Origin of the sequence: Methanothermobacter tenebrarum, assembly GCF_023167465.1 — an archaeon.
Classification (GTDB): Archaea; Methanobacteriota; Methanobacteria; order Methanobacteriales; family DSM-23052; genus Methanothermobacter_A; species Methanothermobacter_A tenebrarum.
In genome coordinates, this window is the sequence record NZ_AP025698.1 from 687040 (window position 1) to 743684 (window position 56645).

Consider the following 56645-nt stretch of genomic DNA (forward strand, 5'->3'; position numbering starts at 1 on the left):
CTGTGGCGTTTATTTCATGACATCTTATTGGATTTTTTATACTTTCCTCCACGCTTGCGAGGGCTGCCTGGTGGAATATGTAATCCTTTCCTTTGAAGATCTCCTCAAGGTTCAGTTTTCTTATATCACCTTTTATGATTTCAAGGTTTTCATGATCTTTCATGGTTAGATTATTGATTGAGCCCGTGGAGCAATCATCTATAACCGTGACCGTGTTACCATCCTCTAGTAGTCTGTCTGTAATGTGTGAACCGATAAATCCGAGGCCGCCAGTGACTACGACACTTTTATCCTTCACACTTTCCACTCCTTTATCCTTTGACATTTATGAAAAGGTGGAGGGACCTGTAAACTCTATTTTCATCTGGTAGACGGTATAGTAGGAATTGGAGTTTTTGATCGTCCCCGGCTTCTGTTGGGGTGAATTCGAAGCGTTTCTCCCACTTTTCACCGTTCTTTAAGGTTAACGTGGTATTACCTATGGTTTCCTCACCTAGTTTAATGACTATCCTATAATTCATGGTTTGATACTCATGGTTTACAACCCCTATAATCACTTCCCCAGTTTCGCCTACTTTTAGATCAGTCGGGTAATCATATGCTTTTCCCGCGGGTCCGAGGATGTAAAATTCCGTGAATTTTTCTGACGGGACCGGATTTAGGACAATATTAATTGTGGCTCCTACCATTGAAATGAGGATGAAAACTAGTATCAGTGATATTATCTTGTCCCTGTCCAGGGAAGTATCCTTGATCTTTTCAATAGGTTTAATCCTCGATCTTATCATGGTTTTTAGCTTTTCTTTTTCTTCCTCGATTTTGAAATAATCTTCTGATGGGAACGCCCTTTCAAACTCGTCAACCATGGATATTCTTTCATGTCGTTCTATGGCCATCTTAGCAGCCTCTGATGGGCTTATAATATTCTTTTCATCTATTCCAGCCCCTTTTAGTGATCCTCTTATCATCTTCTGTCTTCTATGCCTCCTGGCATATGCTAGTACCCCTGCTATGATTGATATCACAGCTGATAACCTTAGGATCCCATGATTATCCAATGGCAGATAACCTAAGGATATGATTATCAACAGACTTACAAGGACACTTAAAATCAGCCTCCAAAATAGTCCTTTCTCCTGGAAACCCAAGGAGGAAAATGATATTATAGAATATCCCAATACTATGAAAATGTTAAATCCTATAATCAAGGTTCTGAGGATCCAAAACCTATAGGGGAATTGTAAAATTACTAAAAGTAGGAGGGCTGAGACAACCACAACAAGAAGATCCCTTGAAGACTGATGCAACTTTAAAATTTCCTCGGAGTCACCAGACTTCATGATCAACCCTCCTAAAGGCCAATAATGTGATAGACCCAATGATACCCTGGCCCCTGATAAGATAAAGGAATAATAGTATCATGCCGATTATCATCAGTTTTTCCTGTAACATACCATTCCACCCTTGATCAGTGAACACTCCTTCCAGTGTGTGGGTTTTTCCTGTTTGACAAAACCTGCCAAGATTTCAGTTAATTGTGTCTTCCTGCTGGTCTTTTTTTTGAACTTTTCATGGACCCTGCTTAGTCTTTACCTTTTCTTTTTCTTTAAGGTTTCTTTTGTAGGTATCCTTTTCGTGGTTCTTTTTTATGGGATTTTAGGGTTTTTTCTATTTTGCCTTCCCTGTTAGGAGATGTTCTATTCCAAAGTCAATCTCTACAACTTTCTCTGTCTTGGAGAGTATTTTGAGGGCTTCATCCTCAAACTGGAGGATGGCATACCACATTCCAGAATTCTCACGCTATTATGTTTACTTCTCCATTTGAATTTTGCGGTGCAATTATTATGTTCATGACTCTCCTCTTGTGGAAAAATTTTTTAGCTTGTCTCCTTCAAAGCTTGAAACTTGATTGCTTGTAATTCAGAACCTTAAACCAGCCGGCCTTGTTCAGTTCCTCGCGTAAGCGGTTGTAAAGCCACCTGTAAAGGTTAAGATGCTTTGAGCAACTCAGTTTCCACAAACCCGGACGGGTACACATTGAACTTATAGGTGAGGATACTAGTCAAGCGCTCCACCTTGAAGGATAATAATCTCCCTCTTGGTGTAAATAATTTTCGACTCTCATCCCCCAGGGCTTCTCACCGGAGAGTTAAAGGAAAAATTTTATAATAAGAAGAAAATTTAATATAGTTTCAGAGGTGTGTGGGGGGTCAGGATTCTATGGAAAAATTTTATATATTTTGAATTTTCATCTTTTAATATGATTCTCTTCGGGTACTTGATCGCGATAATATCAGCTATTATTGTAGCTTTATTCCTTGGACTCCCAATTGTGGCTGAAAGGCCATGGAGACGTTCATGGACCCTAACAGTGATATTCCCAACCCCCATAATCGCAGCAGGCCTCCTAGCAGTATCCCTAAAATTAGGATTTAAAGGATTCTATAATACCATGGATCTAGGCCTTATCATGGGGATAATATCAGCTTTTCTGGTAAAATATATCCTAGAGAGCATCTTCCCCAAACCCCCATTTCATCCAGGATAAAAGAATGTTCTTCTATAAAGGGTGATCCCAGATGAGAAAATTATTCGTAACAGACTGTGAGGGTCCAATTTCACTTAACGACAATGCATTCGAACTTGCAAGCCATTTCATACCAGATGGTGACAGGTTCTTCGCGGCGGTGAGCAGATACGATGATATACTAGCATATGAGATTAAAAGGCCAGGGTATAATGCTGGTGACACCCTTAAACTCATCACACCATTCCTAAAAGCCTATAATGTTACTAATGATAAGATAATAGAATTCTCCAGGGAAAATATTAGCCTAGTTCCATGGGCGCGCCAACTACTCCAAAGAGTCCAAGGGTTCATGCCATCCTACATTATAAGTACAAGTTACAGGCAGTACATTGAAGCCCTCTGCAACCTCATCAACTTCCCATTAGAAAACACATATTATACAAGCCTTGACATAGACTCACACGAACTCCCCGAGGACGAACGGGAAAAACTCTTCAAATTCAAAGACATGATAGTAGAGAGTGCTGATTTCGAGACAATGGATAGAATATTCTTCAAAGAAATACCCCAGATGAGAATAGGCAAACTCCTAGAGGATGTTAAAACAGTAGGGGGAGAAGGTAAACGCCTAGCCCTCAAAGAAATACTCGAAAAGGAGAAACTCCCCATAAAATCCGCCCTCTATATAGGGGATAGTATAACCGATGTGGAACCCCTCAGATACACAAGGGGGCGTGGACTGGCAATATCCTTTAACGGAAACCACTATGCCGTGAAAGAAGCTGATATGATCATCATAGCAGAGAACGCCCTCCCAATAGGTTTAATAGCTGATTTACATTCACGCTTCGGTCGAGACTACATAATAGAATTCGTGAAAGCCTATACAAGGGATCCTGAAAGGGCGCTGGAAAACTTTAGGATAAGCTATAATATCCGCGAAGAATTCATGGAAACATTCAAAGGAAAATTCCCAAGAATACTCATACCAGATGATAACATAGAGGAGATAGCAGAGGAGAGCCTCCAAATGCGTAAAAGGATCAGGGGAGAAGCCATAGGAGGCCTAGGATAGTGAAGATCAACGGGACCCTCATAGAGGATACATTCTGCGAAACCTTTAAGGGTAAGTGTGTAAGGGCCCTGGTAACCGCCCATGACAAAGAAACAGTGAAAAAGGCGGCGTATGATGCCACTTCAACCCCCGCAGCAGTTATAGGGAGACTAGAAAGCGGCGTTGAATCATTCATTGACAAGAGTATAACACCAGATTCTAGAGATGGTGCCATCCTCCAATTCTATTTTGCCCTTGATAACATGGAAAAATTTGAGGTGGAACTATCCTATAGGATAAGGCAAGACATCCTAGTGAAGCCCTTCACAAGCCTATTTGATGCAAGCTTAAAACCAGAGGGATACATTGACATGATGAGATACGTCGGACACTGCGGCGACGGATACGAGTGGATAGAAACCATCCATGGGAGAAAGATGATAATAGTACCCCTAACAGTGCCAGACTTCAAAATAGAAGCCCAACTAGGATACCAGACAGGTATAATGGGCGCCAACTTCTGGTACATGTGCAAAGATAAAAGATCAGTCCTCGAAGCGGGTAAAAGCGCTATAGAGGCCATAAACCAGATAGATAAGGTCATAACACCATTCGATATCTGCTCAGCCTCATCAAAACCCGAAACAAATTACCCATGGATAGGCCCCACAACAAACCACCCATACTGTCCATCACTAAAAACAAGACTAGGCAAGGAATCTAAAGTCCCAGATGGAGTCAAATACATACCAGAGATAGTAATAAACGGACTCTCCCATGAAAAGGTCATGGAAGCCCTCAAGGTTGGAGTAGAAGCCGTATCAAGGTTCGATGGTGTGATAAGGGTTTCAGCCGGCAACTACGAAGGCAAACTAGGTGATGATAAAATATTCCTCCACGAACTATTCTAGAAAAATCCATGGAGATCTTAACTCTTTTGCCGGGAAGTCCCCCCATCCAATGGGGGATGAAAGCCCAAAAAACATTTATAGTGATACATGGGTTGCATGCGATATGCTTTCCAGTATCACTCTGGTCACACCCTTGATATATTAATATGTTGAGGAGCAAGGACATGCTCGGCTATACTACAAGAGAATCTTTCAAGGAAAGGTTCAAAGAATTGTGAAAAAAACAAAGAATAAGATTACTCAACACGGGACTGGGACAGCCCCCAAGCCCACGAGAAACCCCCTACTCAGCATCCCCTGCTTCGGCCGTGGTTGCTGGGCAGGTCTCATCATCGAAACAAGAAACCCCTTGCAACAGCTGGTGGTAGTTCACATGTTCGACGCGGTAGGTTTCGGAGCCCTTAACATAGACCAACTCTACAATGTTGACAGGATCATAGGCCCGGAAGAAGAAACCATAATCAAAGGATTTAGAGAAACCTGTGGCGGTTCAGCAGCTAACACGATCATAGGCCTCTCAAGGTTGGGCCTTAAAACTGCATACATTGGCAAAGTGGCCACGGACAGAGAAGGCATCAAACTTAAAAAAAATCTTGAAAAAGAAAAAGTTAACCTAGAACTTCTCACCACAACAAAAAAGGGTAGAAGTGGTAAAGTAATAGGATTCGTGGATGAGCATGGACAAAGGGCACTATACCTAGACCCTGGCGTAAATGACACCATAAAAATTGATGAGATAAAAATCAGCCTAGTAGAAAACAGTAGACTACTACACTTAACATCATTTGCAGGTGAAGGCCTACATGTCCAGGAAACATTACTAGAGAGATTATCCTCCACGCCACTTATAAGCCTAGACCCAGGGAACCTATACGCCAAAAAGGGGATGAAAACTCTCAAAGGGCTTATAGAAGCTGTTAACATCCTCCTATTAAATGAGATGGAGCTTAAGATGATGATAGGCTACCGTGGATCCTACAAGGAGGCTGCGAAACTCCTAGCAGATGAAGTTGATGTTATCATAGTAAAAAGGGGCCCCTCGGGTGTTTATGGGATCATGGACGGCCTAGAAGTGGAAGTACCGGCCCTAGAGGTTGAATGTGTAGATACAACCGGAGCGGGTGACGCATTCAACGCAGGATTCTTATATGCATGGCTCATGGGATACGACCTTAAAAAATCATGCTATTTTGGAAATTATATAGCATCCTATTGTATACAGGGATATGGTGCAACTACCATGCTACCCACACGGGAAGCTACAAGAATACTAAAATAAGCCAGGGTCATCTATGTCTTGTAATAATGGAAAAGACAAAAAAATCATATTCTTGTCCATAGGCCTATTCATCATAGGTCTACAATATAATGGGCAGAGCCTACCCGCCTTACTATTATTCACGGCAACTGTCCTTGTATCGGGGCTGGGGACATTCAAAGAGGCCATCCTATCACTCTATCATGGCAGGTTCACAATAGATCTCCTCATTACACTAGCTGTTATAGGAGCATACTCCCTTGGAGACTATCCAGAGGCGGCCCTTGTAGTTCTACTATATTATATTGCAGAATACCTAGAAGAGTATGCTACAGGCCAAGCACACGAATCCATAAAGGATCTCATGAAACTCAAACCAGAAATAGCAACGATAAAGGTTGGAAAAAGAGAGGTTAAAGTGGACGCCAGTAGAGTCCAACCCGGGGAGATAATGATAATCCGCCCAGGGGACATGATACCATTAGATGGGGAGATAATAGAAGGCTCAAGTTATGTTGACCAGTCAAATATTACAGGAGAATCCAAACCAGTCACTAGGACCGTTGGGGATGAAGTATTCGCCGGTACAATAAACCTTGAAGGCTACCTTGAAGTCAAGGTTACAAGGAACTCTGAAAGAACAATCATAGCAAGGGTCATAGAACTGATAGAAAAGGCTAGGATGAGAAGATCATCCAAGGAACTTTTCATGGACAAATTCGCATCATATTACACGCCAACAATTATAATAGCAAGCATGTTAACAGGTATCATCCCAAGCATAATCCTAGGCAACCCAGAAACTTGGATATACCGGGCCCTCGTACTAATGGTAATCGCATGCCCCTGCGCCCTGGTAATATCAGTACCAGTTGCGATGATATCAGGGATAACAGCAGCTACAAGGGAAGGGATACTAATAAAAGGTTCAAGTTACCTTGAAGAGATGTCAAAGATAGAAACTATTGTATTCGACAAGACAGGCACCCTAACAGAAGGCGAATTAACAATAAAAGAAATAAAAACATATAATGACACCAACGTATTAAAGGTTGCCGCTTCACTAGAAAAAGGTTTAAAACATCCAATAGCATATGCAATAACCAACCTAGCAGGGGAAAAGGGCATAGAACCATTAAAAGTCGAAAACCCAGAATACAAGCCAGGATATGGCATCAAAGGCAAGGTCGGGGGTAAATTATACTTCCTAGGCCAGGACACCCGACAAGAATCTGAGGATACATCCATCTTCCTAGAAAGTGAGGGGAAGATCATCGGAGAAATAACATTAGAAGATAAAATAAGACCATCAGCCCCCACCCTAATAGAAACCCTATCAAAAGAGAACATTAGGACGATGATCTTAACCGGCGATAATCAGAAAGTTGCAGAGAAAATAGCAAAGGAACTTAAAATCAACGAATACATTGGGGGACTGCTCCCAGAGGACAAATTCGACCTTATAGAGAGTCTAAGATCCAAAGGGAGGGTTGCCATGGTCGGTGATGGTATAAACGATGCCCCGGCCCTTGCAGCGGCAGACATTGGGATTGCGATGGGGACCAGAGGCTCTGACATAGCCCTCGACACCGCAGATATAGTTCTCATCGATGATAACCTACAAAAGATACACCAAATAATAGAACTTGGAAAAAGGACCATGAAAATAGTACAGGAGAACATAGCTCTCTCAATACTCATTAAAGGGTCCCTGGCTCTTTTTTCAATCTTTGGACTAGTATCATTATGGATGGCAGTAGGCATCGGTGATATGGGACTCTCACTTGCAGTAATCATCAACGGACTGCGCAATAACCCAAAAACTTTTATCCCATGGAAAAAAAGATAATCACATAGGGGGATAAGATGTTAACTGATGAAATGAAAGAAGCCATAGAAAAGAATCTTGTCTTCGTGGCCACAGCAAGCAGTGACGGCACACCCAATGTCGTGCCCATAGGATTCACAAGGCCAATAGACAATAAAAGGATACTAATAGTAGATGTTTTCATGAAAAAGACCCTAAACAACCTCGAGGAAAACCCCAGAGTATCACTTATAGTTCAAAACGCCAAAGAACACCCATACCAATTTAAGGGAACAGCAAAAGTATTCAAATCAGGGAAATTTTTTGAAGAGGCTGTTGAATGGGCCCAGAATGTTATGAGTGAAGTGGAGCCGAAATCAGCCATCCTCGTGACCATAGAAGAAATATACTCTGTGAAACCCGGCCCAGACGCCGGTAAAAGGATAAAATAGTAGCTCATTCTCTCTTTTTTTGGGGTTTAGGATGTGTGGGATAGCAGGTTTCATCGGTGAAGGGGCCCTGCCAAAACTCCTTAAAATGCTAAGGATCCTAGAACATAGGGGCCCAGACGCCACAAGAATATACTACAAAAGATTAAAGGACTCCAAGGATGCGGAACATCCCATCCACAAGTTTAAAGGGGATGTGGCTATAGGCCATAAAATTCTCATAACAGATGAAAAAATCCCCCATATCAGAGACCAGGCTATAATAGTCTGTGATGGTAAAATATACAATCCCAGAACAGAATCCTCATCCGAGCTCATATTAGATTCCATAAGAGAACATGGAGTAAAGGAAGCCCCTCAAATCATCATGGACAAGTTTGATGGTGATTATTCATTCGCCTTTTTTGATGGTGAAAATATACTCCTTGCAAGGGATCCGCTAGGCGTTAAACCACTCTATTACAAGCTTGGAGATGATTTCATAGCATTCGCATCTGAACGCAAAGCCCTTTGGGGTGTGGGCATAAAGGATCCGATGAGACTAGACCCTGGAACAATCCTAATAAACAATGATATTATAAGATTAAAAAGACTCCCAGAGAAAATCGAGGCAAAATGGGATTATAACACCGCCAAGGAGAGACTCAAAAAAGCGCTTGAAAAGGCTGTTAAAGAGAGAACCAGAGACCTTAAAAAGGTTGGCATATTATTCTCTGGTGGAGTTGACAGCACCCTCCTCACCCTACTCGTGGAAAAATATACCAGACCCATATTATATACCGTTGGCAGCAGAGGATCACAAGATCTCATATTCGCAAAAAAGGCAGCCCAAGAGCTTGGAATAGAACACAGGATTATAGAAGTCACCCCTGAGATGATCAAAGACGCGCTAAGACCAGTACTGGAGGCTATAGAGGAATTTAATGTTATGAAGATAGGTGTGGCCATGCCACTCTATTTCGCATCCAGGGCCGCCCACGCAGATGGACTCCAAGTCATACTCGCAGGTCAAGGAGCTGATGAACTCTTCGGAGGATACCATCGCTACCTCCGATTATATGAAGAAGGCGAGGATAAACTTGTCGAGGCCTTCAAAGCAGATATACAGGAAATGCACCATGTAAACCTTGAAAGGGATGATGCCACTGCAATGGCAACAAGTACAGAACTAAGGGTCCCATTCCTTGACAAGGAAATTATAAACATAGCCTTTAATATACCAATAGAATATAAGATAAAAGGTAGTGATGACACTCTAAGGAAGCACATACTCCGTGACCTTGCATTGGACATGGGAGTGCCAGCTTTCATCGCGAAAAGACCCAAAAAGGCCGCCCAATACGGTTCAGGGATAGATAAGATTTTAAGACGGAGCATACTACCAGGTTTTGACCACAGATCTTACATGGAAAATTTGAAGATGGAATTTTATAAGGGGTACCAGGTATGATAGAAAAGGAAGCCGAAAAGATACTAGAAGAGTTTTCCAAGGCCCTTGAAAAGGTGCCTGAACTTGAAGAGACACACTACATCGTAGATAATCTTAACAGGACAAGAGCCGACAAGAAACGGAAACATGACCCTAAAAGGATACTGAAGAACGCCCCAGTAGACGAGGAGGGTAACATAATCGTAGAAAGGGGAGAATGGACCCAATAGGGGTGTTAAGGTTGCGTATGAGCCTAGTTCTCGAACTACAAGACGTCCCAGGACAGCTAGTGGCCGCCCTTGAACCAATAGCCAGTGTAGGTGCGAATATCGTCACTATAATACATGAAAGGGATGCGAAAACCGGGGCACTAGTACCAGTACAGATAACCATCGAAGGAGATAAAGAAACACTAGACCTTGCAATAAAAAAACTGACAGAAAAGGGTATAAGGATAATAGAAAAAGATGGCATCCCACTCAAAGAAAAAGTAAACGCCATCCTAATAGGTAAAATCTCCGAAGAAGAGCTGAAGAGTATAGTAGATGATATAAACAGACTAAAAGGTGTTAAAGTCGCAGACCTCTCCCTTAAAATGTCAACCACAACATCAACAATCAAGATCACAATGGAAGCAGAACACAACAGCCTAAAACTGCTAGAAGATGAAATCCATAAAATCGGTACAAGAGAAGGACTCCTCGTCATCACAGAAACATGAAAAGAGGGAGAATTCCGGAGGATTTTTCTCATGAAAATTTCCATCATAGGATTTGGTGCTGTTGGCCAAGGAGTTGCAAAGGCTATAAGATCAACCCAAGAAAGACTAAAGAGAAAATACAATCTCAAAATTGATATAGTGGCCGTCGCAGACTCCAAAGGAGCCGCAGTAAAAGAAGATGGACTAGACCCCCAGAAACTCCTAGAAGTCAAATCAGAAAAGGGGACAGTAGCATACTACCCAGATCATGGACATGAGAACATGGACGGCCTCCAAGTACTTGAAGAGGTGGAATACGACTGCCTCGTGGAGGTCACCCCCACAAATATCATAACAGGAGAACCCGGCAAATCCCTCATAACAAAGGCCATGAAAGATGGAAAGGAAGTTGTAACATCCAACAAAGGCCACTTATCACTATTCTACAAAGAACTGATTAACCTGGCCAAAAAACACAATGTAAATTTTAAATTCGAAGCCTCAGTTGGAGGGGCCATGCCCATAATAAACTTTGCACAGGAGACACTACCATCCTCCAAGATAGAATCCATAATAGGGATACTTAATGGTACAACCAACTTCATCCTATCAAGGATGACAGCAGAGGGCTCATCATACGAACAAACACTAAAAGAGGCCCAGGAGCTTGGAATAGCAGAGACAGACCCTACACAGGACGTTGAAGGGTTAGACGCGGCATGCAAGTCGGTAATATTAGCGAATGCCGTGCTTGGGCGAGAATGCACCCTAGATGATGTTGAGGTTACAGGGATCACAAGGATAACACCAGAAGCCATAGAACTTGCAAAAGAAGACGGATACCATATAAAACTCATAGCAGAAATATCACATGACATACTAAGGGTAGGCCCAAGACTCGTGAAGGAAACATCACCATATGCTGTTGATGGCACTCTTAACATGGCAACACTCCGCACAGACCTAGCCGGGGAAATAACAGTCATAGGCAAAGGCGCAGGCTCAATCGAAACAGCATCAGCAATACTCACAGACATAATAAATATATGGAAATCCAAACAATCCTAGAAAATATGAAATACGTGATACTCATAGGAGACGGGATGGCAGACTACCCCATACCAGAACTCGGAGAAAAAACACCACTACAGGTAGCCAACAAACCCAACATGGACCACGTAGCCGAAGAAGGGGCTAACGGACTCCTAAAGACAATACCAGATGGTATGGAACCCGGATCAGATGTTGCGAACATGGCCATAATGGGCTACAACCCCAAAAAATATTATACGGGCAGAGGACCCCTTGAAGCCGCTAGCATAGGAATAGAACTCAAAAAAGACGATGTTGCCTTCAGATGCAACCTCATAACAGTCCATGATGGTCGCATAATAGATTTCAACGCCAACCACATAAGTACAAAAGAATCCTCAAAGCTGATAAAAACCCTAAATGAACATTTCAACATAGGCAAATTCTATACAGGTGTAAGTTACAGGAACCTATACATTTACCCGGACAGAGAAGCCCTAAAAGTCAAAACCAGACCACCACACGATATCATAGGAGAACCCATAGAAGATCATCTACCATCAAATGGAGAAACCGCAGAAAAAATAAAACAGATAATAAAAGAATCCCATAAAATACTCAAAGACCACCCCACCAACATAGAAAGATCTAAAAAGGGTAAACGACCCGCGAATATGATATGGTTATGGGGACAGGGTCAAAAACCCACAATGAAAACACTAAGGGAAAAATATGGCCTCAAGGGCGCTACAATAACAGGAGTAGACCTGATAAAGGGCCTGGGAGTCTACCTAGGATTAGATAATGTTAATGTCCCAGGGGCCACAGGATACCTAGACACAGACTACAAAGCAAAGGGCGAACATGCCATCAAAGCCCTACAAGACCATGACATAATATTCATACACGTAGAAGCCCCCGACGAGGCAGGACACGCAAGAAACATTAAAGAAAAGATAAAAGCCATTGAAAATATTGACTCCAAGATACTAGGCCCACTATTAGACGAACTACCATCATATGACAGCTTCCGTCTAACCCTACTGACAGACCATCCAACACCCATAAAAGTAGGTACACACACACCCGACCCAGTACCATACGCCATCTACGGCGAAAACATAGAAAAGGATAACATAAGATCATATGATGAAGAATCCGCGAAAAGGGGCCGTCTAGGCCTTTCAGTGGCCTGGAAGCTCCTAGATAAGCTTACAGGGAGTTGATTATCCTGGCGAACTATATAATCGTGACCGGTGGGGTTGTAAGCTCCATTGGTAAGGGCATAACAGCAGCATCAATAGGCAGAATACTAAGATCCTACGGATTAAAGGTTGCAGCCATAAAAATAGACCCATACCTCAACTGGGATTCAGGGACCTTAAACCCCTACCAGCATGGCGAAGTCTTCGTAACAGAAGATGGAATGGAAACAGACCTAGACCTCGGACACTACGAACGCTTCCTAGACGTGGACCTGCCAGGAGAATCCAACATAACCACAGGGAAAGTATACCTCTCAGTGATAGAAAAGGAAAGAAAAGGCAAATACCTAGGATCCTGTGTACAGATCATACCCCACATAACAGACGAGATAAAATCCATGATCCGGAGAATAGCATCAAAGAGCAAGGCAGAGGTGGTCATAGTAGAAGTGGGGGGTACAGTAGGTGACATCGAAGGCCAACCATTCCTAGAAGCGCTAAGACAACTAAGAAACGAGGAAGGATACCAGAACGTCATGTTCATACACGTAACCTACGTACCCTACCTAAAGGCTGCCGGAGAATTCAAAACCAAACCCACACAACACAGTACAAAGGAACTCCGCAGCACAGGCCTAACCCCAGACATGATAATATGCAGAAGCGAAACACCAATAACATCCCCAATAAAAGAAAAGATAGCACACTTCTGTGACGTTGAAAAAGAAGCTGTCATAAACGCCCCCGACGTCCAATCAATATATGAGGTCCCCCTCGTACTCAAAAAACAAAAAGTGGGAGAATATATCATAGATAGGATAAACTTAAAAGTTAAAGGGGACGGGGACCTCTCAGAATGGGCTAAGATCGTGGAATCCCTCAAGATAAAAGAACCCACAATAAAAGTTGGTATAGTGGGAAAATACGTGGAACTTGAAGACTCATATATGAGTATAAGGGAGGCTCTAAGGCACGCAGCAGCACACCTCGGCAAAAAAGTGGAGATAGGATGGATAAGCACCAATGAAAAAATAAACAAGGAGAAACTTAAAGGGTTTGACGCGATCCTCATACCTGGAGGATTCGGTAAAAGGGGAATCGAGAGTAAAATATACGCTGCAAAGTATGCCCGGGAAGAAAAGGTCCCAATCCTGGGCATATGCCTCGGAATGCAATGCATGGTAATAGAATTCGCACGCCACAAGGGCCTTAAGGGTGCTCATAGCACAGAATTCGACAAGGAAACCCCACACCCAGTAATTGACATGATGGAAGAACAAAAGAGGATAAAGAAGATGGGTGGAACAATGCGCCTAGGAGCCTACAAATGCAAACTAAGACCCGGGACAATCGCCCACAGAGCATACAAAAAGGATATTATAAGTGAAAGGCACAGACACCGCTATGAACTCAACAACGAATACAGGGAAAAACTGGAAAAAGAGGGGCTCATAATAGCGGGGACAACACCAGACGACTTCCTAGTAGAAATAATAGAATTAGAAGATCACCCATGGTATCTTGGATGCCAGTTCCACCCAGAGTTTAAATCAAGACCAAACAGGCCACACCCACTCTTCATATCATTCCTAGAAGCAGCCATAAAGAATAAGTGATCATCATGTATCCAATTTTACCAGTTCTAGTAGCATTTTTAGCCAGTATATACGCTGCATATAGTGACCTCAAGGAGGGTATAATCCCCAACAGGTTAACATTCCCACTCATAGGCCTTGGCATACTATTAGATGCCGTTTTCGCCTACCAAATAGGGGATCCAATGTTTTTTGTCTATGCACTGATATTCACTGGTATGATCTTCCTGGTCTGTTATATTTTTTGGAGGTTAGGTGCCTGGGCCGGTGGTGATGTTAAATTATTCACCGGCCTTGCCGCGCTTTTACCATTCCAACCAGCACTGATAAGATATTCCATCATGGGAGTGTCATTTCCCATCATAGCATCCTATCCATTCCCCCTTACCCTGATAATCAACAGCATATTAGGTATACTCCCATTCCTTATAGTATTCGTCTTTTACATAACATTCAAATATAAAAGGCACCTCTTAGAAGAGCTTCTAGAACCTATAAGAGAATACAAAACTTCTCTAATCCTCGCCCTCGTCATAACATCGGCCATAACATTAACCTTGGTGATCACATCCATCCTATCATTGCAGATCATCATATTAGCCTTTATAATCATCTACATCATAACTATGATGATATCCAAGTTGCCCATGAAACCAAAGATCCTACTAGTATCTGCAATAACATTATACAGCATATACCAGAATCCAAAGTTGACAATAACAGGTATAGTAACATTATGGGCTTCAATAATCATCCTACAAGTTATAAGGAAACTCCTAGGGAAAGTGGCCAAGGAAGCGCTCCAAGACGAAATAACGGTAAAAGACCTTAAAGAGGGCATGATACTAGCCCACAAACTCTACAAAAAAAATGGCAAATATTATTTCGATGAAAAAAAGCTTCTGGGAAAAGATCAAAGAAGCCGCAAAGACAGGCAACCCCAGAGCCTATCCCCAGGGAAACCAGTATTAACATCCATGGCCGCAGGCCTCTCAAAAGATGATATAAAACTTCTAGTTGAACTAGCAGAAAAAGGCGAAATCCCAGAGAAGATCAGGACAAAAAAGGGCGTTCCATTCGCCCCAGCCATATCCGTGGGCTTAATAATCTCCCTACTCATAGGAGACCTTCCAATGTTACTCTTAAAAATCCTAACCATAACAAGAACCGCTCCGTAGAAAAGTGTAAACTTTTTAAGGGACTGGAATATTCTCTTAAAGACACTGAAGATGTTGAAGTCCACTCGAAAGTCAGCCAATAACCAGAACTCGGAAGCCCACCCCATCAGAATTAATACTCTACAAAAAAATTTACAAGTAGGTGGAACATAAAATAATATACCCCTTAATAAAAGAAATAAAGGTTAGTGATATTTATGGATGATAAAGGCCAGGTTTCATTTGAGTACCTTATGTTAATCCTCGTGGCCATACTCATACTTGGAACTGTAACCATACCATTGGTTGGCAGGGCGATAGATGCTAGTAATGATGTCTCAAGAGCATCAGATGCGAAGGTTGCAGTTGAGAGTATTGCAAACGCTGCTGATATTGTATACGCGAATGGCCCCGGCGCCAAGAGGACAATAACATTCTATATACCCCAAGATGGGATAATAGGATTCAACAATGGGGTAATATACTTTGATGTGACATTAAGCAATGGAACTACCCGGCGCATAAACGCCCCCACAGAATATGGTAATATTACAATGACTCCCACAAGCTTAACTAGGGGTTGGCATAAAGCCGTTATCAGCTGGCCAAACAAGAGTAATAATATACTGATCACGGTCTCATAGGGGGGGATTTGGCAATGGGGTTTTTCTCGAAGCTGGGTGAGATAGTCATAACACTTTTTAACCTACTAGGCACCCTAATCCTAGAACTTGTAAAACTCCCAAAGAAGATAAAATCCGAGGATATCCTTGAGAAGATTTCCAGGATAAAATATGAGGCCAGGACGCTTAAAAGTCCAAAGGTTAAGGGGATAAGAGGGGAAGGTGAGGATTCGCCCGTTGAAACTGTCTCCTCTGGAATAGGTGCGAGTTTTGACCCCTCTGAGAAGGAGAATACTGTTTTAAGGCTTCAGGTGGCCGCGGCTGGGTTCATTATAACATCAATATTATATGCTTTTAATATAATCCCACTTCTCATATTCTTGATGGTGGGGGTGCTCCTCATCATCCTAATAATTTATATCCTATATTATAGGGTTAGGCTAATGTATCCTCAGGATTTCAATGCCTATAGAGACTTCTTCTTGATGTATATTGCAGTGGGCTTTCTAGTTATTATAGTTGCAAATAATCCCCTCATATATAGCTTGTTCTCTTTCATGTTATTACCCTCTCTGGGTGTGCTGATTTTCGCATTGATTGCTGTTGCAACCATATTCATAGTATTCCGGATAAGATACCACAGAGAGTATACATTCGGTGAGGTTATAGAGGCTGGTGAAAACACCTCACAAGTAAGAGTAGACTATGATATAAGATCAAATGTGAAACCAGATATTTACATCGTAGAAAACAACAAATTCAAGGTCAAAGAACATGACATAGTAAAATTAGCAATTGAAAGCTCATGGGGTGGTAACAAGCCCAAAAAGATAATAGGAAAAAAATAACAGAGATTCACAAGGCAGCCTTCAGCAGGACATTTAACTATTCACACCCCCAGTTTATGATGATTAGCACCATCCCCACACAGAAAATCCCCCCAACACATGACCATAAAACCCCAACCTGGAGAAAATCATATAAAAGATAAAAGATAAAAAAATTACCCATACGAGGGATAGTATGGATGATGGGGGTGTTTTATCTACAGATTTTCTTTTAGCCACATTAATTTCACTGATAATAATATCAGCACTTGTTGGTTTTGCTAACACGAGCATAGACACTGCTAAAAGCACCGAATTCTCCAAGGCCAAGATGGTCGGTGAAACCGTGGCCAGATCCATAAACATGGTATATACCCAAGGACCAGGAGACGAACTAAACATAACACTACCGGGCGATTTCAACTACAATATAACCATTAAGAATATAAATGGTAAAGCCGCCGTCGTGGTCAATTACAATAACAGAGAATCCATATCCTACCTAATCTTTAATACGAATAAAATAAATGAAATTCCCATGCTACCTAATAAAACTTACAATATACGCAACGAGGATAATAGCATCATCATAGTAGAGGTTAAATGATGAAGGATAATAGGGGGCAAATCTCGGCCGAATTCGTCCTATTAACAGGGATAATACTAATCATAGCATTAGTGATAGCCTCCCATACCGGTAATAGCCTAGAAGTTGATAAGGTGATATCCGCCGCGAAAACAGGAACAATAGAAGCTACAAACGACCTCGCATATAATGGAACTGGTAACGTTATAAGATTCCAGAATATAACCTTCCAGGATGGTAAAATCAACATCACAGTATATAGTAAGAGAAGCCTAACAGCCAATGAAATAGCTTATATTAAACAGAAGGTCCTAGAGGCCATAGGGGAAAGCCTAGGTAAACCAGTAACAGATAATACCGTGAAGGGCAGATACACTTATACTGTAGAGGTGGTGAATGTCACATGAACGAGGAGGGTTTCATATTCACCATTGACAGCATCCTAATGCTAATCCCGGTCTTCATAATACTCGCCACAGTAGCCAGTATCAGCCTAGAAACACCCCACGAAGCCCCATATTATAATGCCCAGGATGCAATGCAATTATTGATCCTATTAGGGGAGAAATCAACTGATACTAATCTGATGACAGTGGCAGAGAACATAAGCCGAGGGAATATAAATGGGGCTAAGGCTGCCGCCCAAAACGATCTGAAACCAATACTTGACAGTTTCAGGATGAACTATAACCTAACATACTATAATAATAACACGGGAACCTACGAAACATTAATAAATAGGGGGACAATGCCAGTTGATGGGGGCATATCCTCAGCTACTAGAAGCTATGGTGGTGTCACCTTCAGACTCTACATGTGGTGAAAAGGCGATGGATGAAAAAGGATATGTACTATCAGAGGTTGGAATGCTACTGCTAATACCACTTATGATAATGATCCCCATCGCACTCTCCCTACAAGAGGAGGGTTCACAAATCCCAACCACATTCACAAAATCCGATGTAGTATTCAGGACCTTCGAAAGCATACGAAACGACATAGAACAGAAGGCTATAAGATTCTCTGATAATATCTACAATAAAACATACAAGTATAACGAGTCCCAGCTCTTCGCCGAGGACCTCAAAAACCTTAACAATAATATAAGTGGGGATATTTACGAGGATGCCTATGCTGGTGTCGTAGATTCCGTGAAAGTGGAAGCTAACAATTATCCAAAAACCCGTGACCTAACCAATGAATCTGGTTATATTCCCCTAACCAATGGCATCCAAATAATTTATAATTATGAAAACACCACCATAACAAACAATACAATCTACTATAAGTATAGGATAACTATAACTGTCAATGTGACGATAGATGTGATTAAGGCAAATGCCAGACACAAAGAAACTTGCGAATATTCCTTCGGGAGTCTGATATTTATCAACACAGCCACAAACAATAATACAACAGCCGAGGAGAATATTAGAACATTCTTTAATAATTTAGGGTCCAAGTTAGGATGATAAGAATGGATGATAAAGGCATGATATTCACAACCGACGTGCTACTATCCCTAATCATAGTAACCGTGGTATTAGGGATGATCACAGACCAGATGGATATCCTCTCATATAAGATGGAGGATTTCACAGGCAGAAAAAGCCTGGAGAGGACTGTGAATGATGCTGCAGATTACCTGATCAAATCCCCGGGAGAACCACAACATTGGGAGAGGGAAACACACCCCAGTAGTAATACTCTCCCAGGTCTTGCGGTTATTGATAGAGGACGGCCAGTGCCCAATTTTTTACTTCACAAGAAAGTAGCGGGGCTTAAGTATAATCCAGGACTTTTAAGGAATCTTGTTAACACTGACAACTATTACTTGGTCATGACAAGAGCCAACGACTCTCAGATCATAGTGGAGATTGGGGACAACTCATCAATGCCAAATGCTAAAGAAGTGGCAGTTGCAAATAGAAGTTGTATGTTAGTACCAGGGGAGGCCATTTTTTCCATGATAGATATAATGCACATTAACCCAGCCCATCCCCGCGAAAATACCACATTTCTATGGTATTCTAAGGCAGGGAACCCACCAATATATGTGGGCCCCGGGAATGTTACAACAAGCTCTGACCCAAGTTCAAGCTTTAATGTCACCTACCAAGATCTTGAAACATATGATTATTATATAAGAATAGATGCGAATACAGGGGTTAGAAGTGCCGATTATGGGTTCACAGACGGGGACGCTGTTGTAAACGGCACCTACGGAGACTTTGAGGATAAAAAAAGGCGAGATGCTATAAACGATGAGTTAGATCGTATTTATGGCCAGCCCGGATGGTTGAAGATCAGAGATCTTAGTGTGGGCGCATTCATACCCGTTGATGACAATCTCAAAAAAGTTTTAGATAAGGGCGGTGGCCCTGACATGAAATTATGGCTTCAGGTAAAATCCAATCCAAACGCAGATTTTGATATAACCCTTGTAAGGGTATTTCATGGTCAAGGATATAACAAGATCCCAGTCAAGCTCATACTCTATATATGGGAATAGTTCACCCTTCAGCTGGGAAACCCCCCAATGTGTGGCTGGCTGATACCCTAGGGTTTATTCCAAGCTCTTGAAAAAAATCTCTAATGTAGAGTTTAGAGGTTCCCTAAAAGGATAATATTATTTTCCAGGATACTAGTGGATCTCATCCCCTACCCCTTGTGATAATTTTTATAAGAGATCATGAAAAAATTAAACCTTGCTCATCAGCGAGTTGAAACCACAAAAGATTGGAGAATGGTGCCATGGATGTCATCGTAACCATACTAATGCTCATACTATTCATAATACTCTTAGTTTTTGTATTCTCTGTTGGGCTTATGACGCCAGTTATTGGTAAAAGGAACATATTCTTCGTGATATTCATAGGCTTCATGGTCGGTGTTATCGGAGGCACATTTTTCATCCTACCAGTATACGATAATATACCGCAGATTGCCAGGGGCTTCTATGAGAGCCTATCTAGTAGCCCCGAGACAGTCTATGTTGACCTTTCACATGATATTAATATTGCGGAATTCACCAGGGACGTGAAAAACATTGAAGGCGTTGAAGATGTTAAAGTGGAATACGGCCTCCTAAAAACTGATAATTTCACCAGCGAACGTGGAGAATTAATAGAGAAGGGCATACCATTCATAGACTCCAACGTAACATATTGTAGTGTGGATCCCCGCGGGACTATCATATTCAAGGTTAAAGGTGGCGACCCACAGGCCACTATCGACCGAATATCCGACTGGCTTATAATAACCAGTGAAATTTATACAAAATATAGTATAATACGTGTGTCCATCCACACCCATGCAAATAAGATTGAAAATCTACGCGAGTATCTCTCATCCAAGGGCATTGCAATAGCCTCCATTGAAGGCCCAGTAGAGGAGAATATTAAAGGTTTCAGGGCTTCCATGCCACCCAAATCAGCCGTGGTGGTCTCCTGCGGCTTCATCGGGATGTTAGCCGGACTTGCAGGCATATTCATAGATAGTATCATGGCCTTCCTATCCGCCATCAAAAGAAAACTGGGGAGATAATAGATTGGATGCTGCTGTACTCTATTCTGGTGGTAAAGATAGTACAATGGCCCTTTACAAGGCCATGGAACATGACAATGTAAAATATCTAGTATCCATGGTCTCAGATAACCCATATTCTTACATGTTCCATGTCCCCAATATAAGGTGGACGCGTTTATCCTCCAAGGCCATTAGCATACCATTACTTGAAGGTCCGACAACCGGAATAAAAGAAGAAGAACTCAAGGACCTTAAAAGAATCCTAAAAGTGCTCAGGGAACGGGGAGTCAAAATATTATACTCTGGTGCTATTGCCTCCAGTTACCAGCGCTCGAGGGTTGAAAAGCTCTGCCAGGAGGTTGGACTCGTCTCAAAAACGCCCCTATGGCACGTGGACCCGATAGAATACATGACGGAAATCATAGATTTAGGCTTTAAGGTTATAGTGACTGCAGTCGCAGCCGAAGGCCTTGACAGTTCATGGCTTGGACGCCAGATAGACCAGAAGATGCTCAACGAGTTAAAAGATTTAAATAGAAGGTATGGTGTCCACCCAGCATTTGAAGGTGGTGAAGCGGAAACATTCGTCCTTGACGGGCCAATATTCAAAAAGAGGATCAAAATCTTAAAGGCTGAAAAGAGATGGTCCCAGGATAGTGGTGTATTAGAAATAAAGGATGCCATCCTCGTGGATAAGGACTAGTCAGATTCTTCCTCGATTCTGGGTGCTAACCAGTCTATAACCTCCTTCAGGTTCTCTGCCATGATCTCTACTCTTATATCACCTAGGGGTGACATCTCATCTTCTAGTATGTTAACCTTCCCTATGAAGGCGGCCTGCTTATTAAGGTAGAATATTGTCCTATTACCTGTAATGTTCTCATATAATACTTTTCTTGCTGTTGAACGTATCCTCCTCTTCTCCAGGGATTCTCTAAGCTCCTCTAGGACTTCAATCCCGCCTTCGCCCTGGATTGAATCCTCTGCTTCTTTAATTTTCACCTTTGGGAATATGTTAAGTACACTTTCCAGCACCCTCCGGGGGTTTTCCGTCGCCTTTATCTGGGTTTTGACTCTAACTTCACACTCCATAAAAAACCCAACCTTTTTCAACAGTCAAACTTTTTTTAGTATCCTTTTTGCGTTTTCTTTGAATTTATGGAGGGGCCCCTCATTTATTATGAGGTAATCTGATGTTGCTATAACATCTCCAAGGCCGAATCCTAATTCCCTCTGGTCTCTTTCTAGGAACTTTTGGTAATCTTTTGTATCGTCTTTTCTCCCCCTCCTCTGGAGACGTTTGAATCTTGTCCTCCTGGTGGAGAATATTGATATTATCCTGAATCCCCTGTAGTGTTTTTTGAATATTTCAACCTCGTAGGGGCTTCTTATACCCTCTATTAGTATCTTCTCCCCTTTAGTATTTTCTATTTTGGGGATGCATTTTTCCGCTATTATATATTCTCCGTGTTCCCTCCTTAATTTGACCGCCGTCTCCCCGGGATCTTCACCCCTTTTCCTCGCCTCTTCCCTTATGATGTCCCCCATCCGTATTATATGGTAGCCCATTTCCCCTGCAATACTTGATACCACTCCTTTACCCGATCCAGGCATCCCAGCCAATCCTATAATCTTCATATAGTCTCTCCCTAAAGTTTTCGCATCCTTTGAAGGTCTATTAGACGGAGCATATCCTCCAGGTTCTTTTTATTGTCAAATCCTTCTAGGATCTTTTTTAGTTCATCCCTTTTGCAACCCTTTAATTTTTTCACATACCTTATAAGGAGGGGTATAGCCCTTACTATGTTATCTGTGATGCTAATATCCGCCTTCCGGGATGTTCTCGACAGTGGGTTGAGGTCCACTGTTATGATGGTTTTACCAGCCCTTTTAAGCATCTCGGCCCGGTCACCATCCTCTAGGGGTACTAGGACAACATCCGCAGTGTATATGCCCCTTGGACTCGCCGTGGCCCTCGGACTCTTTATACCCTTAAGGTGTTTGAGCTTTTCCCGATCCGTTCCAAGGACTTCCCTGGCCCCTGCTCTTTTGAGTATCTCTTCTATGAGTTTAACCCTCTGGGGTGTTCTATGGAATAAGTTTATCTCTATCTTCGCATCTAATAGTCTTGCGAGTTCAACTATCCCCTCTGAGATGAGAGCGGCCGTATTACCATTCACTGACAATACCGGGTCCTCGGCCAGTAATAGTAGTGCAGCGGCTGCTTTAATAGCCCGGAGTGCTGGTCTTCTCGTTTTTTCCCCTATAAGGTAATCGAAGGCTTCTCCCCTCCCATGGGCTATGATACCAGCATCTGCGAGCACCCCTTTATGGTAGGCTTCTAGGATCTTTTCCCGCAACTTCAATGACCTATAACGTGGATGCCCCTTCTCAACCATGAAAATAGATTCTCAAAACTTACTATAAAATAATTACCCCCACACACAGATATACGATTATTAGGGGGATAGAACCAGACTATTATCAGAGGTGATATTATTGGCAGAGGAAATTGAAATTAAAAAGAAGAAACCCAAAGGTAGATGGGGAGTCTACCTCGGCGGGATATTCATACTCATCGGCGCCGTATGGCTCCTCGTCGCCCTAGGGATAATACCAGGAGCCTACTTGCGTTTTTGGCCACAGGTCCTTTTGATAATCATAGGGATACTCATACTAATCAAATCGTTGGGGTAGATTAGAATGTTTGATTTAATGAGGCGTTTATCAGAAGCCAATGGCATATCAGGTTTTGAAGATGAGATAAGAGAGATAATAAAAGATGAACTAAATGGACAAGTGGATAATATAGAAGAGGACAACCTTGGAAACCTTATAATAACCAGAGAAGGCGACCCCGAGGCTCCCAGTATAATGTTAGCAGCTCACATGGATGAGATAGGCCTCATGGTACGCTACATTGACAAGAAAGGTTTCATAAAGTTTTCAAAGATCGGTGGGATAAACGATCAGATGCTACTCAACCAACCAGTAGAAATCCATGGAAAAAAGGGTCCAATAGCAGGGGTCATAGGTTCAAAGCCTCCGCATAGGATGAAACCAAAGGAGAGAAAAAAGATTACAAGTTATGAGAAGATGTTCATAGACATAGGAGCGGCCTCAAAAGAAGACGCGGAAAAACTCATAAGAATTGGAGACCCCATAACCTTTAAAGTCCCATTCAAGGAACTCCCAAACAGCCTATTCACTGGTAAAGCCCTTGACAATAGAATAGGCTGCCTCATACTAATAGAGGTTTTAAAGGCGGCTGAATCCAAGGCAACAATATATGGTGTTGGGACGGTCCAAGAAGAAGTGGGCCTCAAGGGTGCGAGGACATCAGCATTCAAATTAAACCCTGACATGGCCCTGGCACTTGATGTTACAATAGCAGGGGATCATCCAGGCATGGAAGAAGAGGATGCTCCAGCCAAACTCGGCCACGGACCGGCAATAATCTTAACCGATGCAAGTGGTAAGGGTATAATAACCCACAAAAGGATCAGAGATTGGCTTCTTTCAACCGCAAAGGAAGAGGACATACCCATACAATTAGAAGTTAGTGAGGGTGGTACAACAGATGCCACAGCAATACATTTAACCCGCGCGGGTATACCAGCAGGTGTTGTCTCAGTACCCACAAGGTATATTCACACGCCTGTAAGTGTTGCGAGCATGGATGATATTAAAAATTGTGTTAAGCTCATCCTAAAGGCCCTTGAACGCCTATAGCCTATTCATATTTTACCTTTTCTATTATTTCGATCCCGTTTTCACCTATCCTATAAGGTACAAAGTCGATTGGGGTTCTTGTACTACGCATCTTAACGATATCCATGACCCTTTCCCTTCTACCAGTGTAAGGATTCTCCCTCTTTATAAGGTTTATAGCACCATAAACTGAGAATAATGCTATCTCATTAAATTCCCTGGCCGTTGCACTATCAAGTATTATCAGACTTGTTATATTCCTCTTCTTCAATTCATATACGAAGAAGTCAAACCTATTCCTGAACTCATAGGGTGTTAAATTGCCAGTGTGACTCCCGAGATTGTCTATGATAAGCACTCTAGTATCGGGTGGAACCGCCTCTAGGAGCCTTCCAATGTCCTCGTTCATTGATTCGATGCCGATCTTCATCTCAGCCTCTGTAACTATGGCCCTGGTAGCGGCTAGGCTCATTATCTCTAGTCTACCATCCTCGATTAATGGTCTTATATCCCAGCCGAAGGAGTTGCATTGGAAATTAAGGTCGCTCTCATCCTCTTCTGTGGTGATATATACTGTCCCAAGACCATCCTGTGCACTTTTTATAGCGAATTGCAAACCCATTATCGTTTTACCAGAACCAGCCCCCCCTGTTATGAGTATGCTGCGACCTACTGGGAATCCCCCCAATATCTCATCCAAGTCTTCTATACCTGTACTTATCCTCTGAAATTTTTCAAATTCTCCCAATTCAAATGCCTCCCCATACTTTTATTATATGTGGAATTCGAATTCGAGTTTTTCCCTTTTAGATGTTTGCACTACCTTCCCTTTGAGTTTTGTCCATGTGAAGCTTCTCAAGAGTATTGTTCTGAACATGAGTGAAAACATGGGATTTATCCTCATATGGTCACTCCAAGGGAATGTTACGAATTCGAATTTGTAATAGTCATCTTCTATTATTCTTGTTTTTATTCCAAGGTTTTTGAGGAATGACTCCAACCATGATATATAGGCTTTGAAGATTTTCTTAGGATTTTCTATTTTCCCTGTTCTGATCTGGGATAATAGGCCCTTTCTTTTCATATGTTCATTGAATGAGGGTTTGAGGTTTTTTTCGAATTTGTCCCCGAAATTTTTTATTATACTATTCCTAAGCTGTGGGGGGACTATTGATGCAAATACTGGTATGGCTGATAGGAGGAAACCATATAGTTCTCTTCTTGTTTTTTTCCCTGATCAACTTTAATCTTCTTTCATCAGCTTCCACCTTTGCTGTTATATCATATCCTATAACCTGTATAAAATTTTCCCCATTTTTTATAGTGGTGGCATAAAACTCAAGGTAGTGTTCTTTCCCGTTCTTGTCTTTTATTTTCACCTTTACCGGATCATCCAGGCGGTCCTTGAATGGTTTTATAAGTTCATCCATGAGCTTCTCAGATTCTCCCCCGCTGATAATACCCATCTCTTCGAGGATCCTAACATGCCTCTTATAAAATTTTTTCCTTGGGAACCCTGTAACCCTTTCAAAAGCGTTATTAAGGAGCACAATCCTCCCAGTCCTATCCAAGAGCATGATTAGATCCGGTGAAGACTCTACTAGTTTACGGTACCTTTTCTCGCTTATCCTAAGCTTTGAATCCATCAAATGCTTGTATGTGGCTACTTCAATTACACTCTGAAATTCCCTATCATCGAATGGCTTTATAAGATAACCGAATGGTTCTGTCAGCTTAGCCCTTTTAAGGGTTTCTTTATCAGCGTGGGCTGTGAGATACACTACTGGAATATCATACTCCCTCTTTATTATCTCCGCAGCTTCTATACCATCCACTTCACCCTTTAGGACTATATCCATGAGGACTAGGTCCGGTTTCTTCTCCCTAGTAAGTTCTAGGGCTTCCTCCCCTGAACTTGCTATACCCACAACCTCATAGCCTAACAATTCAGCCCTATGTTTAATGTCAAGGGCTACTATGCTCTCATCTTCAACCACTAACAACTTTATGGCCAATCCCACCCGCCTCCGGCGAGTTTATATAGTTAGTTTGAATATTTTCACTGGTAGATTACCATAGACTATAGGTGTTTCACTCCATTCATAGTCTAATTTTGTAGCTGTACTTTTTAGGATTTTCTCATGGGGTGTTAAGAGTGTTATACTCCCATTTTCTGTGAGGATATCCTTCGCGGTCTTGAGGAAGTTATGATAAAGTTTCTTGATCTTAGATTTTCTCCCGATCCTGATCCCATATGGTGGGTTTGTCACGATAGTATCGGCTTCTTTAACATGCTGATCTAGATGCTCCGCGTCACCTTGTATGACCTTGATGAAGTCTATCCCAAGTTTTGATAGCGTTTCCCGGCAACCCTTAACGTGTTTCCCGAACTTTTCAACGCCTAAAATTTTAAGTTTAGGGTTGAATGGGAGTTCTCCACCTTCTCTAACCCGACCCGGGGGGATGTCACTCCCCACGAGGGCTGCTTCGACCAGTATTGTACCACTACCACACATGGGATCTACAAGTATCTTCTCCGGCCTCCAATCCGATATTCTGATGAGCGCAGCCGCTATCGTCGGGTTGAGTGGTGCTGGGTGCTGGTATACTCTGTAGCCCCTCCTATGCAGGCCCTTATCCCCTGTGGTGTCAACGCCCACCAGTAGAAGGTCATGGATTAATTCGACCCTGATTATGTTATCGGGGGAGTCCAGGTTTACTTTGAGGCGTTTTTTAGCGGAGGATTGGTAGCTTTCTATGATCGCGTCACCAGCAACCCTTGCAATGTCCATGGAGTTGAAGTCGTGTACGCCCACTCTTTTTGATCTTACAGCGAAACTTTCATTTGGTTTTATAAATGAAAAATCAATGTCTTTAATCTCCTTGTAGATATCCTCGAGTCCTGTGACCTTCACGGATTTGAGTAGTACTATGATCCTTTCACAGGTTCGCATATGATAATTTAAGCTGCTGATCAACCTTTCATCACACTTAAAATAGACTCTACCATTACCATATTTTTGTAGTTTACCCCCGAGTTCTCGGATTTCTTCTGCTGTTACCCTTTCCAATCCCCTGTGTGTTGTAGCATATACCTGCATCTTCTTTTCTAGTCTCCTGACTTGAGGAAGATATATATAATATATGCTATTATGAGGATCACTATCACTGGCAGTAACCATATGAGCACATAGAAGACTATGACTGCAAGTATCACCGCCACTATCAAATATATAATATCTCGTACTTCCATAATTACCCATCTAGGGGCTTATATAATTTAACTTTTTTGGCGGGAACCCCCCATGGGGATGAAAGCCGAAAAACATTTATGGTTATGTAGAGACATAAGTTGATAAACATGCGATATGATTTCTGGTATCATTTTGGCCACCTTTTAATATGTGGGGGGGAGCGAGGAAGTGCTCGGCTGCAAATTTCGTCTTTACCCATCCAAAACCAAACCCGGGGCTGTGACAGTCCTTTGAGCCCTGTTGAGACAAGACCACTACTCAGCATCCCCCCTGCTTTAGCTGGGCAGGTCTCGTCGTTGAAACAGGAAGCCCCCTCCCATCATGGAGGGGGTAGTTCACTAGTTTCCCCTTGGGAGTGGGAATATGATATTCATTGTGAACAATTATGGACAATACAATCATAGGATCCATCGGACGCTACGATACCTTAATATACCCTCAAAGATGATACCAAATACCATCCCAGTTGACACCCTCCTAGAATATGAGCCCACCGGGATCATAATAGGTGGGGGACCTTCATTAGAGGAGGCTGGGAATTCCATAGAATATATAAAGAAGATTAGGGTGCCCATACTTGGCATATGCCTTGGACATCAGCTCATGGCCCTAGCATTCAATGGTACTGTTGGCAGTGCAAAATCCGAGGAATACGCCCAGATAGAAATAGAAATACTAGACGAAGACGATATATTCAAGGGCCTCGGACCTCATATGAGTGTATGGGCTTCGCACAAGGATGAAGTTAAAATCTTACCAGAAAACTTTAAAGTCCTTGCAAGGTCAAGTATATGTGAGATAGAAGCCATGAAACATGTTAGAAGGCCACTTTATGGTGTGCAGTTTCATCCTGAGGTTCATCACACACCAGAGGGTCCTAGGATATTCGAAAACTTCTATAGTGTATGTGAAGGTGTAGAATAATGTTCAAACCATCAGATTTCATAAAAAAGGCAGTAGAGGATATAAAAGAGCGTGTAGGTGATGGTAGGGCTATAATAGCCCTATCAGGTGGTGTTGACAGTTCAGTTGCGTCCGTACTCGCTAGTAAGGCTATAGGTGATAGGCTAGTAGCAGTATTCGTGGATCATGGCCTCCTAAGGGAGGGTGAAGTAGATTATGTCAAGGAAACTTTCAGCGACCGCCTTAACCTACGTTTCATCGACGCATCAGACAGGTTCCTAGAAGAACTCAGAGGCGTAACAGACCCCGAGGAAAAGCGCAGGATAATCGGCAGAGTATTCATAGAAGTATTCGAGGAGGTTGCCGGGGAAATAGGCGCAGAATACCTCGTCCAGGGGACGATAGCGCCTGATTGGATTGAAAGTGAGGGTAAGATCAAATCACACCATAACGTAACCCTACCACATGGCCTCGTCCTGAAGATAGTTGAACCCCTAAGGGAACTCTACAAGGATGAAGTCCGCATACTCGCCAGGGAACTTGGCCTCCCAGATAAGATAATCAAGAGACAACCATTCCCAGGTCCCGGGCTTGCAGTTAGGATAATAGGGGAGATAACCCCTGAGAAGATTAGAATATGTAGAAGGGCTAATGCTATAGTGGAGGAGGAGATAATAGCCGCGGGATTAGATGAAATACTCTGGCAATACTTCGCAGTACTCACTGATACAATGGTCACAGGCGTTAAAGGGGACATAAGAGATTTTGGCTATCTTGTAGTTTTAAGGATGGTGGAATCAATAGACGCCATGACAGCAAGGGTACCCGAACTACCATGGGACATCATAAGGAGGATATCCAAGCGCATAACAGCTGAGATACCCGAGGTGACACATGTAGCCCTCTCAGTGAGTGATAAGCCGCCAAGCACCATAGAATTCGCATAATAAGAACTCTACTTTTTTTATTATCATAATTGTTATATTATGGTACCCCCCATATGATAATCAATGATGAAATTTAGCACGCCACTGCCAGGGGACGCAGAATCCCTCAAAGAAATCATAAAAGAATTAAAAGGGAGCATACATGAAGTTTACATGGCAGGCCCATCAGAGTACATGGGCAGCGGCCGGGCAACACTACATTCACCGCTCCTAGAAGACATTGGAAGACAAGCATCCTATGCACACCGACACAATATCAAATTCAAACTCATCCTAAATTCCTCATGCCTGGCAGGGCAACACTTAACCTCCAATGGCTATAACATATTCAGAAAGTACCTAGAAGAATTAGAGACGCTAAACGTGGACACAGTCATAGTCTCAGACCCCTACCTAGTGGAGATGATATCAAAGGAACTACAGGACCTAAAAGTGGGAGTATCATGCATAGCCCACGTAGACTCACCCCAAAGGGCCAAATTCTTCGAAGAACTAGGAGCTGATGAGATAACAGTTGACACGAACATAAACAGACACTTCAACCTATTAGAGGCTATAAGAGAAGCCACAACATGTGAACTTAAAGTTATAGCCAATGAAGCATGCCTCTACAAATGCCCATTCCGTTACTCACACTTCAACCTATTCTCACATATCACAGCCTCACCCCAAATAGCCATCATGGGAGACTATTATTTTGAAAAGTGCATTTCACTCCGGGTCAGGGACCCCACCCTCATAATAAGATCACCCTGGATAAGACCAGAAGACATCCACGAATATGAGAAGATAGGCATAGACATAATAAAAATTTCCGGCAGAGCAAACACCACCCACTGGATAATAAACACCATGAAAAGCTACCTCAAAGGACACCACAAGGGCAACCTCCTAGAATTATTGGATTGCCCAAACGAATTAAGGGACCACTTCCACATACCAAACGAGAAACTCGAAGGTGCCATAAGACAATGGAAAACCTGCAAAAAATCATGCCATAAATGTAATTTCTGTGAAAACCTCGCAAAGGAATTAATCCTTAAAAGAAGGGACCTATAATGAACAAAACCCTGAATGAATTGTCCCATGCAAGGGACAAAATCGAGGACACCCTCCAAGAACTGAGTGGGAGGGCAATATTCGTCCCCGAGGTGAAAATATTCAACATGGCATGCGGCTGCAGGGGATTGCTCGCAGACATCAGGGGCCTTGAAACAGAAGAAGCAGAGGTCTTCCACAAAAAAATAACAAAAACCCTAAAGGATATCCTAGGAAGGTTAGGCCTCAAGGCAGACATGATATACGCGAGGAACTTCCCAGGAACCTATATGGTCGTTGGGATAACCGCCAGAAGATTCTGTGGAAGATGCAAAAGAGAACTTGGAAGTATAACATCACGCCCAGACATAATAATCCTCAAATAATCGTTACTAGAGCAGCCTTGAGAGTATCAATGCAACCTCCTCAAGCAAGCCCTTGTCAAGTTCGTCAAAGGCAGCAGGCCTCTTACTGTCAACATCAAGAACTCCAAGGATCCTATCATCCCCTTTTATAGGGACTACTATCTCAGATTTAACACTCTCATTACACTGAAGATAATCATCATCAGATAAAACATCATCAACAATAGATGCCCTACCAGTCCTAGCAACCCTCCCACATATCCCCCGCTCTAGGGGTATCCTAACATGTGGCGTGACAGGACCCCTATATGGGCCTAATACAAGCTCATCACCCTCTAATATGTATATTCCAACCCAGTCAAAGTAGGGTATACTCGAAAGTAATCCTATTATCTCCTCAATGGACAGATCGGCTCTAAGTTTCCCCCGCACCCTCCCTATTATCTTCTCCTTATTAGAGTTCATACGATGATTATATTAGGGTAAAGTTTTTATAAAATTTTTCTAATGATAAAATCAAAGTATCTATACCTTCAAAAACTTACACGGAACATTAGACTGAAATCATCAAACTTTGAGAAAGAAATCGAAGGATCCACACCCCCATCAGTTTTCATCGGAAGCTACAATTATCCAAAAGTTTATGCAGGACCCCTTGTAACAACCGATAACAGCGAAGTTCAACTCATGGATTTACCAGAAGAATGGATACCACAAGGTAAAAGTATCCAAGATATCATAGGATATCGCCTCAACCTCGTAAGGGGAAAACAGAGAGTCCATGTCAAAGACTTCAACAACAAACTAGTGGAAAAACTCCAAGAGATAACACTCGCTAAATCCCCCGTTGACAGCGAAGCCCTATTTTCATATAAACCGAGGGGAGTGCAATTTTTCAATGATGAACATCCACCACACGGGCCTAGCGCCCCAATAGAATATTTCCAAGTTGATAATATAAGGTGGGATCGTCACCTTGAAAAGGCCTACTATGATACCGACCTTAAAGCATCTGATGCAATATACAACCTCTATAAGGTGGGGGTGCCATTCTCCACTATACAGAAGAGCCTATCAGTGGGGGCTTTAGGCGTTGAGGAAAGACGCAGGCTCGTGCCCACCCGCTGGTCCATAACAGCCTGCGACAGCATACTAGCAGACAAACTCCTTAAAAGAATCCAAACCTATGAGACCATCGACTACTACAGAGTACATGAATTTGAAAGTTTTAAAAACAAGTATATAATAATATTAACACCTACAAGATGGCAATACGAGTGGATAGAAGTTTTCCTTGGCGTTATCGGATCGGAAAAGCTTATATTCTCAGATTATGAAGTTGGAGGTTCAAAAAGGGGATACTCAAGGGTTGGCGGCTGTTATTACAGTTCAAAGATGGCTGTGCTTGACGCCCTCGACCGTGAAAAGAAACAGGCCGGTGCAATAGTATTAAGGGAAGCATACAAGGGATACATTCCACTGGGAGTGTTCAATGTACGCGAGAATGTGAAAAATGCCATGAGCCAAAACCCCAAGGAATTCAACACTCTCAATAGCATGTTAAAGTACATTAAAAGCCGCTTAAACCTCGAACTCGACGAGTATATGAGGGAAAGCCACCTCCTCAGAGAGACCAGTAGACAGACAAGCCTCGACGAATTCACACAGAAGGGGAGAAGCCCTTGAACCTCAAATTTAGAAGACCATCAAAGGTCGCTATGAAAGCTCTCTGCAAAATCGCCATGGAACCATCCAAGGCAAAGAAGACCCTACAAGAGACTGAAAAAAGAATATTAGAACTAACAGGACATAGAATGGCTAAACTCGTGAATAGTGGGAACGCCGCCCTATTAACTGTTATGAGCAGACTACCCCCACCCTTCCTCATACCCGATCAAGGTGGTTGGCGCGGTTTCAAACAAATCCCAAGGTTCCTCAATAAAGAAACGATAACACTAAAAACTCGCCTTGGGATTATAGAACCCGGAGAACTCGAAAACACAATCAAGGAGGAGGGGGTCTCTGCGCTCTTTTTAACAAGTTTCGCCGGTTACACTGCTGAACAGCCAATCAAGGAAATCCATGACATCTGCTCCGAGAATGGTGTGATACTCGTCGAAGACGCCTCAGGGAGCATAGGTGATCCCCTTGGCCATCTCTGTAACAGCAAATACAATGATGTTATAATAGCATCAACAGGATCCCCCAAGATAGTGAATGCCGGTGGCGGAGGCTTCATAGCAACCTCCAACAAGAGAATACTCCAAGACAATCCACTCCTAAGGACCTTGAAGATTGACCCCTATCTACCAGCAGCAATAAACGAGGAACTTAAAATGGCGCCACAAACACTAAAAAAGCTCATTGAAGCCACAGCATACCTCAAAAGGAAATTAAAAAGAGTATACCATCCAAGAAGTAGGGGTGTGAACATAATAATACCCACAGAGGATCCCACCGAGGATGCTAGGAGACTCCGTAGAATCATAAAAGTGGATGGTGGAAACATCTTAACCGTCTGTCCAAGCTATGATCGCTTGAAGAAGAAGGCCATAGCAGTGGAAATAAAAAATTTAGAGATTGAATCCATCACAAAGGACAACCTTGACAATCTGATAAAGCTGATAGAGTCTACGATTCGAGGATGAGCAGGGTTGTGCGCTCCATAAGAGCCCCTGTAACACCTACGAGTTCTATCTCATCCCATGTCAGCTTATAAAGTTTCTTAAGATATTCAGTGTCTGGTTCGAGGACGGTGTCATCCCTCTTAAACATCCTTGATAACATATCTAACTTATCAGAGTCTATCAGGACCGCGCATATTTCCATTGGCCCTTCCCTGAGGCCCACCATCTTAAGGGCTTTGCTTATTTGCCTTGTGGCAGCCGTCCTTAGGCATATTTCCAAGCCAATGTCATTTGCTATGTTCTCCCCCCTCTCGAATGCTTTGATTGCATGTGCTGTGGCGTGTAACACGTGCTCTCTACCAGCCACAGCCCTGGCATCCATTAACTGTACGATACCATCATCTTCCAGCATGCTTAGGGTCTCATTTATATCCTTTACCCGGCCCTTAAATCCTAGGATTTCTATCTCCATTTTTCCTCATTTTTTCATTTGCTAATAGTCGGTTAACTCCAATTATGAATGCCTCTACACTGGCCATTATAATGTCTGGTTGCGTGCTTCTTGCACTTATGATCTTGTCCTTGTACCTGAGCTTTATTATCACGTCGATAAGGGCGTCTGTACCCCCCGTTATAGCATCTACGTGGTACTCCTCCAATTTTATATCCGCAAAATCCTCTAAACTCTTCTTTATAGCTACTATGGCCGCGTCAACAGGTCCCACACCTATACCGGCTTCTAGGATCTCCTTTTCATTTATTCTTAGTTTCACTGATGCTGTTGGCGTCACTTTATTGCCTGATACTACTGTAACCTCCTCAAGGTTCACTATTTTATCCTCCACGATGCCTAGCACGTCCTCTGCTATGGCTTGGAGGTCCACATCTGTTACACACTTGCCCATGTCACCTAGGCTTTTAACCCTCTCAAATATCTGTTGGAACTGCTTTTCATCAACTTTAAAATCGAACTCTTCTAGCTTTTCTTTCAGCGCACTAGTCCCAATATGTTTACCCATTACGAATCTTCTCTCACGACCCACGAGCTCGGGTGTTATGGGCTCATATGTTTCGGCTTTTTTAAGTATGCCATCAACATGTATGCCCGATTCGTGGGCAAATGCATTTTCGCCGACAATGGCCTTGTTGGGTTGGATGTATACTCCTGTGAGTCTTGCTACCATCTTAGAAGTTTCATATAACATTCTTGTATTGATCTTGGTTTTGACATTATAGAGTGAGTGGAGGGCTACTACAATTTCTTCGAGGGCGGCGTTACCTGCTCTTTCACCTATACCATTTACGGTTGCGTGTACTTCACTTGCACCAGCCCTTAGGCCCATAAGTGAATTCGCGACCGCGAGTCCGAAATCGTTGTGGCAGTGGACGCTTAGTGGCGCTTTGAGTTTTGAAAGTTCGCCGTAGAATTCGTAGGCTCTTTCAGGTGTTAGGATTCCTACGGTGTCGCATGCGCAGATTCTCTCGGCCCCTGCACTTATGCTCTCTTCCAATATTCCTTTTAGAAATTGCATGTCGCTTCTTGTAGCGTCTTCAGCTGAGAATTCTACGATCAGCCCATGATCCTTGGCATATTCTACAGATTCTATTGCCTCCTCTTTTACCTGGCTTGGGGGTTTTCGGAGTTTGTCTTTTATATGTAGTTCGGAGGTTGGGACTACCAGGTGTATGCTGTCAACGTCACATTTTATTGCCTCGTCAATATCCCCTCTCAGTGGACGTGCAAAACTGCATATTTCAGCGTCCAGTCCCTCTTCCGCGATCTTTTTCAGAGCCTCCCTTTCGCCTTCGGATGTTATGGCTGATCCGGCTTCGATGATGTCAACACCTAGATCGTCTAATCTTAATGCTATTCTAAGTTTCTCTTCTGGCGTTAATGAGACTCCTGGTGTTTGTTCACCGTCTCTGAGTGTTGTATCTAATATTTTCACTTGCAATGATATGAACCCCCACTTTTTTCCAGTGTATATATGATCCTAGTGAGGCTTTTATGCATTCTTATAGCATGTTTTTCTTTTATTTTGAATTCATCTGTTATATTTTCTAGTTGGAGGTAATGTGGTGTTGCTATGCATATTCTACCATCTTCTTGTAGGTTATATTTTGCAGTTTTGAGGAATTCCCTATAAAGTTTTTCTTGTTTCTCTCCCTGGGTAGAAGCGGATATACCATAGGGTGGGTCGGTTACAATGGCCTTCACCGGCTTTTCAAGTTTAAGACTCCTAGCATCGGCCCTTATAAGCTCATAATCTCTTATACCATAATATTTGAGGTTTTCCTCGGCTCCTTTAATCATCTTAGGGTCTATGTCAGCTCCTATGACCTTCACCCCTATTATACCCGCTTCTATGAGTATGCCCCCGGTTCCGCAGAAGGGGTCTAGTAGTCTTTCCCCCTCTCTGACACCTGAAAGGTTGACCATACACCTGGCAAGTTTCGGGCTCATGGAGCCAGGATAAAAGAATGGTCTTTTATGGGGCTTCGCACTGTTGAAGTGTTTCTTGTCGATCTTATAGAGTCTTTTTGTGATAAATATTTTATCCTTTTCTATGATCAAGCGGATTAGCGTCCTCGGGTTTTCTAGGTTCACCTGAAAGTGTGGGTGGCCCTCCTTTATCATGGCGCCTACCTTTTTTTCTATAATCGGCGAATCTATTGGGATTTTCTCTATCTTCTTTGCCCTGACTGCGAAGTCGCCTTCTATTAACCTTTCCCATGGTATGGATTTTATTGTCTTATCAAGATTCTCGGGTGTGGTTTTTGATATGATCTGGGATATTTCATGTGTATAGGCTAGCCTAGAAAGGGTGGGGATTTTATCTGCTTGGACTTCGAGGGTCATCAACTTGTCTCTGTGATATTTTATCCTGTATTTTGCATTTTCTGCTTCTAGTAGGTTCTTGACTTCACTTGGGGGTAATGTTTTGTGTTCTCCTGAAAGTATCACTGCTATTTCCATATTCTTGTCACCTTTTTCCAGATGAAGGATGGTATCAATGATGCGAAAAGGCCCCTCTTTAAGAATTCCTGTATTAGTGGGGTTTGATCATCCATGTCACCATACGCCATTATGATATCCTTAAGGTTTTTTTCCCTCATTTTTAGGATTATATTATCTAGTTCCTCGTTGTCTAAGAGTTTAAAGGTTCTCTGTACTCTGAGTTGATTTTTGATTTCCCTGTCGTGAATTTCATGGTATCTTTCATGGTATTTCCTGAGTATATTATGATCCCCCTCACTTATAGCCTCTTCTATGGTCTCGGCCGCTATCCTAGCTGCTCTGAAGCCTAATATTAGACCCCCTCCAGTGGTTGGTTTTACTTGGGCTGCTGAGTCGCCTATGAAGATGCACCTGCCCTTGTATAATCTTCTATCAGGGTCTGCTGCTGGTATGTTACCATGGTATCTTTCAAGTGTCCTGAACTGGGATGAAAAACTTTTTATGAACTTGACTAGGAAATCCCAAGATTTTTCAGATTCTGAGAAGAAGCCTATCCTAGCCCTTGTCTCTGATAGGGGTATCCTCCAGAGGAAGCCGGGGCTAATATCCGAGTTGATTTTCAAATCAAGGAATTCAGGATCCATTTTAGTATCCTGGAATTCTATAAGGTATTGTTTTGCCCGGAACCCTCTCTGGCCGGGTTTGAAGCCCATCGCATCAACGATTATGGGAGCTGATAGGGTGCCTGCCCCGTTTATTGTCACCTTGCCCTGATTATGGTCAACCTTTGTCACTTTACTGCCTGTTAAAAGTTCAACTCCATGGGAGACGGCCTCACCTGCCAGGTACTGGTCATAGGATACCCTGTCAATTACATAGGCCTCCACCTTATCCTTAGAGACTTTTAGGGTGTAATCTGATGGTGAGTGTATGATCGCGCCTTTTATCCTGTTTATTATAAACTCATCTGGGAGTATGTTAACCTTTTTTATCTTCCATGACACTAAACCGGCACATTGAAGTGGTAAGCCCACTATCCTCTTCTTTTCAACCAAACCAACTTTAAAGCCCTTTTCTGCTAAGAATCTTGCGAGGGTGGATCCGATTGGACCAGCTCCCAGGACAAGAACATCATAATCCCACATCTGTATCCTCCACTGTTTCTATAATGAGGAGATTATCTTAATCTTTTGAATTTCTTTGAATGCCTTTTAAACACCGAAGCCCCACCTGGGGGCCTATACCCCCTCGAAGCCCTAGTCATGGTCTCATAGTCTCCTGAAATTAACTGATTTATCAGCTGATCTATCCTCTCCGGGTTGGGCGCATTTTTCAAGACTATGGGAGTGTGTTCATGGCCTCCGAATATTTGAATATCCCCAGCCGATACCAGACGTTCTAATAGGCTCTGGGAAAATACCACATCAACTATCTTATCATAGTATATGTATGAAGTTTCCCTCCGAAGCAAACCCTTTTCTATGACAACTCGCTGGTCAGTTAAAATATACTTCGTAAATCTCCAGGATATGAGATCTATTATCGACTTTACAATCAATATTAATATGAGGATTAGGAATATCCATGTTACTATCTGTACAAGTGGCAACCTAACAGCAGATGCTATAGAATATTCAAATCTTGCAGCAGCCTCCATAGCGAATGGTAAAAGATAAAATAATATCACAACCACCATAAGGTTTAAGATTATGGAGCCTGAATAAAGGAATAGGCGAGGATGAGTACTATAGATGATCTTTTCACCAGATTTCATGGTCAATCACCCAAATTATAAATAATTAGAGGATATTTATAGTATTCTAATGAAGGAAAATATAAGGATTAAGGAGACGAGGATAAAACTCACAACTGACATAAAAGACCACGGCCTCCCAGGTTTCATACTAAAGGAAAGACTACTACTGGAAGATTATATAAGACGCAAACCCCATTTTCTCACATCCCTCGAACCATTACCAGCCCAAGACGGGCCCACCATAGTTAGGATGATGTTGAAAGCGGGTCTAATCGGGGGTGTGGGGCCAATGGCAGCGGTCGCAGGGACCATCTCCGAATTATCCCTCCACTATCTTATGGATAAAGGTTCAAGGTATACTATAATTGATAATGGTGGGGATATAGCCCTTATAAATGATAGGAAGGTTAACATTGGATTATATGCTGGTGATTCACCCCTCTCTGGGGAGATAGGATTCCAGTTAAAGGCTAGTCGAAAACCTCGGGGAGTGTGCACCTCCTCTGGTACCGTTGGACATTCCATAAGTTTCGGCCGGGCCGATGCTGTGACAGTGTTCGCTTCACAGGCCAGTATAGCTGATGCGCTTGCAACATCAATCGCCAACGCAGCTAATGGTGCCAGTGACCATGAAGCGGTGGAGAACGCCCTGGAGAAAGCTGAAGGTTTCAAGGATTATTTCCATGGGATTCTAGTGGTTGTCGGGGAAAACGCTGGTATAATAGGGAGAATACCAAAGCTGGTGAAAACAGATAAGAAGGTGACAATAGGAGAGTTATGGGATGTTTAGCCTCAGATCGCCCATCATTCATCACCTATCAGAGCTCATAGGGTTCATCACAGGCTAACAGATCCACTTTTAGCCGAACATTACCCCTGCTTCTCTTCTGAAGTCTTCCTCCTTTTCAATTCCAGTTATCTTGTCCACCGCATTTAAGAAGTCATTCATTGTAACTTCTTCTCTCTCTTCTCTGATGGCGAACATACCAGCCTCTGTGCATATTGCCTTTAGGTCGGCGCCTGATGCCCCATCCGTCATCCTCGCGATGAGGTTTATGTCAACATCATCTGCAAGTGACATGTTTGCAGTGTGAATCTTAAGGATTTCCCTGCGCCCCTCCTCGTTTGGTAATGGCACCTCTATGAACCTGTCGAATCTACCCGGCCTTAGGAGGGCAGGGTCTAGGATGTCGGGTCTGTTCGTTGCAGCAACTATACCTACGTCACCCCTTGATTCGAAACCGTCAAGTTCTGCCAGCAGTTGCATGAGGGTTCTTTGAACTTCCCTGTCCCCACTCGTTGAACTTTTAAGTCTTTTCGCCGCCACAGCATCAATCTCGTCGATGAATATTATACTTGGAGATTTTTCCTTGGCTAATTCGAAGACTCCCCTGACTATCCTCGCACCTTCACCGATGTATTTCCTGACAAATTCTGATGCAACTATCTTTATGAATGTTGCATGTGTTTCATGGGCAACCGCCTTTGCAAGGAGAGTCTTGCCAGTGCCTGGGGGGCCATAGAGTAGAACACCCTTTGGGGGTTCTATACCTATTTTTTCGAAAAGTTCCGGTTTACTTAACGGTAATTCTACTGTCTCCCTGACTTCTCTTATCTGTTCTGATAGGCCCCCTATCTGGTCATATGTGACTTCTGGCCTTTCCTCGACTTCCATGCCTGTGACTATTGGATCTTTCTCGGATGGTAGCACGTCAACTATGCTGAATGTTTGTTGGTTTAGGGCCACCCTCGCCCCCGGTTCTAAGAGTTTCTTGTCTATGAACCTTGAATAGCTTATAACGAAATGAGGACCCGTACTGCTTTTCACGGCCACTCTATGATCGTCCAGGACCTCTGTGACCGTGGCTATAACTAGTGGAGGTGTCCTGAACCTTTCTATCTCTCCCCTGAGAGATTTAACCTCCCTGTCTAGTCTTAGTTTTTCATTTTCGATTAAGAGCTTATCCTTTTCGAGTTTTTTGATCTTCCATGTGAGTTTTCTTTTTATCTTGGCATTTTCCTCTTTAAGGCTTCTTATCTCCTTTTTTAGTTCTTCAATTTTTTTAAAAAGGTAGAGTGGATTATTTTCCATGATTCTAGAACACTCCTATCCAAATTTTTAACCCAAGGACTCCCCCATCTTATGTGTGGGGGTTTTCCCTAGTTGAGAATGATAACATATCCACCCAATGTGGGCGTATCTCTCTATGGGCCTTCAGGACCGTCCCAAGCCCCACACTCCCATCTTTGGTGGAAAATTATTCTGCAAGTAGCTATTACAGCCTCCTTGGACAATTTTCCTTTATATACTGATTATAATTATTTCTATAAAAAGTATATAAACTTTTTCTCCCACCCCCATATGGGGAGAGTATAAATAATAAATCATATCACTAATCTAATATTATAATCGAGGAGATCTTCTATGAGATGCGAGATTTGCGGTAAGAAGATCATGGGCAAACCCATCAGGGTGAAAATCGAAGGTTCAGTAATGGATGTCTGCGCTGACTGTTCAAAGTTCGGTAAGGTGCAAAGGCAACCAGAAAAGCCTAAGAGGGCCCCTAGAAGGAGAACCGCCAGGCCCATGGAACCAGTATATGAGGTTCTGGAGGACTATAATAGGATCATAAGGGAAGCCAGGGAGAAGAGGGGCTGGTCAAGGGAGAATCTTGCCAAGAAGATGAATGAGAAGGTGTCTGTGATTCATCGGATAGAAGCAGGTAGGATGGAACCCGATATAAAACTTGCGAAAAAGTTTGAGAAAACCCTTAATATTAGGATACTGGAAAAATTCGAGGAGGAAGAGACTCCAGGAGCGAGGGCAGGATCCTTCAGGGGCGCTACCATCGGCGACATAGCCCGGATAAAGAAACGTTAAAATCCTCTTTTGTGGGAGTAATATCCCCTAAAAATTGGGGCTTCTCTGATAAGCTCCCCTAGAAGCTTATTCTCCGGATATTCACCGCTTACAACTATTACATGGGCTGGTGGGTGTATATCCTTTATCCTCATTATGGAGGTGGTATCATCCTCCTCAACATTAACTGCAACGGCCATGGAAGACTTCCTTTTCACCTCCCCTCCGAGGATTGATGATACTATTTTATCCGCAATTCTATTATCTACCAGGCGCGGTTTCCCTCTTATTTTCAAGTTTGCGTGCCTTTCAAGATCCGCTAATGCATTAAGCAATTTTTTCTTATTATCGGCCCTTATAAGTATTAAAGCCATCCCATATCAACTCTTATCTTCTAAATGAGCTTATAAGGGTGCTCCTGAATAATAGGAGTATCAGGAGGACGCATCCAAGTGCTGTTTGTATGTCCCCTAATATTTCAAAGAAGCCCGAACCTAGAGGGAGATCCATTGGAGGTGCTGTCCTATCATCTGGCAGGGGAGTGTAATAGACTCCCACAGCCCTTGAACCAGGCTTCACGTTTATATCCTTTGGTTCCACATAATTAACGCCTATGATAAGGCCATTATCTATAGCATCATTTATGGCCTTGGCTATCGCCTCCTCACTATAACCTTCCTCTTTAACTGTAGCCTTAACTATCTCCCGTGTCGTTTGTATAACCCCAGCTTCATCACTACCATATACTGAAACGGAAATGGCACTCTCTGAGACTGTTATAGCATCCCGCAGCGCATCATAGGCATAGATCGTCTTAAGGGGTGTTCCATCCAGTGGACAAACTTGATAATTCTCTGCAGTAGGATAACCTGCGCTCCAACCACAATGTGGACAGACCTTTGCATAGGGCTGATCCATTGGATAACCTGTCTCATTCAAATTGGCTGGTGTGAACATGTCACCCGTGGTCACGCCAGATGCCACATTAACAGCACCACCACCATACTTTTCACCAGCATTCTTTGCAACATCCTTGAAGACCTCAGAGACTATCACTGTAGCAGGATACCCATCACGTATCATCTTACCAATTTTTATCGCCACCTCTTTCCTGACAGAAGAGGCCGTACCATACATTGGATTCCCATGTGTGTTCCTAAGATGGATTATAGCACCCTTTTTCCCTGGTGGCAGGACAGCTAACCCACCAGAATAGGGTGTTACCTTGATGGTGCCATCATCTTCTACAATGACAACATAAGCGTCGAAGGATCCTCCGACAGCCGCCCCTCTACCAGGACCCCCGCACATTATCCTTATACCAGGGTACCCGCTTGCAGCCGAAGCAGCCTCTTGGGCGGTTCCACCATTCTTAAGGATGTTTATAGCGTCTACGATTGCCATGAGACGGGGAACAGCCTCTCCTTCACCACCAGAGAGGATTGTGAAATGATGTTCCTTGGATAATATGAAGGTCGATTGGAACATGTTCTGTGCAAAGGACATACTACCCCCAGCGAATCCATTGGGGTCCTGTCCACTGGGGTCTGTGACTACTATAACATTTAAAGTCGCGGCCGCACTCCCCATTAGGATATTAAAAAGTAGGAATATTCCGAGAAGTTTGATAATTTTCCCCTTCATCTTACTTCCACCACTGAAAAGTCTTCGATAACATTCACGGTTACTATACCAGTTTTTTTATCCACTTTAACATCCGCGGCTACGATAGGGGTGAGGCTAGTCCCTGGGATTGTTGATAGTTTAGCGAATTTTTCAGCATTTGATATGGCCTCGTCTAATGGTATGCTCCTCTTGGATGTTACTAGGATATCACCTTTAATATAGCTTCCTTGTCTGAAACCGGCGGCTGCAACATTCGCCCTTATGGATTCTATGGGTACTATGTCATTTCCTTTGACTATGATCCCTGAGATAGGTACGCCTTCTGGTTCGGCTGTTGAGGATGCATATGAAATGTATGTCATGAACCTGCCTGAGACGATAAGGATATATGCTACTAGTAATATGAGTAGGGTGTCCCTCCTGACTTGTATTAGCATTGATCTGTCACCCCCGCTTTTAGGATTTTTTCGAGTAGTGTTGCTGCAGGGTCCATGCCCTGGGCGCCTATAAGTAGTATTATATCATCCTTTGAAGCTCTGTTCAGTGCTTCCATAAGCGCGTCCTCAAGTTTCCTATAATGGGTGTATCTTATCCCGTGTTCCTTGAGGATCTCAAGGAATGCTCGTCTTTCATGATCCTTTACTATGTTGAGATCGTCCACCACATCATAACTATCAGTAACTATAAGCTTATAGTCTATATCTTTTATTGTTTTTGCAAGGGCCTTTGCATTTGCGGTGTTGATCTCTTTTCCACGGGAGCCTCTTATGGCACATACTATCCATAATCTCCCATTCATGGTGGCTGCACTTTCTATCGTTGCCTTTATCCCATCAGGGTTATGGGCGAAATCATCAATGATAAGAGGATCCTCATGGATAATCGAAAACCTCCTCTCCAGGGGCTTATATGATGATACCCCGGCTCTTATATCCTCTATTGGTAATTTGAGGCATATGCATGCTGCTATGGCTGCGAGGGTATTCTGTATGAAATGTCTGCTCTGGAATGGCAAATCATCCCTTGAGAGTAATAGTCCATCATCAATATAAATACCATCTTCTCTATATGATACTGAGGTCCCCTCACCATAAAAGAAAGTTTCAACTTTCTTATTCAAGTTGGCCATCGACCTCACACGCTCATCTTCATAATTTAGAACTGCAATCCCCCTATTCATAGCCCTCACAGCCCCGGAGACTTCCCAGCAGGCTTCCTCTATAGAATTCACCAATCCTATATGATCAAGGGCCACATTTGTAATCACAACAACCTCAGGGTCTATTGCACGTGTCATAAGATATGCATGATCCTCCATTACCCTACCAAGCCACCCTTGGACTTCTGAAACTTCTATTACCAGATATTCAAGTTCTCTTCTCCTGGCTTCTCCTGCTATCTGGGCTGGGACAACAGGGTCTATAAGAGTGTTAAATTCCGATTTTGAATCAGTATTAGTGTAGGTTTCCCTTCCTGAACTCTTTAGTATGTGGTATATCATATGTGTAGTTGTTGATTTACCATTAGTTCCCGTGACCACAATCCTCCGCGTGCCAGGGGCGAATTTTTTAATAGCCCATCTAAGGGCGAATGCATTGGCAAATTCTATCCTATCAACTAAGATTATGGGAATTCCCAAATCTTCGGCGAATTTAAGAGCATCTCCACGAGGATCCGCAGTTATAATAGCACAAACACCCTTCTCTGAGCCCATTCTCACACCATTCTCATCGATCCAATGTCTTATGACAATGTCACCTTCCCTGGCATGGCCTAATGTGGTGAAGATACCATCAAATCTCCTATCCGGGCCTCTAAGTTCTCCTTGGATTTTATCTGCTATAACCTTAAGGGAAAGCACCATATTAACCGCCCTAACCCGTTGGGAACAATGCCCTGAAATATAAGCCGATGGCACATATAATCAATGTTACAAGCCAATACAATAATACTATGCTCTTCTCAGACAAGCCCTTATAGTGGAGTGTGTGATGCAATGGTTCCACCGGGAGCCTTATTATATGGGCCCTATGAAGCAAACTTATTATAACAGAGACAATAGGAACCGTTAAAGCCAAAACACCAAAGTATACTGTGTCTGTTAGGATCACTGCAGCCGCATACCCGCCTCCGAGGGCGAATGATCCTGTATCACCCATAAATATGGATGCTGGGTGTCTGTTGAATACTAAAAAGCCTAAACTTGAACCTGCAAGTACAATGAATGGCACAGCCTCCATCGGCTTGGAACTTAAATATAAGAATAGTGCGCAGGATGCGGATGCTATAGCCATTATACCAGCAGCCATACCATCCATCCCATCTATAAGATTAACAGCGTTTATAGCCCCTATCACACCGAACACTATGACAGGTATCATGAACATCCCAAACTGGAGTCCCCCAAGGCTGGTCACAGCACCTGAAAGCACAAGCAAGGCCCCTGGCAGACACTGTACGATTATCTTGTCCCGTTCCCTGATCTCATATTTGATGGGAGCCTCCCCTACCACTGATATGAGACCCTTTCCCTTGAGTCTCCTAAAGTCGGCCCTTGCCTTTGGTGTTGCAACCCTGGCTTCTTCACCAGGTTTTAGTATGAGTCGGCCTATCTCAACCGGTCTATTGGAGATATTCTTTATGATCTTTTGAACCTCCTTTGTCCTTAGGCCGAGTAGGTCATCGAGTAAACCTATAAGGGCCGATGCCACTACTATGAGTGTTGTTATGACGAGGTTTAGGTTGTCTTTCAGTGGGATTGTTATGGATATTATGGCCAGTAGCATCCCTAAACCGCCCATGGTGGGGGTTCCTGTTTTATGTTTATGTTCTGTGACTATTGGCTTGTCAGTGATCTGGGCTTCCTTTAATGTTTTCCTTACAAAGAATGTGAATATTACTGAGAGTATTATTGTGGTGATGAGGATTTCCATGAGTCTTGGGATCATCTTATCAACCTTATATTCAATTTTTTAAGGATTTCTCTGGTCTTATTTTCATTGGTGGATCTTATGGTTATCCTCCTATGACCTTCCGGTCCGTGGAGTATCCAACTATTTTCACCCTTGAAGGTTCTTGGCGGATTATCATATTCGAATTCTCCTATGGGTATTTCTAGTGCGTGGAATTTTCTGCGGGTGAGTTTTTCCGGTTTCCATTCGCCCATGGCCATGTTAACGAGTTGTTCTAGGGGGTGGATTCCTGTTGAGGCGGCTGATAGGTATCTTGTACCGCTGGGTCTTGTGTTGACTTCAATGGTGTATATTTCTCGGCTTTTTGGGTGGAATATCATGTCGATGTCTGTGTTTCCCTCTGCTTGGAGTTTTTCTGTTATCCTCTGGGCCAATCTCAACACTTTCCTATTGTCCAGTCCTGGGATGCTTGCTGGTGCTTTTTTCACCTTTTGGAGTGGGTGTATCCCCTGGATTGTTGTTTTTCCTTTATCTACCACTACTATTGGATATGTTTTATCATCCCATCTTAGGACTTCTACTGAGATTTCGTGGCCACTGATATACTCTTCCATTATGGCCCTTTTATAGGTTTTGAGGTAGGATTTTATACTCTCTTCATCCTTTGCTATTATTAGGTTTTGGCCGGCTTGTCCCTTTTCTTGTTTGAGGACTGTGGGGTAACTTGTTTCTGGGATCTTATCCTCTATTATATGATACCTTGGAGTTTTTATATTGTTTTCTTTGAAGAATTCTTTTGTTTTCCTCTTGTTGGTGGATACTGTGACGGTTTTTATGTTTGATGCTACCACTGGTATTTTGTATTCTTTTTCTAGTTTTTCTTTCATCTTTGCGACTTCGATTAGGGGCGGGTCCACGCCTATGAGCGGCACTATCGCGTCCACGTCTTCTTGGAGGGCTATTTCTGCAGGTTTGTCCATGCCCCTTGGTACTATGTAGTATTTGTCTGCTAGGTCCAGGTTGGGGGCTTTCGGATTTGATTCTGTGAGTATTGTGGTTATCCCCATCCTTTTAGCATAATCTGCCACATCATTGAATAGGCGGGCGCCGATGAATAATATTTTCATTATTATCACTGGATTGTCTTGTTGAGGATTGAGATGAGTTTTCCCATGGATTCTCTCACGGGCTCTGATATTCTAGTGGAAAAGTCTAATCTCTTGGGTTGTATCCCTATTAGGATTATCCTGTAACTTTTATGGGCTTGGAGGTAATCTATGAGGAATGATAATGGCATTGCATGGGTTGATATGTTGTAATTGGCTATTTTATCCTTTTCTATGATTTTTATTGTGCCTGGTTTGGCTCCCATCTCCACAGCATCTATAATTATGATATGTGTTGGGTTCTCTTTTTTGATTTTCCCTGTGAAGTTTTCGGGTACTGTGCCACCATCTATTACTGTGAAGTTTCCATTTTTTGAAAGTTTTTTTGCGATGGCCGGTCCTAGGCCATCATCTCCCCTTAGCTCGTTTCCAACGGTGAGAATGAGGATCTTCTTATAGCCTTTGAGGAATTTTTCAAGTTCTTTTTTTATATTCATGTTGGTCCTCTATGTCTTTGATTTTGGCTTTTATTGTGTTGAGTCCTCCTCCCATTTTATAGGATAGGGTGACCTTTATCATGTAATTTTCCTGTTTGATTTCTTCCAATGGTATAAGCAGTGGTGGGTTCATCATCTCTGTGGGACCTGCTATGATATTCTCTGTTAGTAGTGTGAATGTGGTTATTTTTAATCCGTTGATCCTACCATTTGCCGGGACCTTGAATGTTTTTTTAAATTTTTCATCTACTCTTTTATTGAATTTTATGATATCATAGATTGTTAGACTCCCCCTGGTCTTGTATTGGTAGTTTTCATCGTATCTGATCGTCTCTGAGTCCATCTCTATCGCTTCAGCCCCGTTGATGACACCATAGGGTATTATCCGCCCGTCTTCTTTTAAGTGTTCCAGGCACTTGTTTACCACGGGTACTTGTTCTTCATCTATGAGGGCTGTGTCTAACATTTCACAGATTATGGTATCGGCTTGGAAGGGGAAATCATATAAGAGAACATCCCTGTTAACCACCCTGACATTTGGGAGACCCTCAAGGTTCCTGGAGGCGTATGATGCTATCTTTTCATCTTTTTCTATTGCAAAAACAGTTTTAGAATAGGGTGCCGCGAAGTAGGATAGGATCCCGCTCCCGGCACCTATATCATAGACTATACCATGTGCATGTTCTTTTATAGCCTCGTAAAAACCTGAAAGTCTTTCATAGTCCCTTAGGAGATTGTGATGATACGCTGTCACAAAGAATCTCATTTTTCATGTTCTATGTCCTTGCCCGTGGATGTGCTTATCAGTCTCACATGTTCAACTCCCTTAAGTCTCATCATCTTCTCTGTCAGTTCACGGATTTTTTCAACATCCCCCTTAACCACTATGACTTCGAGGCAGTGCCTTTCTGTCATGTGCACGTGCATAACAGCACTTATATATTCGCGGTAGGCATGTTGTATGTCCGCAAGATCTTCCATGACACCAGTATAGTGATGATCATAGATTACTGCGATCACACCCACCCTCTCTCCTTCCATCTCCTTCATCCACTGGTAACGGACTATATAATCCTTTATAGCATCCCTTATACCCTTAGACCTTGACTGGTAGCCCCTATCACGTAATACCTCATCAAATTCGTTAAGCAAATCCTTTGGTAATGACATGCTTATACGCATCATAACTATTACCCCTCCTCTAAATTCATATTAAGATATTATATTAATAATCTAACATAATATTTAAAGTTTCAAGACACACAAAATTTATCACCCCCAATAAAATAATTTGATTATCAAAAAATACTCTCATAAGGGGCTCCAAAAATTGGATAGCCCACTACCATAACCCATAAACAAGAGAAGATAAAAAGACGCAAAAACCCCCCATGACACGTATATAAGTCAACCACCCCCAATGATTGGAAAAGAGCCTACAAGTTGATCTTATCTGAATCGACCCCCACAAATTCAACGATTGACGATAGCCTAACCTCCAAGAGCCCCCACACAAAAGCCCCCCAAGTATTTAAGCCAGGGAGGTGAGAAACCCACCCTTGAGGAAAGGGTCTCCAGCAGGTGTTAAAGATGAAAGTTAAAGAGGCCATGAACCCAGAGGTTATAACAATAAGCCCTGAAACAGAGCCAATTGAAGCCTTTGAGAAAATGTACAAACATGGTATCAGAAGACTCTTCGTATTAGATGAGGATGGAAAACCAGTGGGCGTGGTATCATACACCGACCTTGTAGGAGTACTAGGATACAGGAAACCTGAAAAGAGACTAAAAGTAGAGGATATCATGGTCACAGATGTTATCACAATATCTGCCAAGGATGATATTGAAGATGCTGCGAATCTCATGCTAAGGGCTGATGTTTCGGGTCTCCTCGTAGTAGAGGATGAGAAAGCTGTTGGTGTAATAACAAAAACAGATATTTGCAGATTAGTAGCCGCTGGTATCCTAGTCCCCATATAGACCATGGTGGAACACCATGATAATAATAACCAGGAAGGAGAAGATCATATACGAGGAGATAAAGGATCTTAAACCAGAATTCATAGATGGGATACCAGAGAAGATAATTAAGATGAAAGTAGACATATCAGAACACGACTACCATGAGATACTCGATAATCTACAATCAAAGAATCTTATAATACGCGAAAATGGTAAAATAAAACCCCAAGAGGTCAAAGACCAAATCAAGGTAGTTGAAAACAAAAAGGAGGTTAAAATCGAAGAATTAAACCAACTAGAAAAAGAGGCTATAAAAATCATCAAAAAATTGGCAGAGGATGGTCTGATCCCAAGGTACACCCTCGAAGGGAACCTACTCTATGGCAAATTAAAATTAGACAACCTCCAAATGTATAGGCTCCTACTCTCACTAGAAAATAAAAAAATCCTAAAAAAGATCAAAAGAAAAGATGGTGAATACTACAAGCTACTATGATCTCCCCCTATGGCATACCGGTAAACTTCTAAGCCATCCAAGGTTGCTCTGATACAACATCCTTATATCCTCTATGCCCAACCTTATCATCGCCAACCTTTCTATGCCAAGGCCAAAGGCCGCTACAGGAGTTTCAACCTGGAGTGGTTCCAGAACTTCTGGCCTGAACATCCCAGCCCCCCCAAGTTCTATCCAAGTCTCCTTTTCAGGGAGATAAATTTCACACTCAGTTGACAGGTAAGTGTAGGGGAAGTATGCTGGTCTGAACCTTACCTTGAATCCTAACCTCCTATAAAATTCTCTGAGAATCCCCAAGAGGTTCTTGAATGTAACATTCTCGGCTGCGACTATACCCTCAACCTGGTGGAATTCTGGGAGATGCTTATAGGTTATGGTCTCCCTCCTGAAAACCCTACCAACTGAGAACATCTTAAGGGGTGGTTTGTTCTCAAGGAGGAAACGTGCAGATACACAGGTTGTATGAGTCCTCAACACACTCTTTTTCGCGATTTCAACATCCCATTTGTATTGCCAACCCTCTGAACCAGTCAATCCACCACACTCATGGACCGTCCTAACCTTATCAACTAAACTTTCACTCGGCAATTTAGTCTCAGGGGGGTTTTTAACATAGAATGTGTCCTGCATTTCCCTGGCAGCATGATCCTGGGGTTGGAAGAGACAGTCAAAGTTCCAGAATGCAGATTCTATTATAGGACCCCTAGCTTCTGTGAAACCCATCTTAAGGAATATGTCCCTGATCTCTTCTATTATACGCTTTAATGGGTGCATTTTCCCTGGGAAGATTATTGGATACTCTGCGTGGATGTCATATCCCCTATAGTATAGTTTCCTCCATCTTCCAGTTTTGAGATCCTCATGGGTCAATTGCGTGGCCTCTTCGCGTATCTCGAATCCCCGCTCTAGGATGGCCCTACCCTTATCTGTTAAACTAATTCTATGTTCTTTAACCTTTTTCACCTCTAAGAGTCCCTTTCTCTGGTTGAGTAGTTTGAATGCTTCTTTTAGTTCATCTGATAGGGATGATACTCTTATTCGGCCCTTTTCTGCAAGTTTCTGTAATAGTATTTCATCGAATCCTAACCTCTCTAGTGATTTTTCACCCTCTGATGTTATCCTGAGGATGTTGTCTTTGATGGTGGCCCATTTTTTCCTCATCAGCCAGCCTATACCTACCTTGGCTTCTGTCTTGTCTAGGCCACTTTTTTCCATGATATCAGATACCTTTAATGGACCCTCCTTTGAGAGTAGTTGGAGTATTCGCCTCTCTGGCAGGCCCTTTGTCGCATATTCTCTACCTGTCCTGGTGGGTTTGAGTAGTTTGTCCACGCTCTTATGGACACTTACAAGTCCCTTAGATTCTAGCGATCCTATGGCGCTCATAACCGCTTTTATATCCATATTCTGCGATTTCACAATATCATCTGGGCTTACTGGTGGTTCAAGTTTTTCCAGGGCTTTTAGAACCTTCTTTTCGTATAGGTGTAGTTCGTCGATTATGCGTTCAACGTCCATCATAGGGCCACCTTTTTTTATTCTATTTTATCCCAGTAGTAGTCTATGAGTCCCACCATTATGGAGGAGGCTGTTAAATCCGCGGTTGTCCCAGGATTTACACCTTCTTTTTGCAGTTTCCTGTCAAGGCTTTTAAGGGCTTTTAGTCCCTGTTCTGTTAATATCCCTCCTTTGTCGAGTATTTCCCTGGCTTCATTTGTCACCTTCTCGGCCACTTCCTTGCCATATTGTCTTTGTATGAGGGTGTCTGGGAAATTTGATAGGATTGTTAGAAATGTTTGAACGACAGCCGCGTTCATATCAGCTTTTTTATGTGTTTCTTTGAATGTTGGGAATCCTATGTTGAATGTTATTGGCATGGAACTTGTAAGTTCCCTTGCTATAAGATCCCACGAGGATGAGAGTTTGAGAACATCGAATAATGTAACCTTCTCTTCCAGGATTCTATCCTTGGATTTTTCATCATTAACGTCAAACTGGTCCCTTTTTCCCATCCCCCCAGGTTGGGCTATTGATATGGCCTCATAGAGGTTCACAGCATCCTGTGGTGTTGTCTGTAGCATTATCCTATTAACCATTTCTCTGAGGCCTTGTAGGTCTTTTTCTGTTATCATGCCCGCGGCGGATGCTAGTGGTGTTAGTAGCATTACAATGCCCAGGTTGGTGTTTGTGGACACCCACTTGCGCGTTTCTTTTATCGCATCTAGTATGAGGTTACCTACCCTGATTGGTGAAAAGTCTAATTCGTCTTTTAGTCTAGCGCCTCTCTTGGCTGCTTCGTGCATGGTGTCTCCTATAACAATAGCACTTATAATAAAATCTTCGAAGCTCATGTCATGGAAGTTCCGCGTCCTGTGCACGTTCCCGGGCTTCGGGTGGCCGCTAACTTCCAGGGCGGCTGCCATTTGGGCTATCTTCGCGACTAATGATGGTTTCATCCCGTTAAACCCCCATCTAGTAATAGTCTTGGAGTGAAATGTGAGATTATAAGGTCTGCGCCCGCCCTTTTAATAGATAATATGGATTCGTATATGGCTTCTTCTGTTAGGTAGCCTTTTTGGATTGCTGCCATTAGCATTGAATATTCCCCACTTACATTGTATGCCGCCACTGGCGTGTTAAACTCTTCCCTGAGAGCCCTTATAATATCAAGGTATGGTAGGGCTGGTTTCACCATTATGATATCGGCACCCTCTTCTATGTCTAGTTCTGCTTCGAGTATGGCCTCCCTAGCATTGGCAGGATCCATCTGATAGGTTTTTCTGTCGCCGAATGATGGTGTGGAGTATACAGCCCCCCTGAAGGGTGCGTAGAATGATGAGGCGTATTTAACTGCATATGACATTATTGGAACATCCTGGAAGCCATTCTCATCTAGTTTTTTTCTTATGGCGGCTACTCTACCATCCATCATATCAGAGGGTGCCACCATATCGGCTCCTGCCCTCGCATGTGATACTGCGATTTTTCCTAGGTATTCTAGGGTTTCATCATTGAGTATTTGCCTGTTTTTAACTATTCCACAGTGTCCGTGGCTCGTGTATTGGCAAAGGCACACATCTGTTATGATGACAAGTTTTGTTTCCTCCTTGAGTAGTCTGATGGTCTCCTGGACTATCCCATTCTCATCAAATGCTGACGATCCTATATTATCCTTTTCTGATGGTATCCCGAAGAGTATAATAGTTTTTAGTCCCTTTTTTTCAAGTTTTTTGAGTTCATCAACGGCGGCCTCTGGCGAATACCTATATTGTCCAGGCATGGTCTCTATTGGCTCTTTAGATCCTCTTTTAAGATCTTCTTTCACGAAGACTGGGTATATTAGATTACTAGGGGATATTCTTGTCTCCTTCACGATCTCCCTCATCTTAGAGGTTTTTCTCAGTCTCCTCATCCTTTTTGTGGGGAATCTCATACTAATCACGTTTATTCTGCTTTAACATCCACCAGTGGCTCCATGCGTCCTATGGCCCGTTCAACAGCATCCGGATCTACTAGGATCCTTATGGCATCATTCTCACATTCCATGGCGCATCTGCCACAACACCTGCAAAGTCTATTATCTATTTGGGCCTTCCCATTTTTAATCTTAATCGCCTTAATAAAACATTTTTCGAGACAATCTCCACAACCAATACAATTTTCTCTTTTAAATTTCAGTTTAACGCCACTCATTGGGGTTATGCTCCTGGCGAGTTCCTCTGGGAGTTCCGGTATCATCTTCCAGAGGCAGCAGCATGGACAACAGTTACATATTGATAAGAGCTCCTCCTTGGGACCTGTATTCAACCATACCGTGTCTATTTTATTCCTGCCGATGATATGAACCAAACCGGCCTTTTCACACTCTTCAATGTGGGCTATGGCCTCATCCTTTGATATTAGCCTCCCAACCTTCTTTGATATCCTATTAGCGCCTTTTCCAAGGAATAAGCATCCTAGTCTGTGGGGGTAGTCTCTGCAATTGGATGAAACCCTGCATATACAGAAATTCATCCTGAATATGTACCTTGACTTGGATATCATCTCCTTGAGGACTTGGCTTGGTAAAATAGAAGTGTTTGGCGGGTCAACCTTAACATTTAAGGTTATGGTCTCATCCCTCGGGAGTGCTTGGATGTCATCTCCTTCAAAGAATAACCTGTGAACAATCCTTCTAAAAGTTTTCGACCTTTTAGCTAGCCTCGCCAATCTAAACCTTCCCTTGAATGTTAATTTGATAACTCTAATACTTATATCAGTGAAATCTAACATAATAGATCCCCCCCATTAGACTTTCAGGAGCGGATCCGCGGGTTTACCCCTAGTATAATATTTTTTGCCATGTTCTACTAGGAGGGCATGATATTCCTGGAATACCCGATAATCTCTTCTTAGATTATCCTCGAACAATTTTTTGACTTCCATATAATCCTCATCACCCCTTGTTAGTTTAAGCCTCTGGAGTATCCTCCGTGTATAAGTATCAACGATAAACTCTGGCATTTTATATGCATATAATAGTATCGTATCCGCCGTCTCATCACCCACACCCTTGACTGAGAGCAGCTCATCCCTTCTGGGGACGCCCTCAAGAGTTGTGAAAAACTTTGAAATCTCCTTTAAATAGTATGCCTTCTGGTTTGGGAAACCTGCACATTTTATCAGCTCAACAAGCCTCGGAAGATCCATTCCAATAATACGATATGGGCTGAGAGCTCCTAATTTCCCAAGTCTTATAAGGGCCTTTGACGCTTGTCTCCATGTAGTATTCTGCGTTAGGATGGAACCCACCCAAACCTGGAATACCTCCTCCTCACTGTGTGGTGGTGAATAATCTCCAGGATGATACGACAATTTACAATCTTTGAGAAATGGCCACCAACCTTGCTTTCCATATGCCGAAAATAGCCTCTCATAGATGATTCTGATCTTATCCATGGCTTCCTTCACCATAACAATTTATAGGGGATGGAACCCGCCACGAAATACGAGAATTTCATGACTATAACATTATATGGATGGGGGCACATACTTTCCTTTGTGATACTATGAAATATAATATAATCCATAGGCCAAGTTTCAGTCTAGTTGAGGTTGAACTAGATGCTGGTGAGCGTATAAAGGCGGAACCCGGGGCCATGGTCTCCATGAGTGATAACATCCAGGTGCAAACAGATACTGGGGGCGTTTTTAAGGCCCTTGGTAGGGTTGTAGGCGGTGAAAGGTTTTTCATGAATACCTTTTATGCTGATGGTGGTCCAGGAACCATTGAACTTGCACCACCATATACCGGTGACATTGAAGCCCTTGAAGTTGAAGGTACAATATATGCCCAGAGCGGATCATACCTAGCATCAGCTCTGGATATTGAAATCGAAACAAAATTTGGAGGCTTTAAAACCTTCTTTGCAAGGGAGGGGTTATTCCTTTTAAAATTGACAGGTTATGATCCCCTTTTCTTGTCAAGTTTCGGAGGCATATATAAAAGGAGGGTGGAAAACAAAAAATTTGTCATAGACACCGGACATATTGTGGCATTCACAGATGGTCTAGACTTCAATGTTAGGAGAATAGGCGGACTCAAAAGCACAATATTCGGCGGTGAGGGTCTAGTAGCCGAATTTAATGGTAATGGAACCGTATATGTGCAGACGAGGAGTGTTGACAGTTTCATTAACTGGCTGAGACCATATCTGCCCCGACAAAGCGAGTAAAGTGACCCCATATGGGAGGTAACAGATTAGGTAAAATCTTCCAGGTTACAACATTCGGCTCCAGCCATGGCAAGGCCATAGGCGCAGTAATCGACGGATGCCCAGCAGGCCTGCCATTAGATGCCAATGACATACAAAGGGAACTCGACAGACGCCGTCCAGGTACAAGTGAAATAACAACCCCACGAAAGGAAGAAGACAAAGTAGAAATCCTATCAGGGACATTCCAAGGCAAAACCGATGGCACCCCAATAGCAGCCATAGTATACAACAAGGACGTGGACCCATCAGCCTATGAGAGCATCAAATACAAGCCAAGACCCGGACACGGAGACTATGGTTGGATAAGTCGCTACGGACACTATGATTATCGTGGAGGCGGGCGAGGCAGTGGCAGAGTCACCATAGGCCACGTCATAGGAGGGGCCATAGCAAAGAAACTCCTAGAAACCTTCAATATTAGGATAATAGGCCATGTAACGCAGATAGGCCGCATAAAGGCGAAGAGGATAGATCCTAAAAGGATAGAAGAGCACACTCTAGAGAATCCTGTAAGATGCGCTGATGAAAAGGCCGCAGAAGAAATGATAAAACTCATACTAGAAGCCAAGGAGAAAGGAGATTCTGTCGGTGGCATAGTCGAAATCATAGTCTCCGGGGCGCCAGCAGGCCTTGGAGAACCAGTATTCTCAAAATTAGACGCGGATATAGCGCATGCACTAATGGGTATAGGTGCAGTGAAAGGCGTTGAGATAGGCTTGGGCTTCAAAGTCGCAGAATACAATGCAAGCGAAATAAATGACGAATATTACATTAGAGAGGGTAGAATAAGAACACTAACCAACAATTCAGGTGGTATAATAGGTGGAATATCCAATGGGATGCCAATAATCGCCAGGATAGCCGTCAAACCAACACCATCAATCTCCTTACCACAGAGGACAGTGAACCTCAAATCCATGAAAGAAACCACCATAAGAATAAAAGGACGACATGACCCATGCATATGTCCAAGGATAGTGCCAGTAGCCGAGGCAAGTGTCGCGATAATAATAGCAGACCATATGATAAGGGCAGGTTTCATACATCCATGTAAAATCAAAACATGATCAGATCCTCCCATCAGAGTGTAAGATCTCCAATTAAGGGATTGAGAAAGGAGATTACAAGAAGTATCCCCAGGAAACCCCGAAGAACGTTGGA

68 protein-coding genes (1 of these 68 running past the window's edge) are annotated in these 56645 nt (G+C 42.8%); 36 read left to right on the top strand and 32 right to left on the bottom strand.

Annotation, left to right across the window (positions count from 1 at the left end; genetic code table 11):
- The 3 genes in view from MTTB_RS03800 to MTTB_RS08365 are tightly spaced (at most 13 nt apart) and all read right to left on the bottom strand, a layout consistent with a single transcriptional unit that may run on beyond the window.
- Positions 1-298, bottom strand: partial view of an SDR family oxidoreductase gene (locus MTTB_RS03800; RefSeq protein ID WP_248565177.1) — the start only. Its footprint begins 662 nt before the window's first position; 298 of the gene's 960 nt are visible here — the first part of the coding sequence; its start codon is at positions 296-298; its stop codon lies beyond the left edge, outside the window.
- A gap of 13 nt (positions 299-311) precedes the next feature.
- Positions 312-1340: a DUF1616 domain-containing protein gene (locus MTTB_RS03805; protein ID WP_248565178.1), complete on the bottom strand. Its 1029-nt coding sequence runs from the start codon at positions 1338-1340 to the stop codon at positions 312-314.
- A complete protein-coding gene (locus tag MTTB_RS08365; protein ID WP_282570385.1) occupies positions 1327-1452 on the bottom strand; it encodes a hypothetical protein in 126 nt (41 codons plus the stop codon). Before MTTB_RS08365 ends, MTTB_RS03805 begins: the two co-directional genes overlap by 14 nt.
- A gap of 808 nt (positions 1453-2260) precedes the next feature.
- Here MTTB_RS08365 and ehaA point away from each other — a divergent pair.
- The 22 genes from ehaA (at position 2261) to MTTB_RS03915 (ending at position 21394) form a co-directional block, all read left to right on the top strand.
- On the top strand, positions 2261-2548 hold the full coding sequence (gene ehaA / locus MTTB_RS03810) for an energy-converting NiFe hydrogenase A subunit EhaA (protein ID WP_282570386.1): 288 nt from the start codon (positions 2261-2263) through the stop codon (positions 2546-2548).
- 31 nt (positions 2549-2579) lie between these two features.
- Positions 2580-3605 (top strand): energy-converting hydrogenase A, subunit R, encoded by a 1026-nt coding sequence (locus MTTB_RS03815; protein WP_248565180.1) that lies wholly within the window; start codon positions 2580-2582, stop codon positions 3603-3605.
- Complete coding sequence (locus MTTB_RS03820; protein ID WP_248565181.1) at positions 3605-4495, top strand: formylmethanofuran--tetrahydromethanopterin N-formyltransferase; 891 nt, start codon at positions 3605-3607, stop codon at positions 4493-4495. Before MTTB_RS03815 ends, MTTB_RS03820 begins: the two co-directional genes overlap by 1 nt.
- 214 nt (positions 4496-4709) lie before the next feature.
- Positions 4710-5774, top strand: a complete 1065-nt coding sequence (locus MTTB_RS03825) for a carbohydrate kinase family protein (RefSeq protein ID WP_248565182.1) — start codon at positions 4710-4712, stop codon at positions 5772-5774.
- Positions 5775-5787: 13 nt separating this feature from the next.
- The gene (locus MTTB_RS03830) at positions 5788-7602 is read left to right on the top strand and encodes a heavy metal translocating P-type ATPase (protein ID WP_248565183.1); all 1815 of its coding nucleotides are present in this window, start codon (positions 5788-5790) and stop codon (positions 7600-7602) included.
- A 17-nt stretch (positions 7603-7619) separates the two neighbouring features.
- Positions 7620-8012, top strand: a complete 393-nt coding sequence (locus MTTB_RS03835; RefSeq protein WP_248565184.1) for a pyridoxamine 5'-phosphate oxidase family protein — start codon at positions 7620-7622, stop codon at positions 8010-8012.
- 31 nt (positions 8013-8043) lie between these two features.
- Positions 8044-9459 (top strand): asparagine synthetase B family protein, encoded by a 1416-nt coding sequence (locus MTTB_RS03840; protein WP_248565185.1) that lies wholly within the window; start codon positions 8044-8046, stop codon positions 9457-9459.
- Positions 9456-9668 carry an Asp-tRNA(Asn) amidotransferase subunit GatC gene (gatC, locus tag MTTB_RS03845; RefSeq protein ID WP_248565186.1) on the top strand — a complete coding sequence of 71 codons (213 nt, stop codon included), beginning with the start codon at positions 9456-9458 and terminating at the stop codon, positions 9666-9668. The genes MTTB_RS03840 and gatC overlap by 4 nt, the downstream gene beginning before the upstream one ends.
- The gene (locus tag MTTB_RS03850) at positions 9656-10159 is read left to right on the top strand and encodes an ACT domain-containing protein (RefSeq protein WP_248565187.1); all 504 of its coding nucleotides are present in this window, start codon (positions 9656-9658) and stop codon (positions 10157-10159) included. Before gatC ends, MTTB_RS03850 begins: the two co-directional genes overlap by 13 nt.
- Positions 10160-10189: 30 nt before the next feature.
- A complete protein-coding gene (locus tag MTTB_RS03855; protein WP_428343372.1) occupies positions 10190-11206 on the top strand; it encodes a homoserine dehydrogenase in 1017 nt (338 codons plus the stop codon).
- Between the two features lie 5 nt (positions 11207-11211).
- Positions 11212-12396, top strand: a complete 1185-nt coding sequence (locus MTTB_RS03860; RefSeq protein ID WP_248565269.1) for a cofactor-independent phosphoglycerate mutase — start codon at positions 11212-11214, stop codon at positions 12394-12396.
- Entirely contained in the window at positions 12393-13991 is a 1599-nt protein-coding gene (gene pyrG, locus MTTB_RS03865) for a glutamine hydrolyzing CTP synthase (protein WP_282570387.1), read from the top strand. The genes MTTB_RS03860 and pyrG overlap by 4 nt, the downstream gene beginning before the upstream one ends.
- A gap of 5 nt (positions 13992-13996) precedes the next feature.
- A complete protein-coding gene (locus tag MTTB_RS03870) occupies positions 13997-15148 on the top strand; it encodes an A24 family peptidase C-terminal domain-containing protein (RefSeq protein WP_248565188.1) in 1152 nt (383 codons plus the stop codon).
- 197 nt (positions 15149-15345) lie between these two features.
- The gene (locus tag MTTB_RS03875) at positions 15346-15771 is read left to right on the top strand and encodes a class III signal peptide-containing protein (RefSeq protein WP_248565189.1); all 426 of its coding nucleotides are present in this window, start codon (positions 15346-15348) and stop codon (positions 15769-15771) included.
- Positions 15772-15785: 14 nt separating this feature from the next.
- Positions 15786-16598 carry a DUF2101 family protein gene (locus tag MTTB_RS03880; RefSeq protein WP_248565190.1) on the top strand — a complete coding sequence of 271 codons (813 nt, stop codon included), beginning with the start codon at positions 15786-15788 and terminating at the stop codon, positions 16596-16598.
- A 175-nt stretch (positions 16599-16773) separates the two neighbouring features.
- A complete protein-coding gene (locus MTTB_RS03885) occupies positions 16774-17184 on the top strand; it encodes a hypothetical protein (RefSeq protein WP_248565191.1) in 411 nt (136 codons plus the stop codon).
- Positions 17181-17570: a class III signal peptide-containing protein gene (locus MTTB_RS03890; protein ID WP_248565192.1), complete on the top strand. Its 390-nt coding sequence runs from the start codon at positions 17181-17183 to the stop codon at positions 17568-17570. Before MTTB_RS03885 ends, MTTB_RS03890 begins: the two co-directional genes overlap by 4 nt.
- Entirely contained in the window at positions 17567-17986 is a 420-nt protein-coding gene (locus MTTB_RS03895; RefSeq protein ID WP_248565193.1) for a hypothetical protein, read from the top strand. Before MTTB_RS03890 ends, MTTB_RS03895 begins: the two co-directional genes overlap by 4 nt.
- A 7-nt stretch (positions 17987-17993) precedes the next feature.
- Positions 17994-18635 (top strand): hypothetical protein, encoded by a 642-nt coding sequence (locus MTTB_RS03900; RefSeq protein WP_248565194.1) that lies wholly within the window; start codon positions 17994-17996, stop codon positions 18633-18635.
- Positions 18636-18640: 5 nt separating this feature from the next.
- Positions 18641-19675: a hypothetical protein gene (locus MTTB_RS03905; protein ID WP_248565195.1), complete on the top strand. Its 1035-nt coding sequence runs from the start codon at positions 18641-18643 to the stop codon at positions 19673-19675.
- Between the two features lie 242 nt (positions 19676-19917).
- Complete coding sequence (locus MTTB_RS03910; protein ID WP_248565196.1) at positions 19918-20709, top strand: hypothetical protein; 792 nt, start codon at positions 19918-19920, stop codon at positions 20707-20709.
- 4 nt (positions 20710-20713) lie between these two features.
- A complete protein-coding gene (locus MTTB_RS03915) occupies positions 20714-21394 on the top strand; it encodes a diphthine--ammonia ligase (protein ID WP_248565197.1) in 681 nt (226 codons plus the stop codon).
- Here MTTB_RS03915 and MTTB_RS03920 read toward each other — a convergent pair.
- From MTTB_RS03920 to MTTB_RS03930, 3 genes are read right to left on the bottom strand one after another with little or no spacing between them, the layout of a single operon-like run.
- Positions 21391-21783 (bottom strand): RNA-binding domain-containing protein, encoded by a 393-nt coding sequence (locus tag MTTB_RS03920; protein ID WP_248565198.1) that lies wholly within the window; start codon positions 21781-21783, stop codon positions 21391-21393. The genes MTTB_RS03915 and MTTB_RS03920 overlap by 4 nt on opposite strands.
- A gap of 24 nt (positions 21784-21807) precedes the next feature.
- Positions 21808-22329 carry an AAA family ATPase gene (locus MTTB_RS03925; RefSeq protein ID WP_248565199.1) on the bottom strand — a complete coding sequence of 174 codons (522 nt, stop codon included), beginning with the start codon at positions 22327-22329 and terminating at the stop codon, positions 21808-21810.
- A gap of 11 nt (positions 22330-22340) precedes the next feature.
- Positions 22341-23090 carry a 4-phosphopantoate--beta-alanine ligase gene (locus tag MTTB_RS03930; RefSeq protein ID WP_248565200.1) on the bottom strand — a complete coding sequence of 250 codons (750 nt, stop codon included), beginning with the start codon at positions 23088-23090 and terminating at the stop codon, positions 22341-22343.
- A gap of 100 nt (positions 23091-23190) precedes the next feature.
- Between MTTB_RS03930 and MTTB_RS03935 the strand changes: the two genes are divergently transcribed.
- Complete coding sequence (locus MTTB_RS03935) at positions 23191-23388, top strand: hypothetical protein (protein WP_248565201.1); 198 nt, start codon at positions 23191-23193, stop codon at positions 23386-23388.
- A gap of 6 nt (positions 23389-23394) precedes the next feature.
- On the top strand, positions 23395-24423 hold the full coding sequence (locus MTTB_RS03940; RefSeq protein WP_248565202.1) for a M42 family metallopeptidase: 1029 nt from the start codon (positions 23395-23397) through the stop codon (positions 24421-24423).
- Position 24424: 1 nt separating this feature from the next.
- Here the strand turns inward: MTTB_RS03940 and MTTB_RS03945 are convergent, their stop codons facing one another.
- The 5 genes from MTTB_RS03945 to MTTB_RS03965 are packed head-to-tail and all read right to left on the bottom strand — an operon-like array spanning position 24425 to position 27655.
- On the bottom strand, positions 24425-25150 hold the full coding sequence (locus MTTB_RS03945) for an ATPase domain-containing protein (protein ID WP_248565203.1): 726 nt from the start codon (positions 25148-25150) through the stop codon (positions 24425-24427).
- 24 nt (positions 25151-25174) lie between these two features.
- Positions 25175-25591: a methanogen output domain 1-containing protein gene (locus tag MTTB_RS03950; protein ID WP_345894023.1), complete on the bottom strand. Its 417-nt coding sequence runs from the start codon at positions 25589-25591 to the stop codon at positions 25175-25177.
- Entirely contained in the window at positions 25554-26399 is an 846-nt protein-coding gene (locus MTTB_RS03955; RefSeq protein ID WP_248565272.1) for an ATP-binding response regulator, read from the bottom strand. The genes MTTB_RS03950 and MTTB_RS03955 overlap by 38 nt, the downstream gene beginning before the upstream one ends.
- A gap of 39 nt (positions 26400-26438) precedes the next feature.
- A complete protein-coding gene (trm14, locus tag MTTB_RS03960) occupies positions 26439-27503 on the bottom strand; it encodes a tRNA (guanine(6)-N2)-methyltransferase (protein ID WP_282570388.1) in 1065 nt (354 codons plus the stop codon).
- Between the two features lie 8 nt (positions 27504-27511).
- Positions 27512-27655 (bottom strand): hypothetical protein, encoded by a 144-nt coding sequence (locus tag MTTB_RS03965; protein WP_248565205.1) that lies wholly within the window; start codon positions 27653-27655, stop codon positions 27512-27514.
- A 364-nt stretch (positions 27656-28019) separates the two neighbouring features.
- Here MTTB_RS03965 and MTTB_RS03970 point away from each other — a divergent pair, with 364 nt between their 5' ends.
- The 4 genes from MTTB_RS03970 (at position 28020) to MTTB_RS03985 (ending at position 30930) form a co-directional block, all read left to right on the top strand.
- Positions 28020-28580: a GMP synthase subunit A gene (locus tag MTTB_RS03970; protein WP_248565206.1), complete on the top strand. Its 561-nt coding sequence runs from the start codon at positions 28020-28022 to the stop codon at positions 28578-28580.
- Entirely contained in the window at positions 28580-29506 is a 927-nt protein-coding gene (gene guaA, locus MTTB_RS03975; protein WP_248565207.1) for a glutamine-hydrolyzing GMP synthase, read from the top strand. Before MTTB_RS03970 ends, guaA begins: the two co-directional genes overlap by 1 nt.
- A 63-nt stretch (positions 29507-29569) precedes the next feature.
- Entirely contained in the window at positions 29570-30565 is a 996-nt protein-coding gene (locus MTTB_RS03980; protein WP_248565208.1) for a peptidase U32 family protein, read from the top strand.
- The gene (locus MTTB_RS03985; RefSeq protein ID WP_248565209.1) at positions 30565-30930 is read left to right on the top strand and encodes a DUF5402 family protein; all 366 of its coding nucleotides are present in this window, start codon (positions 30565-30567) and stop codon (positions 30928-30930) included. The genes MTTB_RS03980 and MTTB_RS03985 overlap by 1 nt, the downstream gene beginning before the upstream one ends.
- Positions 30931-30936: 6 nt before the next feature.
- On the opposite strand, the gene MTTB_RS03990 is transcribed toward MTTB_RS03985, so the two are convergent.
- The gene (locus MTTB_RS03990; protein WP_248565210.1) at positions 30937-31341 is read right to left on the bottom strand and encodes a GAF domain-containing protein; all 405 of its coding nucleotides are present in this window, start codon (positions 31339-31341) and stop codon (positions 30937-30939) included.
- Between the two features lie 75 nt (positions 31342-31416).
- Here MTTB_RS03990 and MTTB_RS03995 point away from each other — a divergent pair, with 75 nt between their 5' ends.
- Positions 31417-32595, top strand: a complete 1179-nt coding sequence (locus MTTB_RS03995) for an Nre family DNA repair protein (RefSeq protein WP_248565211.1) — start codon at positions 31417-31419, stop codon at positions 32593-32595.
- Positions 32592-33557: a DegT/DnrJ/EryC1/StrS family aminotransferase gene (locus MTTB_RS04000; RefSeq protein WP_248565212.1), complete on the top strand. Its 966-nt coding sequence runs from the start codon at positions 32592-32594 to the stop codon at positions 33555-33557. Before MTTB_RS03995 ends, MTTB_RS04000 begins: the two co-directional genes overlap by 4 nt.
- On the opposite strand, the gene cgi121 is transcribed toward MTTB_RS04000, so the two are convergent.
- Genes cgi121 through MTTB_RS04025 form a run of 5 tightly spaced genes read right to left on the bottom strand, consistent with a single transcriptional unit; the run spans position 33541 to position 38269 of the window.
- A complete protein-coding gene (gene cgi121 / locus MTTB_RS04005; protein ID WP_248565213.1) occupies positions 33541-34008 on the bottom strand; it encodes a KEOPS complex subunit Cgi121 in 468 nt (155 codons plus the stop codon). The two genes, MTTB_RS04000 and cgi121, sit on opposite strands and share 17 nt — an antisense overlap.
- The gene (locus MTTB_RS04010; protein ID WP_248565214.1) at positions 33983-35491 is read right to left on the bottom strand and encodes a 2-isopropylmalate synthase; all 1509 of its coding nucleotides are present in this window, start codon (positions 35489-35491) and stop codon (positions 33983-33985) included. Before MTTB_RS04010 ends, cgi121 begins: the two co-directional genes overlap by 26 nt.
- Complete coding sequence (locus tag MTTB_RS04015) at positions 35482-36513, bottom strand: TIGR01177 family methyltransferase (RefSeq protein ID WP_248565215.1); 1032 nt, start codon at positions 36511-36513, stop codon at positions 35482-35484. The genes MTTB_RS04010 and MTTB_RS04015 overlap by 10 nt, the downstream gene beginning before the upstream one ends.
- Positions 36504-37640, bottom strand: coding sequence for a geranylgeranyl reductase family protein (locus MTTB_RS04020; RefSeq protein WP_248565216.1), 1137 nt, complete (start codon positions 37638-37640; stop codon positions 36504-36506). Before MTTB_RS04020 ends, MTTB_RS04015 begins: the two co-directional genes overlap by 10 nt.
- Before the next feature lie 32 nt (positions 37641-37672).
- Positions 37673-38269 carry a PH domain-containing protein gene (locus MTTB_RS04025; protein ID WP_248565217.1) on the bottom strand — a complete coding sequence of 199 codons (597 nt, stop codon included), beginning with the start codon at positions 38267-38269 and terminating at the stop codon, positions 37673-37675.
- Positions 38270-38318: 49 nt separating this feature from the next.
- Here MTTB_RS04025 and MTTB_RS04030 point away from each other — a divergent pair, with 49 nt between their 5' ends.
- Positions 38319-39041: a UPF0280 family protein gene (locus MTTB_RS04030; protein WP_248565218.1), complete on the top strand. Its 723-nt coding sequence runs from the start codon at positions 38319-38321 to the stop codon at positions 39039-39041.
- A 69-nt stretch (positions 39042-39110) separates the two neighbouring features.
- On the opposite strand, the gene MTTB_RS04035 is transcribed toward MTTB_RS04030, so the two are convergent.
- Complete coding sequence (locus tag MTTB_RS04035) at positions 39111-40343, bottom strand: proteasome-activating nucleotidase (protein WP_248565219.1); 1233 nt, start codon at positions 40341-40343, stop codon at positions 39111-39113.
- A gap of 333 nt (positions 40344-40676) precedes the next feature.
- Here MTTB_RS04035 and MTTB_RS04040 point away from each other — a divergent pair, with 333 nt between their 5' ends.
- Entirely contained in the window at positions 40677-41132 is a 456-nt protein-coding gene (locus tag MTTB_RS04040; protein ID WP_248565220.1) for a multiprotein bridging factor aMBF1, read from the top strand.
- Here the strand turns inward: MTTB_RS04040 and MTTB_RS04045 are convergent.
- Genes MTTB_RS04045 through nikR form a run of 9 tightly spaced genes read right to left on the bottom strand, consistent with a single transcriptional unit; the run spans position 41129 to position 48437 of the window.
- Complete coding sequence (locus MTTB_RS04045) at positions 41129-41485, bottom strand: DUF356 domain-containing protein (protein WP_248565221.1); 357 nt, start codon at positions 41483-41485, stop codon at positions 41129-41131. The two genes, MTTB_RS04040 and MTTB_RS04045, sit on opposite strands and share 4 nt — an antisense overlap.
- Positions 41486-41498: 13 nt before the next feature.
- Complete coding sequence (locus MTTB_RS04050) at positions 41499-42755, bottom strand: Mfer764 family protein (RefSeq protein ID WP_428343373.1); 1257 nt, start codon at positions 42753-42755, stop codon at positions 41499-41501.
- The gene (locus MTTB_RS04055) at positions 42752-43174 is read right to left on the bottom strand and encodes an Mfer763 family protein (protein WP_248565222.1); all 423 of its coding nucleotides are present in this window, start codon (positions 43172-43174) and stop codon (positions 42752-42754) included. The genes MTTB_RS04050 and MTTB_RS04055 overlap by 4 nt, the downstream gene beginning before the upstream one ends.
- Positions 43168-44601: a pseudomurein biosynthesis peptide ligase pMurE gene (murE, locus tag MTTB_RS04060; protein ID WP_248565223.1), complete on the bottom strand. Its 1434-nt coding sequence runs from the start codon at positions 44599-44601 to the stop codon at positions 43168-43170. Before murE ends, MTTB_RS04055 begins: the two co-directional genes overlap by 7 nt.
- Before the next feature lie 10 nt (positions 44602-44611).
- Positions 44612-45685, bottom strand: coding sequence for a pseudomurein biosynthesis MraY family phospho-N-acetylmuramoyl-pentapeptide-transferase (gene mraY, locus MTTB_RS04065; RefSeq protein WP_248565224.1), 1074 nt, complete (start codon positions 45683-45685; stop codon positions 44612-44614).
- Entirely contained in the window at positions 45682-46776 is a 1095-nt protein-coding gene (ddl, locus tag MTTB_RS04070) for a pseudomurein biosynthesis D-Ala-D-Ala ligase (RefSeq protein WP_248565225.1), read from the bottom strand. Before ddl ends, mraY begins: the two co-directional genes overlap by 4 nt.
- Before the next feature lie 5 nt (positions 46777-46781).
- Entirely contained in the window at positions 46782-47252 is a 471-nt protein-coding gene (gene hycI / locus MTTB_RS04075) for a hydrogenase maturation peptidase HycI (RefSeq protein ID WP_248565226.1), read from the bottom strand.
- Entirely contained in the window at positions 47230-48018 is a 789-nt protein-coding gene (locus MTTB_RS04080; RefSeq protein WP_248565227.1) for a methyltransferase domain-containing protein, read from the bottom strand. Before MTTB_RS04080 ends, hycI begins: the two co-directional genes overlap by 23 nt.
- Positions 48015-48437 carry a nickel-responsive transcriptional regulator NikR gene (gene nikR, locus MTTB_RS04085; RefSeq protein WP_248565228.1) on the bottom strand — a complete coding sequence of 141 codons (423 nt, stop codon included), beginning with the start codon at positions 48435-48437 and terminating at the stop codon, positions 48015-48017. Before nikR ends, MTTB_RS04080 begins: the two co-directional genes overlap by 4 nt.
- Positions 48438-48842: 405 nt before the next feature.
- Between nikR and MTTB_RS04090 the strand changes: the two genes are divergently transcribed.
- Positions 48843-49232: a CBS domain-containing protein gene (locus tag MTTB_RS04090; RefSeq protein ID WP_248565229.1), complete on the top strand. Its 390-nt coding sequence runs from the start codon at positions 48843-48845 to the stop codon at positions 49230-49232.
- A gap of 16 nt (positions 49233-49248) precedes the next feature.
- Complete coding sequence (locus MTTB_RS04095) at positions 49249-49710, top strand: hypothetical protein (protein ID WP_248565230.1); 462 nt, start codon at positions 49249-49251, stop codon at positions 49708-49710.
- On the opposite strand, the gene pheS is transcribed toward MTTB_RS04095, so the two are convergent.
- The 5 genes from pheS to MTTB_RS04120 are packed head-to-tail and all read right to left on the bottom strand — an operon-like array spanning position 49705 to position 54519.
- A complete protein-coding gene (gene pheS, locus MTTB_RS04100; RefSeq protein WP_248563774.1) occupies positions 49705-51249 on the bottom strand; it encodes a phenylalanine--tRNA ligase subunit alpha in 1545 nt (514 codons plus the stop codon). The genes MTTB_RS04095 and pheS overlap by 6 nt on opposite strands.
- Positions 51250-51263: 14 nt before the next feature.
- The gene (locus tag MTTB_RS04105) at positions 51264-52184 is read right to left on the bottom strand and encodes a triphosphoribosyl-dephospho-CoA synthase (RefSeq protein WP_248563775.1); all 921 of its coding nucleotides are present in this window, start codon (positions 52182-52184) and stop codon (positions 51264-51266) included.
- Positions 52181-53161, bottom strand: coding sequence for a porphobilinogen synthase (gene hemB / locus MTTB_RS04110; protein ID WP_248563776.1), 981 nt, complete (start codon positions 53159-53161; stop codon positions 52181-52183). Before hemB ends, MTTB_RS04105 begins: the two co-directional genes overlap by 4 nt.
- An 11-nt stretch (positions 53162-53172) precedes the next feature.
- Positions 53173-54000 carry a 4Fe-4S dicluster domain-containing protein gene (locus MTTB_RS04115; RefSeq protein WP_248563777.1) on the bottom strand — a complete coding sequence of 276 codons (828 nt, stop codon included), beginning with the start codon at positions 53998-54000 and terminating at the stop codon, positions 53173-53175.
- A gap of 15 nt (positions 54001-54015) precedes the next feature.
- Positions 54016-54519 (bottom strand): endonuclease III domain-containing protein, encoded by a 504-nt coding sequence (locus MTTB_RS04120; protein WP_248563778.1) that lies wholly within the window; start codon positions 54517-54519, stop codon positions 54016-54018.
- Between the two features lie 257 nt (positions 54520-54776).
- Here MTTB_RS04120 and MTTB_RS04125 point away from each other — a divergent pair, with 257 nt between their 5' ends.
- A complete protein-coding gene (locus MTTB_RS04125; protein WP_248563779.1) occupies positions 54777-55442 on the top strand; it encodes a TIGR00266 family protein in 666 nt (221 codons plus the stop codon).
- 11 nt (positions 55443-55453) lie between these two features.
- Positions 55454-56551, top strand: a complete 1098-nt coding sequence (gene aroC / locus MTTB_RS04130) for a chorismate synthase (RefSeq protein WP_248563780.1) — start codon at positions 55454-55456, stop codon at positions 56549-56551.
- Positions 56552-56645: the final 94 nt, after the last annotated feature.

Excerpts from the sequence above, each read along its gene's own strand:
- MTTB_RS03805 (WP_248565178.1), bottom strand. The coding sequence starts at position 1,340 with ATGAAGTCTGGTGACTCCGAGGAAATTTTAAAGTTGCATCAGTCTTCA.
- MTTB_RS08365 (WP_282570385.1), bottom strand. The coding sequence starts at position 1,452 with ATGTTACAGGAAAAACTGATGATAATCGGCATGATACTATTATTCCTT.
- ehaA (WP_282570386.1), top strand. The coding sequence starts at position 2,261 with ATGATTCTCTTCGGGTACTTGATCGCGATAATATCAGCTATTATTGTA.
- MTTB_RS03815 (WP_248565180.1), top strand. The coding sequence starts at position 2,580 with ATGAGAAAATTATTCGTAACAGACTGTGAGGGTCCAATTTCACTTAAC.
- MTTB_RS03830 (WP_248565183.1), top strand. The coding sequence starts at position 5,788 with ATGTCTTGTAATAATGGAAAAGACAAAAAAATCATATTCTTGTCCATA.
- MTTB_RS03835 (WP_248565184.1), top strand. The coding sequence starts at position 7,620 with ATGTTAACTGATGAAATGAAAGAAGCCATAGAAAAGAATCTTGTCTTC.
- MTTB_RS03840 (WP_248565185.1), top strand. The coding sequence starts at position 8,044 with ATGTGTGGGATAGCAGGTTTCATCGGTGAAGGGGCCCTGCCAAAACTC.
- gatC (WP_248565186.1), top strand. The coding sequence starts at position 9,456 with ATGATAGAAAAGGAAGCCGAAAAGATACTAGAAGAGTTTTCCAAGGCC.
- MTTB_RS03850 (WP_248565187.1), top strand. The coding sequence starts at position 9,656 with ATGGACCCAATAGGGGTGTTAAGGTTGCGTATGAGCCTAGTTCTCGAA.
- MTTB_RS03855 (WP_428343372.1), top strand. The coding sequence starts at position 10,190 with ATGAAAATTTCCATCATAGGATTTGGTGCTGTTGGCCAAGGAGTTGCA.
- MTTB_RS03860 (WP_248565269.1), top strand. The coding sequence starts at position 11,212 with ATGAAATACGTGATACTCATAGGAGACGGGATGGCAGACTACCCCATA.
- MTTB_RS03870 (WP_248565188.1), top strand. The coding sequence starts at position 13,997 with ATGTATCCAATTTTACCAGTTCTAGTAGCATTTTTAGCCAGTATATAC.
- MTTB_RS03875 (WP_248565189.1), top strand. The coding sequence starts at position 15,346 with ATGGATGATAAAGGCCAGGTTTCATTTGAGTACCTTATGTTAATCCTC.
- MTTB_RS03880 (WP_248565190.1), top strand. The coding sequence starts at position 15,786 with ATGGGGTTTTTCTCGAAGCTGGGTGAGATAGTCATAACACTTTTTAAC.
- MTTB_RS03885 (WP_248565191.1), top strand. The coding sequence starts at position 16,774 with ATGGATGATGGGGGTGTTTTATCTACAGATTTTCTTTTAGCCACATTA.
- MTTB_RS03890 (WP_248565192.1), top strand. The coding sequence starts at position 17,181 with ATGATGAAGGATAATAGGGGGCAAATCTCGGCCGAATTCGTCCTATTA.
- MTTB_RS03895 (WP_248565193.1), top strand. The coding sequence starts at position 17,567 with ATGAACGAGGAGGGTTTCATATTCACCATTGACAGCATCCTAATGCTA.
- MTTB_RS03900 (WP_248565194.1), top strand. The coding sequence starts at position 17,994 with ATGGATGAAAAAGGATATGTACTATCAGAGGTTGGAATGCTACTGCTA.
- MTTB_RS03905 (WP_248565195.1), top strand. The coding sequence starts at position 18,641 with ATGGATGATAAAGGCATGATATTCACAACCGACGTGCTACTATCCCTA.
- MTTB_RS03910 (WP_248565196.1), top strand. The coding sequence starts at position 19,918 with ATGGATGTCATCGTAACCATACTAATGCTCATACTATTCATAATACTC.
- MTTB_RS03920 (WP_248565198.1), bottom strand. The coding sequence starts at position 21,783 with ATGGAGTGTGAAGTTAGAGTCAAAACCCAGATAAAGGCGACGGAAAAC.
- MTTB_RS03925 (WP_248565199.1), bottom strand. The coding sequence starts at position 22,329 with ATGAAGATTATAGGATTGGCTGGGATGCCTGGATCGGGTAAAGGAGTG.
- MTTB_RS03930 (WP_248565200.1), bottom strand. The coding sequence starts at position 23,090 with ATGGTTGAGAAGGGGCATCCACGTTATAGGTCATTGAAGTTGCGGGAA.
- MTTB_RS03940 (WP_248565202.1), top strand. The coding sequence starts at position 23,395 with ATGTTTGATTTAATGAGGCGTTTATCAGAAGCCAATGGCATATCAGGT.
- trm14 (WP_282570388.1), bottom strand. The coding sequence starts at position 27,503 with ATGCAGGTATATGCTACAACACACAGGGGATTGGAAAGGGTAACAGCA.
- MTTB_RS03965 (WP_248565205.1), bottom strand. The coding sequence starts at position 27,655 with ATGGAAGTACGAGATATTATATATTTGATAGTGGCGGTGATACTTGCA.
- MTTB_RS03970 (WP_248565206.1), top strand. The coding sequence starts at position 28,020 with ATGATATTCATTGTGAACAATTATGGACAATACAATCATAGGATCCAT.
- guaA (WP_248565207.1), top strand. The coding sequence starts at position 28,580 with ATGTTCAAACCATCAGATTTCATAAAAAAGGCAGTAGAGGATATAAAA.
- MTTB_RS03980 (WP_248565208.1), top strand. The coding sequence starts at position 29,570 with ATGATGAAATTTAGCACGCCACTGCCAGGGGACGCAGAATCCCTCAAA.
- MTTB_RS03985 (WP_248565209.1), top strand. The coding sequence starts at position 30,565 with ATGAACAAAACCCTGAATGAATTGTCCCATGCAAGGGACAAAATCGAG.
- MTTB_RS03995 (WP_248565211.1), top strand. The coding sequence starts at position 31,417 with ATGATAAAATCAAAGTATCTATACCTTCAAAAACTTACACGGAACATT.
- cgi121 (WP_248565213.1), bottom strand. The coding sequence starts at position 34,008 with ATGGAGATAGAAATCCTAGGATTTAAGGGCCGGGTAAAGGATATAAAT.
- MTTB_RS04015 (WP_248565215.1), bottom strand. The coding sequence starts at position 36,513 with ATGGAAATAGCAGTGATACTTTCAGGAGAACACAAAACATTACCCCCA.
- MTTB_RS04020 (WP_248565216.1), bottom strand. The coding sequence starts at position 37,640 with ATGTGGGATTATGATGTTCTTGTCCTGGGAGCTGGTCCAATCGGATCC.
- MTTB_RS04025 (WP_248565217.1), bottom strand. The coding sequence starts at position 38,269 with ATGAAATCTGGTGAAAAGATCATCTATAGTACTCATCCTCGCCTATTC.
- MTTB_RS04030 (WP_248565218.1), top strand. The coding sequence starts at position 38,319 with ATGAAGGAAAATATAAGGATTAAGGAGACGAGGATAAAACTCACAACT.
- MTTB_RS04035 (WP_248565219.1), bottom strand. The coding sequence starts at position 40,343 with ATGGAAAATAATCCACTCTACCTTTTTAAAAAAATTGAAGAACTAAAA.
- MTTB_RS04040 (WP_248565220.1), top strand. The coding sequence starts at position 40,677 with ATGAGATGCGAGATTTGCGGTAAGAAGATCATGGGCAAACCCATCAGG.
- MTTB_RS04045 (WP_248565221.1), bottom strand. The coding sequence starts at position 41,485 with ATGGCTTTAATACTTATAAGGGCCGATAATAAGAAAAAATTGCTTAAT.
- MTTB_RS04050 (WP_428343373.1), bottom strand. The coding sequence starts at position 42,755 with ATGAAGGGGAAAATTATCAAACTTCTCGGAATATTCCTACTTTTTAAT.
- MTTB_RS04055 (WP_248565222.1), bottom strand. The coding sequence starts at position 43,174 with ATGCTAATACAAGTCAGGAGGGACACCCTACTCATATTACTAGTAGCA.
- murE (WP_248565223.1), bottom strand. The coding sequence starts at position 44,601 with ATGGTGCTTTCCCTTAAGGTTATAGCAGATAAAATCCAAGGAGAACTT.
- mraY (WP_248565224.1), bottom strand. The coding sequence starts at position 45,685 with ATGATCCCAAGACTCATGGAAATCCTCATCACCACAATAATACTCTCA.
- ddl (WP_248565225.1), bottom strand. The coding sequence starts at position 46,776 with ATGAAAATATTATTCATCGGCGCCCGCCTATTCAATGATGTGGCAGAT.
- hycI (WP_248565226.1), bottom strand. The coding sequence starts at position 47,252 with ATGAATATAAAAAAAGAACTTGAAAAATTCCTCAAAGGCTATAAGAAG.
- MTTB_RS04080 (WP_248565227.1), bottom strand. The coding sequence starts at position 48,018 with ATGAGATTCTTTGTGACAGCGTATCATCACAATCTCCTAAGGGACTAT.
- nikR (WP_248565228.1), bottom strand. The coding sequence starts at position 48,437 with ATGATGCGTATAAGCATGTCATTACCAAAGGATTTGCTTAACGAATTT.
- MTTB_RS04090 (WP_248565229.1), top strand. The coding sequence starts at position 48,843 with ATGAAAGTTAAAGAGGCCATGAACCCAGAGGTTATAACAATAAGCCCT.
- MTTB_RS04095 (WP_248565230.1), top strand. The coding sequence starts at position 49,249 with ATGATAATAATAACCAGGAAGGAGAAGATCATATACGAGGAGATAAAG.
- pheS (WP_248563774.1), bottom strand. The coding sequence starts at position 51,249 with ATGATGGACGTTGAACGCATAATCGACGAACTACACCTATACGAAAAG.
- MTTB_RS04105 (WP_248563775.1), bottom strand. The coding sequence starts at position 52,184 with ATGAAACCATCATTAGTCGCGAAGATAGCCCAAATGGCAGCCGCCCTG.
- hemB (WP_248563776.1), bottom strand. The coding sequence starts at position 53,161 with ATGAGATTCCCCACAAAAAGGATGAGGAGACTGAGAAAAACCTCTAAG.
- MTTB_RS04115 (WP_248563777.1), bottom strand. The coding sequence starts at position 54,000 with ATGTTAGATTTCACTGATATAAGTATTAGAGTTATCAAATTAACATTC.
- MTTB_RS04125 (WP_248563779.1), top strand. The coding sequence starts at position 54,777 with ATGAAATATAATATAATCCATAGGCCAAGTTTCAGTCTAGTTGAGGTT.
- aroC (WP_248563780.1), top strand. The coding sequence starts at position 55,454 with ATGGGAGGTAACAGATTAGGTAAAATCTTCCAGGTTACAACATTCGGC.